Raw genomic sequence first — 56674 nt, 5'->3', positions numbered from 1 at the left:
GGTCGTCGCCGACCCGGATGCCGCCGCGCTCGCCGACCTCGAGGCCGGCGGCGACCGCCAGCGTCGTGTCGGGGCGCACGCCGATCGATCCGAGCACGAACTCGGCCGGCACGGTGGTGCCGTCGCTGAGCAGTGCGGTGTCGGCGTGGAGCTCGGTCACCTGCGTGCCGAGGCGCACGTCGACACCGGCGTCGCGGAGGCGGTCGGCCACGGGCGCGGCCATCTCGGGGTCGAGCGGCGGGAGGACCTGGTCGCCGAGCTCGACGAGCGTGACCTCGAGGCCGCGGTGCACGAGGTTCTCGACCATCTCGAGGCCGATGAACCCGGCGCCGATGACGAGCGCGGTGCGCGGGGCGACCTCGAGCTCGGCCATCGCGCGGTCGACGTCGTCGATGTCGCGCAGGGTCAGCATGCGGTCGCCGCCCGGCATGGGCGGGCGGACCGGGGTCGCGCCGGGAGAGAGCACGAGGGCGTCGTACGCCTCGGTCGTCTCGTCGCCCGTCACGAGGTCGCGCACGAGCACGGTCTTCGCGTCGCGGTCGATGGCGACGGCCTCGGTGCGCACGCGCACGTCGAGGTTGAACCGGCTGCCGAGCGACGCGGGGGTCTGCAGGAGGAGGCTGGAGCGCTCCTCGATGACGCCGCCGAGGTAGTACGGCAGGCCGCAGTTGGCGAACGAGACGTGGCCGCCGCGCTCGAGCACGATGATGTCGGCGTGCTCGTCGAGGCGACGGAGGCGGGTGGCTGCGGACATGCCGCCCGCGACGCCGCCGATGATGAGGTACCGCTTCGAGGTCATGTCAGTACGGTAGCAATACCCCCGGGGTATTGTCAAAATACCCTTCAGGTATCGCTCAGGCGCGTCGGCGGATGCCTCGGCGAGCGGACGGCCGCGGGCCGACGACGACGGGCCCCCGCCGAGGTCGGCGAGGGCCCAAGGAGCACTGATCGGCCGGGACCGTCAGTCACCGTCGCGATCGGACCCGGGGCGATCGCCCTTCCGCGACCCCGCGTCATCCGCCTGGGAATCCGCATCGTCGGGCTGCGACCCGGCGTCCTCGCCCTGGTCGCCCGCGCCGGCGCCCTCGGAGGCCTCCTCGCCCGTGCCGATACCTGAACCGACGTTCTCGTCGGCGGTCTCGAGGCCGGACTCGGCGTCCTCGTCGGCGTGCTCGTCCGCCGTGTCGAGGCCGGAACCGGCCCGCTCCTCGGCGTCGTCGAGGCCGGTGCTCGCGTCGACGCCCTCACCACCTTCGACGCCCTCGTGGCCCTCGTGGCCGTCGTCGTCGGTCGCGACGCCGTCGGCACCCGTACCGCCCGCGCGATCCGCGCCCGGCTGCGTGCCGGCCACCTGATCGAACACGACCTGCGCGGGTTCGGGCAGCATGCCCGCCGCACCGGCCGCACCCGCACCGGACGCGCCGACCGCCACCGCGGCCACCGCGCCCATCGAGATCTTCGCCGCGAGCCCCAGGCCCGCGAACCACTCCATCACCACTCGTCTCCGCGCCGACGACGCCCGTGCAGAGGCGGGCGCCGCCTCGTCCGGGTACTCATCAGGTGCGAGCCCGAGGCCGGCGCCGTGGCCGACGTGAAGTCGGAGGGCCACCGCGGCGCTCGGCCGCGGCGACCCCCCGGATGACGACTCCCGGAAGCCGGCGATCGCGTCGGCGAGGGGGGAGAGGTCTTCACGGCCGTGGGGGGAACGGCCGCGAACGAGTGCCTCCGCGATCTCGTCGGTGATCCGGTTCGTCGTCATCTCACTTCCCGCCATCGTCGAAAGCCCGCGCAGGGGTACGGCCGGAGGAGATCTTCCTGCGAAGGGATTCCAGGGCACGTCGCTGCAGCGCCTTCACGGCGCCGGGTCGCTTGCCGAGCACGGCCGCGACCTGCTCGACCGTCAGGTCGCCCAGGATGCGCAGCACCATCACGTCGCGCTGGTCGGGCGCGAGCGAGTCGATGAGCTCGCGCGCGGCTCGATCGCCGAGGCGTCCGAACGCCTCGTCCTCGGCGCTCGGCGCACGGCGGTCGTCGAGCTCTTGCTGCCACTCCTCGTGCTCGCCCCGGCGCCCGCGGCGGCGCAGCTCGTCGGTGAGCCGGCGGTACGCGATCGTGAACACGAACGCCCGGAACTCGGCCTCGCCGCCGTGGAAGGCGCCGATCCGGTCGAACACCGCGAGGAAGACCTCACTCGTCAGATCGTCGGGCTCGCGCGATCCACGTGCACGAAGGAATGCCGCGACGGCGGGCGCGTACTCGTTCCAGAGTTCGGTGTTCGCCCATCGCGCATCCGCCTGCGCCGCCGCAAGGATGGCTTGGAACGGCTCCGCTCCCATCGCGCGGCGCACGCGCGGTGCGAGCTCGGCTCGCATCGGGGGGTGCGCGAGTGCGCCGTCGGGGTCGGCCACCCGCCGAGTGTATGGCACCCGGAGCGGGGGACGACAGTCTACGTTTCCGCAGCCGTCAGCGCCGACGCCGCGAACCGCCCCGGCGCATCGTCCACGCGAGGTACCCGCCGAGCGAACCGATCACGCCGAGGCCCGTGCCGAGCATGACGCCCTCCCACGACCGCCACCGGCGCTCGCTCGTCACGAGGCTGCCGACGCCCGTGATGAACGCGGCGCTGATCATGCCGGCGACGAGCCGATTGCCGATGCGCTCGGCGCGGCCCACGAGCGGCTCGAGCTCGGCGGCGCGCAGGTGCACCTGGATCCCGCCCTCGTCGGCGTGCTCGAGAAGGCGCCGCAGGGTGCCGGGCATGTCGAGCGCGAGCTCCCCGAGGTCGGCCGTCGCCCGGGCGATGCGCTTGGCGAGCACGATCGCGGTGAGCCGCTCGCGCGCCAGCCGCTGCGCGTACGGCCTGAGCGTCTCGCCGAGCCGGAACTCCGGATCGAGTCGGAGCGCCAGGCCCTCGATCACGAGCAGCGCCTTGAAGAGCAGAGCCATCTCGCGCGGGAGCCGCAACCGGTGGCGGCGCAGGATGCCGAAGAGCTCGGCGATCATGCGTGCGAACGGGGTGTCGCGCAGCGAGTCGAGCCGGTACCGCGCGAGGAAGTCGGCGAGGTCGTCCTGCAGGAGCTCGCGGTCGACGCCGGCGGACGTCGGCGACAGGTCGATGAGCGCCGACGCGAGCCGCTCGGGGTCGCCGCGCACGAGGGCGACGAAGAGCGCGCCGAGCTGGTCGCGCAGCGACTCGTCGATCTCGCCGACCATGCCGAAGTCGATGAGCGCGATCGTGCCGTCGGGTTGCACGAACAGGTTGCCGGGGTGCGGGTCGGCGTGGAAGAAGCGGTCCTCGAACGTCATCTTGAGGACGATCTCGGCGCCGCGACGGGCGACGCGCTTCCGGTCGACGCCGGCCGCGTCGAGCGCGGCCGCATCGCCCACGTTGAGTCCCGTCATCCGCTCGAGGGTCAGCACCCGCGAGGTCGTGTACTCCCAGAACACGCGCGGGATCGCGACATCCGTCTCGAACTCGAAGTCCTCGGCGAACCGCTCGGCGTTGCGCCCCTCCTTGAGGTAGTCGAGCTCCGCGAGCAGGGTCTGCGCGAACTCCTCCGCCAGGCCCCGCGCGTCGTGCTCGCGGGCCAGGGTCCACGTGCGGGTCGCGCGGTCGGCGAGGTTTCGCATGATCTCGAGGTCCTGCTGCACCTGCGCGACAGCGCCCGGCCGGCGGACCTTCACGACGACCTCCGTGCCGTCGTGGAGGACGGCGACGTGCGCCTGCCCGATCGAGGCGGAGGCCAGCGGCACGTCCTCGAACGAGGCGAACAGCTCGTCGGCGTCCGCGCCCAGTTCGCTCGCGATCACGGCCCGGATCTGCTCGACGGGCACGGGCGGAGCGGCGTCCTGCAGCTTCGCGAGCTCGTCCGCATACGCGGGGGGCACGAGATCGGAGCGCGTGGAGAGCAGCTGACCGAACTTGATGAAGGTCGGCCCGAGCTCCTCGAGCGCTCGCCGCACGTGCTCGGGCGCGGCGGCCGCCGCCGCGGCATCCATCGCCGCCGTGTCGGCGTCGGGGGATGCGCGACGGAACGGGTTGCGACGCCCCGCGCCGACCAGCCCGGCGAGGAAGCCGAAGCTGTGCCGGCGCAGGACCGCCGCGATCTCGCGGTACCGCGCCCGGTGCCGCGCGTCGGTCGACCCGCCGCTCAGAACTTCGACCCCAGCGCCTTCGCCTTGATCGCCTCGAACTCGCCGTCGCTGATGACGCCCTGGTCGCGCAGCGCCTGCGCCTTCGCGATCTCCTCGGACGGGCTCGCGAACGAGATCTGACGGTACTCCTCGGCCGTGTGGGTCTCGTACTCGACCTGCTTGCGTGCCGAGCGCTCGGCCATCCCCCGACCGCGCGCGATCAGGTACACGAGCCCCGTGATCCACGGCAGGAACACGAGGAAGATGATCCACACCGCCTTCAGCCACCCGTTCAGCGAGTGGTCGCGGAAGATGTCGATCACGATGTAGATCAGCACCATCAGGTACGCGACGTACGCGAAGATCCAGAAGAAGAACCAGAACCACTGCCAGAGATCCACGGGGTGTCCTTTCGACGACGGCCTCGACGAGTCACACGGTACTCGCGAGGCCCCCAGATCAACGGCCTTTGGTCCCGATTTTCCCCGCTGGCGCGTCGATACATTTCGCGTAAGCCGATCGCGAGGGGGGCGTGGGCCATGATGCTGTGGAGCCTGAACGGGGCGGTTCGGCGATGAGCGCGGCGGATGCCGCGGCCGGGCGCCCGCGGAATGCGGCGATGTCGAAGGCGAAGGCCGTGCCGGGCACGGTCTGGATCTCGTGGATCGCGCTGGCGCTCATGACGACGAGTTCGGTGGCGAGCCTCCGACCCGCGCCGACGATGGCGGTCTACGGGCTCGCCGCGATCTTCCTCTACCTCGTCCCGGCGATCGTGTTCCTGCTGCCGACGTCGCTCGTCGCCGCGGAGCTCGCCTCCGGCTGGGAGGGCGGGGTCTACAAGTGGGTGTCGACCGGCATCTCGAAGCCGATGGGCTTCCTGGCGGTGTGGTGCCAGTTCGCGATGACGATCTTCTACTATCCGACGCTGCTCGGATTCGTGGCGTCGACGCTCGCCTACGTGATCAATCCGGCCCTGGCCTCGAGCGGCGTCTGGACGGCGCTCGTCATCATGGTCTGCTACTGGTCGGGCGTGTTCATCTCGTCGCGCGGCACCAAGGCCGTCGCCGGCCTGGCGAGCGGCGGACTGATCATCGGAACCCTCATCCCGGGCGCCGTGCTGATCTTCCTCGGCGCGGTCTTCCTCGGGCAGGGCAACCCGTCGGCCGCGCCGATGACCGTCGACAACCTCCTCCCGCAGTGGGCCGGCCTCGCGAGCCTCGTGCTCATCGTCAACAACTTCCTGTCGTACAGCGGCATGGAGATGAACGCGGTGCACGTCTCGTCGCTGAAGAACCCGGGACGCGACTACCCCAAGGCGATCTTCCTGGCCATGGGTCTCGTGCTCCTCATCTTCATCCTCCCGGCGCTCGCGATCAGCTGGATCATCCCGGCCGAGCAGCTCTCGCTCACGGCCGGCGTGATGCAGGCGTTCGAGGCCGTGTTCGCCGCGTTCTCGGTGTCGTGGCTGACACCGATCGTGGGCATCATGCTCGTCGCGGCATCCCTCGGCGGCATGCTCACCTGGCTCGCCGGACCGTCGAAGGGCCTCCTGCTGATCTCGCGCGAGGAGGGCTACCTCCCGCCGTTCCTGCAGAAGCTCAACAAGAACGGCATCCAGCAGAACCTGCTCGTGACCCAGGGCGTCATCACCTCGATCATCGCCCTCGGCTACGCGCTCATCCCGAACGTGTCGAGCGCCTACTGGATCTTCTCGGTGATCACCACGCAGGTGTACCTGATCATGTACCTGCTGATGTTCGTCGCCGCGATCCGGCTGCGGAGGACGCACCCCGACCACCCGCGCGGCTACCGCGCCCCGATGCTCATCGGCCTCGCCGGAATGGGCTTCGCGGCATCGCTCGCGGCGCTCCTCGTCGGGTTCATCCCGCCGTCCCAGTTCGGCGGCGGCGACCCGATCGTGTACCTCCTCATCGTCGCGGGCGGCGCGCTCGGGCTCGGCCTGCTGGTGCCGTTCCTCTTCTACCGGTTCCGGAAGCCCTCGTGGAAGCTCCCGCCCGAGTCCGGGCCGGTGCCCGAGGGCGGGGTGGATGGCGCGGCCGACGCCGGGACCACCGAACCGTCGTCGAAGCCCGACTCCGAGGGGAGCGGATCATGAGCACGCAGACCGAGAAGCAGACCGGGCGCGAACGGTCGATCATCTACATCGTCGCGGTCGTGGTCCTCGTCGTGCTCGTCGTCATCGGGCTCCTGAACCTGCGCGCAGCGCGCCAGACCGCGGAGGCCGAGGAGAAGGCGGAGGAGCTCATCCAGGCGCTCGAGGACGCCGGCGTCGACGTGAGCCTGACGTCGCAGCAGATCGCGTCGGTGCTCGGCGACGACGGCGGCGCCGTCTGCGCGAACCCGAACGAGGCGCTCTCGCGGTCCGTCCTGCTGAGCCAGCTCGCGAACGGGGCAGGCGGGCCGGGAACGCGACCGGTCATCGTCGAGTCGCGCCTGCTCCAGGGGCAGCTGCTCATCATCGAGACCTACTGCCCCGACGAGCTCGACGAGTTCCAGCAGTTCGTCGACGACCTGGAGACGATCGACGGCGGCGACTCGTGAGCGGCGACATCCGCGCTCGCATCGGCGAGATGATGCCGGCCGCGCACGACGAGCTCGCCGAGCTCGTGGCGATGCGCTCGGTCGCCGACCCGCGGCAGTTCCCGCCCGAGGAGTGCGCTCGCGCCGCGGCGTGGGTCCGCGACCGGTTCGCGGAGCTCGGCGTCGCCGACGCGCGCCTCGCGCGCACGCCCGACGGCTCCGACGCCGTCGTCGGGTCGCGACCGTCGACGGCGACGGATGCCCCGACGGTGCTGCTGTACGCCCACTACGACGTGCAGCCGCCGCTCGACGAGTCCGCCTGGCGTACGCCGCCGTTCGAGCTCACCGAGGTCGACGGGCGCTGGCACGGCCGCGGCGCCGCGGACTGCAAGGGCAACATCCTCATGCACCTGCTCGCACTGCGCGCGCTCGGCGACGACATCCCGGTGAACCTGAAGCTCGTCGTCGAGGGCTCGGAGGAGCAGGGCACGGGCGGGCTCGAGCGATACGTCGAGGCGAACCCCGACGTGCTGCGCGCCGATGCGATCCTCGTGTGCGACACGGGCAATGCCGCGGTCGGCCGGCCCGCCGCGACCGTGACGCTGCGCGGCATGGCGAACGTCGTCGTGCACGTCGAGGCGCTCGCCTCCGAGGTGCACTCGGGCATGTTCGGCGGGCCCGCGCCCGACGCGCTCGCGGCGCTCGTCGCGATGCTCGCGTCGCTCCGCGACGACGCGGGGAACACCACGATCGACGGGCTCGACGGCACCGCGACATGGACGGGCGCGCCCTACGACCCCGGCCAGTTCCGCACCGACGCGGGCGTGCTCGACGGCGTCGACCTGCTCGGCGACGGGAGCGTGGCCGATGGGCTCTGGGCCCGCCCGGCGCTCACCGTGCTCGGCATCGACGCCCCGAAGGTGGTCGGCTCGACCGCGGCGATCGTGCCGCGCGCGGCGGCGCGGCTCAACCTCCGCGTGCCGCCCGGCATGGACTCGCAGGTCGCGCACGACGCGCTCGCGGCGCACCTGCGCGCGCACGCCCCCTGGAACGTGCGCGTCGAGGTCGAGACCGAGGCGATCGGGTCGGCGTTCCGCGCCGAGACCGACGGGCCAGCGTTCCACGCCATGGCGGCCGCGATGCAGGAGGCCTACGGCACCCCGATGACCACGCTCGGCCAGGGCGGCTCGATCCCTCTGTGCAACGTGTTCGCCGAGACGTACCCCGGCGCCGAGATCATCCTCATGGGCGTCGAGGAGCCGCTCGCGCTCATCCACGCGCCGAACGAGAGCGTCGACCCGTCGGAGATCGAGCACCTGGCGATCGCGGAGGCGCTCTTCCTCCGCTCGTACGGGGGCGCCGCGCGCTGAGGTTCGCCTCGAAGTGCGATTGCGCCGAGCGCCGCCCACGCTCACGCGACCCGGATGGCGCCCATCATGCCGAGGTCCTCGTGGTCGAGGATGTGGCAATGGTAGACCGTGCGCCCGGTGATGCCCTCGAACGCGATGCGCACGACGACCCGGCCGCCGGCCGGCACGGGCACCACGTCGCGCCGGTCGACCCCCGTCACGGGCTTCCCGTCGACCTCGACGAGCTGCATCGGCCACACGTGCAGGTGGAACGGATGGTCCATCGTGCTCGTGTTCTCGATCGTCCACTCCTCGATCGTCCCGGCCGGCTGCTCGATGTCCGTGCGGCCCTCGGCGAAGGTCCGCCCGTCGATCGTGAACCCCATCCCCTGGCCCATGCCGCCGCCCATGGCGCCCATCGCGAGCGTGAGCGTCCGGCGTCCGGTCACCTCCTCGTCACGCAGGTCGCGAGGGGCGGCGGATGCCGCGGGCAGCGGTGCGACGGAGGCCGCGGCATCCCCCGACACGACGAACCGCGCCAGGTCGGCGCCGGTCGTCGCGCTGCGCGGCGCGCCCATCATGCCCATGCTGCCGCGGTCGAACGGCAGGGTCTGCAGCACGGCCTCGCCGGCGGTCGCCTCGACGAGCACGTCGGCGCGGTTGCCCGGCAGCAGCACGATCTCGTCGACCTCGCGCGGCTCGGGGAAGCGTCCGGCGTCGATGCCGAGCAGGTGCATCCGCTGCCCGTCGAGCCTCAAGCGCAGGTACCGCGAGGTGCAGGCGTTCACGATCCGCCAGCGCTCGCGCGCGCCCGGCGCCGCGACCATCGTGGGGAGCAGCTGCCCGTTGACGAGCACGAGGTCGCCCTCCCGGCCGAGCATGCGCTCGACCCGCGTCGCGGCGGCGACGTCGCCGTTCGCGTCGAAGGCGATGTCGGCGATGACGAGCACGCGCTCGCGCGCGACCGGGAGCGGCTCCGGCTCCTCGACGACGATCGCACCGTAGAGACCGGCGAACAGCTGCTCGGCGGTCGTGCCGTGGTGGTGCGGGTGGTACCAGAACACGCCGGTCGGGTGGTCGTCGCCGAGCTCGTACGCGTAGTCGAACGTGCCGCCCGCCGGGATCATGACGAACACGTTGTCGGAGTTCCGCTCGGGCGAGACCTCGAGGCCGTGCGTGTGCAGGTTCGTCGTGGCGCCGAGGTCGTTGCGGTAGCGGAGGGAGATCCGGTCGCCTGCACGGACCCGAAGCGTGGGGCCGGGCATGCCGCCCTCGAACCCCAGGACACGCACCTGCCGGTCGCCGACCGTCGCCGTCGTGACCGCCGCGCTGAGCTCGAGGTCGAGCCGTCCGCCCGAGCTCGCGCGCACCTCGGGTTCGCGGAACGTCTCCTCCTTCGCGCTCCCGTCGCCGGACGGCGGGGCGTCGGTGCTCCCGGGCGCGGCGGAGTCGGGCTCGACGACGCGGGAGCCGGTCCACCACGCGAGCCCGCCCGCGCCGACCGCGATCGCGCCGACCGCTGCGGCGCCGCCGATCAGGACGGCCCGGCGGCTCGGGCCGGATCCGCTGGAGTCGGGGCCGGTCACTCGCCGAGCGCCGCGAAGAGCTCGTAGACCATAAACGCCGGCCAGAACAGGCCCTGGAAGATCGCCCAGACGTACTCCCAGAACGCGTCGGCCTGCTGCCAGAAGTACACCCAGGCCCCGAAGATCCCGAGACCGTAGATCGCGCCGCCGCCGGCGAGACCCGCGTTCGAACCGTTGCTCATCGCGCACCTCCTGCGATCGAGGCTAGGCGGCGTGCCCGCGCCGCCACGGGTCCAACGGCCCCCGACGGCGGCGCGCGGACGGGAAGGCTCGAAGGGGAGGCCGGACCACGGCCCCGCGCGCCGGGGGACGGCGCGACATCCTGCAACGAAGCCGGAGCAGCCATGCCACGCACCTACGTCGTCACCGGAGCCGCGAGCGGCATCGGCCTGGCGACCGCCGAACTCCTCGCCGAACGCGGCGGCCGCGTCATCGGGGTCGACCTGCACGACGCCGACGTGAACGTCGACCTGACGACCGCCGAGGGCCGCGCCGACCTGGTCTCGGGCGTCGCCGACGCGAGCGGCGGCCGCATCGACGCAATCATCGCCAACGCGGGCCTCGCACTGCCGGTCGCGAAGACCGCGGCCGTGAACTACTTCGGCACGCTCGCGACCCTCGAGGGCCTCCGGCCGCTGCTGGCCGACTCGCCCGCGCCGCGCGCGGTCGCGACCGCCTCGATGGCCTCCCTCTTCCCGCCCGACGACGCATTGCTCGACGCCTTCCTCGCGGGCGACGAGCCCGCGGCCATGGCCCGCGCATCGGAGCTCGAGGCCGGGCCGCCGGAGCAGGGCAACCTCATCTACGGCACGACCAAGCGCGCGCTCGTGCGCTGGATCCGGCGCAATGCCCCGGGGCCCGATTGGGCCGGCGCCGGCATCCCGCTCAACGCGATCGCGCCGGGCGTCGTCGAGACGCCGATGACGGAGGCGTACACCGGCACCGAGGAGGCGCGCACCGCCATCCTCGAGATGGTGCCCATGCCCCTGAACGGCATCTTCCAGCCGCGCGACGCGGCGTACCTGCTCGCATGGCTCACGAGCGAGGAGAACGCGCACCTCTGCGGGCAGGTCGTCTTCATCGACGGCGGCTCCGACGCGGTCATGCGCGGCGACTCGACCTGGTGAGGCTCAACGGTCCGGCGGCTCCGGGCGCTCGGGCTCGTCCGGGCGCTCGGGCTCGTCCGGGAGCGTCCCCGGCCCCGACCCTTCGGGCCGATCGGCCCGGCCGTCGTCCCACTTCGTGCCCTCGAGGTCGCCGCGCAGGGTGCCCGTGATCTCGTCGACCGCGGCGCCGACCGTCGGTGCGAACCGGTCGGGCGTGAACCGGTCGCCCAGCCCGTAGCGGCGCAGCACGTCGACGACGGGGTCCTTCATCTCGGCGATGACCAGGCGGATGCCGCGGCTCGCGAGCCAGTCGTCGAGCTCGACGAACTCGTCGATCGCGGTCGTGTCGATGTCGGTGATCGGCTCGGCCGCGAGGATCACGGTGCGGATGCCGGGCTCGGCCGCCTCGACGCGCGAGCGGACGAAGTCGTCGAAGAGCCCGCCGTTGGCGAAGAACAGCGGTGCGTCGAACCGCACGATCACCACGCCGGGAATCCGCTCGCCCTCCGGGTTGCGCGACAGGTCGTGGTAGCCGCGAAGTCCAGTGACCCGGCCGAGCTCGGCGCGGTACGGCTGCCAGGAGTGGTAGACGAACGCGAGCAGCGACAGCCCGATCGTCACGGCGATGCCCTGGATCACGCCGAAGACGAACACGCCGACGAACGCGGCCGCCGAGAGCGCGGCATCCACCCGGTCCATCCGCACCAGCCGCACGAACCCGCGGACGTCGATGAGCCCCGCCGCGGCCACGACCACGACGGCGGCGAGGGTCGCGGAGGGCAGGAACGCCGTGACGCCGGGGGCCAGCAGGATGAACAGGATGAGGAGCGCGGCTCCCACGACGCCCGTGAGCTGCGACTTCGAGCCCGCCTGCTCGGCGACGGGCGTGCGCGTCGCCGACGCCGAGATGGGGAAGCCGCCGAAGAGGCCCGCCGCGAGGTTCGCCGATCCGATCGCCGCCATCTCGCCGCTGCCGCTGACCGTCTCGCCCCGACGCGCGGCGAGCGTGCGGGAGAGCACGGCCGTGTCGGTGAAAGCCACGAGCGCGATGCCGAAGGCGGGCAGCGCGAGGCCCGCGACATCCGCCCATTCGAGGCCGCCGAGGGCGGGAGCGGGCAGGCCCTGCGGGAGCGCACCGACCACGGGGAGCTGCTCGCCGAGGCCGAGGATCCACGTGAGGAGCGTCGCACCGACCACGGCCACGAGCACACCCGGCACAGGCGACCGCAGCAGCCGCATCGCGATGATCACCGCGAGCGAGCCGAGCCCGAACGCGAGGGCGAGCGGTTCGGCCTCGCCGGCGAACAGCGCCGCCCAGATCGCCCCGACCTCGGCGACCGGCGACTCCGCATCGACCGAGAAGCCCAGGAGCGGGGGCACCTGCGAGATGAGCACCAGTAGGGCGATCGCGTTCAGGTAGCCGACGCGGATGGGCTTGGAGAGGAGGTCGGTGACGAAGCCGAGGCGCAGCAGCCCGCCGAGGAGCAGGATCGCGCCGACCATGACCGCGAGCAGTCCTGCGAGCGCGACCGCCCGTTCGTCGTCGCCCACCGCGAGCGGAAGGATCGCCGCGGCGATGATCGGCGCGAGCGCCGAGTCGGGCCCCAGCACGAGGATGCGGCTCGGACCGAAGAGGGCGTAGGCGAGGAGCGGGACGATCGTCGCGTACAGGCCGGTCTCCGGCGGCAGGCCGGCGACGCGCGCGTAGCCCATGCCGGCCGGGATGAGCAGGGCCGTGACCACGATCCCCGCGCGCAGGTCGGGCACGAGCCAGTCGCGGCGGTAGTGGCGCGCGACCTCGACGCCGGGCGGCACCCACCGCGGCATCCGTCGTCGCCCCCGCTGCTCGTTCGCGCCCATCCGGCCTCCGCTTCCGATGATGGCGGATGCCGCGGGCGCGCGTCAGGCCTTCGCGGCCGTGTCGACCGATCGCCAGACGGGCGGGTGCGGCAACCGGTTCTCCCGGTAGAGCCGGTAGGCGAACGGCGCCCAGACGACGAGGGCGACGCCCGCGCCGACGAGCGCGCCGCCGAAGGTGTCGCTCAGCCAGTGCGCGCCGAGGTACATCCGGCTGAGCATCATGAGCACGGTCCAGGCGATGCCCGCGACCCAGACCCAGGTGCGCATGAACACGAGCCCGAGCGCGGTCGCGATGAGGGCGGCCGCCGAGCTGTGACCCGACGGGAAGGACCCGAAGTCGGGCTGGACGAGGATGTCCTCCGGGCGGACCCGTCCGACCAGCGCCTTCACGAGCCGCGTCACGCCCGCGCTCGCGAGCGCGGCGATCCCGAAGTAGAGCGCCGCCCAGGGCCGGCGCCACACGAGCAGCGCGGCCACGATGAGGATCGGGAACACGACGTTCGAGAGCGCGCCGCCGCCGAGCACGTCCAGCGCGAGCGCGAGGCTCGTGACGGGCGGCGTCCGCGCGGCGCCGAGCGCCGCCATCAGGTCGATCTCGAACCCGAACGGTTGGCGCTCGGAGTACACGATCGCCGCGCCGACGAGGGCCACCGCGATCAGGGCGATGACGCCGGCCGCCAGCCACGGGCGGCGGCTGACCCGCAGCGGTGCGGGGGCGTGCGAGTGGTGGCCGGCGTGCGAGGCGGCCTCTTGGGCGGGCGCGTCGCCGGGCGTCGACGCATCCGCGCCCGCGCCCGCGCCTGTGCCTGCCCGTGCGCCTGCGCCGTCAGCGTCGCTCATCGCGCCCCCACGCCTCCGGCCGACGGTCGGACTCGGCGATCTGGTCGGCCGTGCCCACGCGCACCGTGCGCCAGGTGTCGACGGCGATCACGAGGCCGAGCACGACGAGCGACAGGAAGATCGAGCCGAGCGCGTCGGTCGCCCAGTGGTAGCCGAGGTAGATGCGGCACGCGGCGGTGAGCAGCACCACGACCGCGGCCGCGATGAACGCCAGCGTCGTGATGACGGGCCGCCGATGGCGCGAGAACACGAGGTAGGTGCCGATGAAGAGGAAGTCGGCGACGCCCATCACGTGCCCCGACGGGAACGACGAACTCGGATCGTAGCCGAAGAGCATCTCGTCGGCCGGCGGGCGGTCGCGCGCGATGAGCGGCGCGAGCAGCTGCACCGTGATCACGCCGAGGATCATGCCGCCCGCGAGCAGCAGCGGTCGCCAGGCGTGCTTCGCGAACACGCCCCACGCGACGGTGGTCACGAGGATGATGATGGGCATCGCGATCGGGCCGAAGCCGACCGCGAGCACGATCATGAAGACCGTCAGCCAGTCGTCGCGACCGGAGTCGAACCACGCCTCGACGGGCGCGTCGATGTACGAGAGGTCGTCGGACTCGAGGATCGAGTCGAGCACGACGAAGAACCCGACGAGTCCGACCACGACGAGCGCCGCGGCGGTGACGTAGAGGTTGCGGCGCGCTCGCGAGGAGAGGTAGCGCTCCTCGACGATGAACCGCTCGTGGAATCGCTGCCAGCGGCCCGGCCGACTGTCGTCGCCATCGCCCGCCTCCGTCGGCGCAGTGCCCTGCGCTTCGCTCCCCTGCGTGCCGGCCTCGGGTTCGGCCATGGCGCACCTCCTCTCGGCCTCCGCGCCCGCGGAGGTCCCCACAGTATGCCGCGAGCGGGTCGTTCGACTCAGGGGGTTGCGGCCGCGGCGCTCAGGTGTCCCGCTCGACCGGCCCGATGTCCTCGCGGTGGTCGTCCTCCCCGCCCGGCGGGAAGTCGTGCCGGTCGGGCTTGCGGCTGAGCGCGAGCACGCTCACCGTGAACCCGCCCCACACGAGCACGATCGCGAGCACGAGGAAGAAGATCGCCGTCCCGGTCATGACCGGCCCCCTTCCGTCGTCGTGGCGGCATCAGCCTGCGACATCCGCTCGGGCAGCGGCGGCCACGGTCGGAACGCATCGGGGCTCCGCCGCCACCGGACGCCGGTCAGCACCAGCGCCGCCACGACGAAGAACACGACCGTGCCCCAGCCCATCACGGCGAGGTACCAGTCGGGGTAGCCCGCGTAGCCCTCGACGATGAGCGAGACGATGCGCTGGATCAGCATGTAACCGAGCACGATCGGGGCGAGGACGCCCGCCAGCAGCGTCCACACCCCGCCGACCCGGAACGTCGAGACCGCGTTCAGGTGGTACCGCAGCTCGGGGCCCTTCCGGAGCACCCAGAACGCGAAGACGCCCGCGAGCACGGCCGAGAGGACGATGCCGATGTTGTTCGCCCAGTTGTCGACCGTGTCGAGTGCGATGAGCCCCGTCGTCGTGGAGAAGAGGAGCACCGAGAGGACCATCGAGACGATGCCGACGCGCACGGCCGCCTGCCGGGGCGTGAGGCCGAACTTCTCCTGGAAGCCCGCGGAGACGACCTGCAGCACCGACAGCAGCGACGTGAACCCGGCCATGGCGAGCGAGCCGAAGAAGAGGATGCCGAAGATCGGCCCGCCCGGCATCTGCGAGACGATCGCGGGGAACGTGATGAACGAGAGCCCGACGCCCGTCAGGCCCTCGAGCTCGGCGACGTCGACGCCCTGCTGGAACGCGAAGAAGCCGAGCGTCGCGAACACGCCGATGCCCGCGAGGATCTCGAACGACGAGTTCGCGAACGCGACGACGAGGCCGGGCGTCGTGAGGTTCGCGCGCCGCTTGCGGTAGGAGGCGTACGTGATCATGATGCCGAACGCGATCGAGAGCGAGAAGAAGATCTGGCTGTACGCGGCGATCCACACGTTCGGGTCGGCGAGCGCCGAGAAGTCGGGCGTGAACAGCGCGTTCAGGCCGTCGGCGGCGCCGTCGAGGAAGAGCGAGCGGACGACGAGGGCGGCGAACGCCACGACCAGCAGCGGCAGGAAGATCACGTTGATGCGCTGGACTCCGCGCGCGACGCCGAACGCGAGCACGACGATCGCGGCGATCCAGATGATCACGAGCGGGATGAGGACCGCCGGGACGAACGTGAACGAGAACCCGGGGTCGCCGACCTGCAGGTACTCGCCGGTCAGGAAGCCCGCGGTGTCGTCGCCCCAGCGGAGGTCGAACGAGAACACGAAGTAGCTCGCCGCCCAGGCGATCACGACCGTGTAGTACAGCGCGATCACGAAGCAGATCATGACCTGGAACCAGCCGAGGCTCTCGAGCCACTTCAGGCGCCCGCCGCCGAGCCGGCGGAACGCGGTCGGCGCCGCGCCGCGGAACCGGTGCCCGAGCGCGTAGTCGAGGAACAGGATCGGGATGCCCGCGGTCACGAGCGCCACGAGGTAGGGGATCAGGAACGCGCCGCCGCCGTTCTCGTACGCCACTCCGGGGAAGCGCCAGATGTTGCCGAGGCCGACGGCCGACCCGATCGCCGACAGGATGAAGCCGACCTGCCCCGTCCACATCTCGCGCGGCTGCGCCGCCCCGTGCTCGCCTGCGGTTGCCGACATTCGCGCCTCCCCCGGCCCGTCGCCTGCGGTCGCGGCGCCATCGCCGTGCGACCCGAACGACTGAACGCTACCAAGGGCGGGGCGGATGCCGCAGCCTCCGTTCGGCGATGGCGCCGACGGCATCCGCCCGCGCGCGCGGTCGCGACCGTCAGAATCGCTCGGCGACCGGCAGCCGGCCCGAGGCGATCGCCGCGGTGAACGCGGCGAAATCCCGGTCGTTCTGGTCGGCGTAGTCGCCGGCGAAGGCGAGGATCGCGCGGTCGAACCGGTCGGACCCGCCGAGGTACTCGGCGATCGCGACGCGGTCCCCCGCCCGGGCGTGCGCTCGCGCGAGCGTCTCGCCGCACGCCTCGGCGTACATGGCGGCGCCGACCGGCTGCTGGTTCTCGATGTCGGCCGAGCCCTTCCAGTCGTGCAGCTGCCGGATGTAGAAGTCGCGCTCCACGCCGTCGACGCCGGTGACGCGCTGCCAGCCGAGGAACAGGTCGCTCGCGGACTGCATCAGGCGCTGGCCCTGCACGACCCGCTCGCCGTGCTGCTCGTACCGGCTGGCCGGCAGGAACCGCTCGAGCACCGACGCCTCGGCCTCCTTCGCCTGGAGGATCAGCGGATCGTCGTCGCCGCGGCCGCGGAGCAGCACGATCCAGGCGCGCGTGCCCACGCTGCCGACGCCGACGACCTTGCGGGCCATGTGCACGTACTCGTACTCGTCGAGCGGATGCCGGGGCAGCCGCAGCGTCGTGCGGTACCCCCGCAGGATGCCGCGCATGATGCGCTCGACGTCCTCGCCCTCGAGGCCCTTCTCGACGAGGTCCTCGACGGGGACGATCAGCGGCGGGTCGGCCGTGATCCGCATGCGGCCGCCCTCGATCGACACGAGCTTCGTGAACGCACGGACGCTGTCGCGCGTGCGCGACTTCGCGAGCACCGCCTCGGCGCGCTTGACCTGCGCCTTGCCGACCCGGTTCGCCTCGCGTGCGCGACGCAGGCGCACGCGGATCTCGTCGGCGTCGAGCCGGTCGTACCAGGCCTCGAGCACGCGTTCCCGAGCCGACCTGCGCATCTGCCGGCGGTACGCCGCGACCGCCCCGAGGACGATCCTCCGGCGATCCTCGACCGCGAACCCGCGGTGGCGGCCGGCGACCTCGAGGCTCGCTGCGAGCCGCTTGACGTCCCACTCCCACGGGCCGGGCAGCGTCTCGTCGAAGTCGTTGATGTCGAAGACGAGGTCACGCTCGGGCGAGGCGAACACGCCGAAGTTCGACAGGTGCGCGTCGCCGCAGATCTGCGCCATGATGCCGGAGACCGGGGTCGACACGAGGTCCGCCGCCATGATGAGCGCGGCGCCCCGGAAGAAGTCGAACGGCGTGCGCGCCATGCGCGCGTACCGGATCGGGACGAGCTCGGGCACGCGCGTGATCGCCTGCTCCTCGAGCAGCGCGACCGGGTCGGCGCGGTCGGGCGGCGGCGTCCAGCCGGCGTGGGAGGTGCGCGGGGCGCGGGCACGGGCCGCTCGGCCTGCGGACGCGCGCGCGCCGAAGTCGTCGCGCGGCGCCAGCTCCTCGATGCCGGTCCGGTTCGGGCCCGCCTCGTCGTCCGAGTCGAGCGGGCCGCCGCCGAAGCCGATGGTCGTGCTCATGGTCGTTCCTCCACCGTGTCCAGGTCGGCGTCGTCGACCGCATCCCGTTCGTCGTCGCTCGATCCCTGCTTCCGCCTACCGGCGCCCTTTGCCGAGCCCTCGACGACGTCGGGGATCCCGCGCGAGAACAGCAGTGCGAGCAGCGCGATGCCGATGAGCCCCACGAAGGCGACCCGCAGCGATCCGAGCTGCGCCTGCCGGTACGTCTCGCTCAGCTCCTCGGCGTCGGCGCTCGAGAGCCCGGCGTCCTCGCCGATCCCCTGGACGGTCGAAGCCGGGACGAGTTCGACCCCGCCCGAGGTCGCCTCGGCGACCGCCTCGCGGACGTCGGACGGCAGGTCGCTCGCCGCGACCCCCGTGGCGAACGAGGTCGCGAGGGCGCCGATCAGCACCGAGCCGATGAGGGCCGTGCCGAGCGAGGAGCCGAGGTTCTGGAAGACGCCCTGCATCCCGCCGACCTCGCTCGACTTCTCCGGCCCGACGCTCGACATGTTCACGTTGCCGAGCTGGGAGGCGAGGAGCCCGAGCGCGGCGCCCGCGATGAACATGCCGACGCTGAACGCCACCTGGCGCAGTTCCTCGTCGACCGAGGCGAGCAGCAGCAGCGCCGCGCCGACGAGCACGACCTGGCCGATCCGCACGATGCGTCGCGGCGACCACACGCGGGAGAGCCGCGTCCCGGCGAACGAGAAGACGATGAGCGAGACGGAGAGCGGGAAGATCCGGATGCCGGTCTGCAGCGCGTCGAGCCCGAGCGTCATCTGCAGGTAGACGGGCACCATGAAGAACAGGCCCGCCGTCACCGCGTACTGGGCCCCGAGCGCCGAGAGCCCGCTCCGCAGCCGGTCGATGCGCAGCAGCGACACGTCCAGGAACGCCTCCCGGCCCGTCTCGATCAGCCGGCGCTGCCGGTGAGCGAACCAGCCGAGGAGCACGCCGCCGACGAGGATCAGCCAGGTCGTCAACGAGATGCCGAGCGGTTCGATCGGCACGCCGTTGATCTCCGGCGAGTCGAGCGGCACGATCCAGCCCCAGGTCTTGCTCTGCAGCATCCCGAGCACGATCGCGATCAGTCCCACCGACGAGAGCAGCACGCTGAGCGGGTCGATGCGCAGCTTCGCCGGTTCGTGCCGGTCGACGATCCGACGCGAGAAGAGCACGACGACGGCCATGACCACGACCTCGCCGATGAAGACGTACCGCCACGAGGCGTACGTCGTCAGGAACCCGCCGATGAGCGGCCCCGCGGCGACCGCGGCCCCCGACGCCGCGCCGATCATCGCGTAGGCGGTGACCCGCGCCCGACCTTCGTAGTTGTCGGCGATGAGCGCGGCGATCGCGGGGATGACGAGCACCGCGCCGACGCCCTCGACGACGCTCCAGCCCGTGAACAGCACGACGATGTTCGGGCTGAGCGCCGTCGTCAGCGAGCCGATCGCGTAGATGATCGCGCCGATCACGAACGCCCGGAGCCGACCCCACACGTCGCCGAGCTTCGCGCCGACGAGCATGAGCGCGGCCATCGTGAGCGTGTAGAACGTGATCGCGGCCTGCATGGCGGAGACCGTCGTGTCGAGGTCCTCGACGACCTGCGAGATCGACACGTTCATGACGGTGCTGTCGAGCACCATGACGAACTGCGCGGCGGAGAGCGCCGTGACGACGACCCACGAGCTGCGCGCGGGCGCGGGCGCGGGCGCGGGCGACGGCGCGGGGGCCGACGTCCCGCCTTCCGACGGCGCGGTCGAGTCGGCGGGCTCAGGCTGCGCTTCGGAAGGGCTCATGGTGGTATCCCTCTCGGTCGAGGACGGCGATGGTGGACTCCGGGACCTCGACGAAGACGCCCGGCAGGTCGTTCAACGGCTCCGAGACCACGACGTGCGCGTGCTCGCCGAACTGCGTGAGGCGCTCCGCGTCGGGGTACATCTCGCGGATCGTCGGGATGTCGATCGAGTGGAAGAGCGTGCGGGACCGGCCCTGGGTGGAGTAGCGCAGCGCCCAGATCGTGGCGCCGTCGGCCACCGCGACGGTGCCCTGCATGGGGAACATGACGCCGTGGTCGCGACCGACGCGTTCCACGAGGTCGACCGTGGCGCGCAGCGCCGCGACCGGGTCGTCGGCGAGCCCGTTGGTGATCGCGAGGTGGAACAGCACCTCGGAATCGGTCGTGCCCTTCACGTGCGGGTAGAGGGACGGGTCGATCGCGAACGTCAGGTCCCGCTTGACCTTCGCGAACTCCGACAGGAAGCCGTTGTGCATGAACAGCCAGTTCTCCCATCGGAACGGATGGCAGTTGGTCCGCTGGATCGGCGGGCCCGCCGCCGCCCGCACGTGGCTGAAGAACAGCGGGCTCTCGATCGCGCGGGCGAGCTCGCGCACGTTGTCGTCGTTCCACGCCGGCTCGGTGCTGTGGAACACCGCGGGGATGCTCCCCGCCACGGCGCCCGCCGGATACCACCCGATGCCGAACCCGTCGCCGTTCACGGTCTCCGCGCCGAGCGGCGAGTCGAGCGACTGGGCGACCAGCGAATGCGTCGCGTCGAGCAGCACCGCGGAGGTCCTCAGCGGCTCACCCGAGTACGCCAACCATCGGCACATGCGAACGCCTCCCCTCGGCGCGGAGCCCGCTCCCCGTCGGCGCCATTCTGGACCCGTCCGCGCGCGCTCGACGGGCCCAAAGTCTCATCCCTCGGCTTCGGCCGGGAGCGGGCACGGCGCGGCATCCGTCATGCGCTGCGTGGCCTGCTCGAGCGACCACGGGAGCTCGACGAGCGGCAGGTCGCGCCCCTCGGCGGGCGCCGCCTTCGAGGCGATGGACGCGAGCGCGAACGCCGCCTCGCGGACGAGCAGCTCGCCACCGGCCGAGTTGTTCAACGCGAGGATCACGGTGAGCCCGGTCTCCGGGTCGGTGAACATCGCCGCGAGCGCGCCGATCGATTCGCCGGCGACGCCGCGCAGCGGCCCGAACTGCTGGGCGCCGATCCCCTGAGCCTGCCATCCGGGTGCGTCGCCGCCGAGCGAGTTCAGGGTCCACACGTCGCGAGCCGTGGCCTCCTGGAACATCGCCCCGGTCGCGAACGACTCGCTGACCGCCTTCGCGTCCGCGAGCGTCGTGCGTGCTCCGGACGCCGTGCCACCGATCGAGCTGGAACGCCGGGAGACGTCGACGATCGCATCGCAGGCAGGCTTGCCGCCCGAGTACGACGCGGCGTAGCCGCCGAGGGCGCCCGCGTACGCCATGTCGCTCGCGGCCGGCAACGAGGTGCCCTCGAGCTCCAGCGGCTCGAGCACGTACTGGTCCACGAGGTCGGCCCACGAGCGCCCGGTCCGCTGCTCGAGCGCCTCGGTCAGCAGCAGGATGCCGGTGCGGGACTCGACCCACGACGTGCCCGGCTCCCCCTTCCGACCCGCGGCGAGGCCGCTCGCGAGCAGTTCGTTGGCCGGCCAGATCCGCTCGGGGTTCTTGACGAAGTGCGCCCGGAGCGGTCCGTAGTAGTCGGCGAGGCCCGACGTGTTGCGGCAGAGCTGCTCGAGCGTGATGCCGTCGAGCCCGGGGATGCCGTTCACCATCTCGGACACCGGCTCGTCGAGCTCGACGACGCCCGCGTCGACGAGCCTCAGCATCACCGCGCAGGTGAGCTGGCCGGTGCCGTCCGGGAGCTGGAACCGCGTGTCGGTCGTGACCCGTGCGGCGCCGTCGGCGAAGTCGACCGTGCCCGTGCCGACCGTCCAGCTTCCCGCCCACGGGGCCCAGACCCCGGCGACGGCTCCGCTCGATCCGCTGAGCCGAACCGCCTCGGCGAGCGTGGCGTCCAGCTGCTCCACGACCGCGTCGTCGAAGGCCCCCTCGACCTGGTCGAAGTCGGCGGCCGGGCTGTCGGACGGCGTGCATGCGGCGAGCGCGGTCACCGCGAAGGCGGACGCCAGCACAGCGGCGATCAGCCGCCGCCTCCGCCGTGTCCGTGCAGCCACCGTGCCCCCCGCCGTGTGTCCGCTGCGATTGTAACCCGATCGACGCCGCCCATCGCACGGCGCTCCGCGGCGTCCCGGCGGCCCCGTCGCACGGGCTCGACGCGGGTGTCCCCCGATCGGAGGACCGCCGGTCCAATCCGGTTCCGACGCCGTGCCGAACCCCTCCCAGCACGGCGCCCGCCGCGCGAGAACCAGGAGGCATCGCCATGAAGAACTCACCCAACCGCATCGCCGCGACCGTGTTCGGCGCGGTCTACGTCCTCGTCGGCCTGCTCGGCTTCGCCGTGACCGGCGGCGTCGACTTCATCGCCACCGAGGGCGGACTGCTGCTCGGCGTGTTCGCCGTGAACCCGCTCCACAACATCGCGCACCTCGCGATCGGCGCGGCCCTGCTCATCGCGGGCCTGTCGAGCGTCGGCGCGGCGAAGACCGTGAACGCCATCGTCGGCGCGGCGTACCTGCTGCTCGGCGTGGTCGGCTTCTTCATCGCCGGCACGCCGGCGAACATCCTCGCGCTCAACACGGCCGACCACTTCCTCCACCTGGCCAGCGCGATCGTGCTGCTCGGCGTGGGCGTCGGCGCCGAGCGCTCCGCACGCGTGGCGACGGCCTAGGGAGCCCGCCATGCGCGCATCGGCGACGATCACCCGGACCTGGCCCATGCTCGCCGCGCTTGGCGGCGGGCTGGTCGGGACCGCCCTCGCCGCCGGTGCCGGGGGTGCACCGCAGGTCGTCCTGGCCGGGCTCGGCGTCGCCGCGCTCGGCTGGGGCGTCCTGTCCCTCCGCGCGGGACGTCCGCTCGCCCCGCGCATCGTGCTGGCGGCCTCGGTCGGGGCGCTCGTCCTCGCCGGCGGCGCCGCGGCATCGGGCGGGCTGGCGGATGTCCCGGGCCTCCCGCTCGCGGCGGCCTGCGTGTTCCTCGCCGCGGTCGCGCTGTCGGTCGCCCGCGCCGCGCGCGGCGCGCGGGGTGCAGGACGGGGGCCGGAGGCATCCGCCGCCGCACGCTCGACCGCCGCACCCTCGACCGCAGCGCCCTCGCCCGCGTCGGAGGCCCGCCGCTCCCTCGTCGGGCTCGCCGTCGGCGCCGTGCTCGTCGCTGCGCTCGCGACTCCGGCCCTCGCCGCCACCGAGGCCGGCCGGTCGGCCGTGCCGCACGGCGAGCACGTCGCGCCCGGCGATGAGGCGCCCGTCGATCCGGCCCACCACCACTGACCCACCGACCGCGGCCGGGGGCGCGTGGCGATGACGCCCCCGGCCGCTCCCCTCCCGGGCTCCCGTCCGCCCGTCGTCCCGGTCGGACGTCGCCGCGCGCGGGCGTCCTCAGGCGGGCAGCTCGTCGCCCGTGCCGAGGTCGCGGCTCGCGCCCGACATGAACCGCTCGACGTCGCGGTCGACGATGATGTCGCGCGGCACGAGCGGTCGGGCGAGGTAGAGCCCGTCGAGGCTCGTCAGCCGCGACAGCGCGACGTACGTCTGCCCGGGGCTGAAGACGCGGGAGCCGAGGTCGACGATCGCCGTGTCGTAGCTCGCGCCCTGGGACTTGTGGATGGTGACCGCCCAAGCCAGGCGCAGCGGGAACTGCGTGAACTCGGCGACGATGTCGCGCTCGAGCTTCTTCGCGACCGGGTCCCACGAGTACCGGTACTTCTCCCACGTGGCCGGTTCGACCTCGTGCTCCTCGCCGTCGATCTCGACGCGCACCTCGCGCTCGAGCGACGTGACGGTGCCGATCGTGCCGTTCACCCAGCGCGGCGCCTCGCCCCACGCCGCGGTGTCGTTGCGCAGGAACATGACCTGCGCGCCGACCTTCAGCTCGAGCCGCTCGTCGGCCGGGTAGCCGCGCCCGCCGAACTCGCCGTTCACGTCGGCCTCGTTCGCGATCGAGTGGCCCGGCAGGCGGTGCAGCGCCGCGCGGTTGATGCGGTTCACCGTCTCGTTCGTCGTCGCGAGCGTGATCGCGCCCTGCTCGGGCAGCGGCCGGCGCGCGCCGGTGTCGTTCAGCACGCCCGCGATCTCGGCCGTCACCATGCCATGCCGCACCGCGTTCAGCATGTGCTTGAACGCGTCGTCGTGCTGGCGGTGGATCTCGCCGAGCTCGTAGATGCGCAAGTCGGCCTCCTGCCAGACCTTCGCGTCGAAGAACCACATCGACCGGTAGGTGTCGGCGAAGTAGCGGCGCTCGTCGCCCGAGCCGGGCACCGGGGCGAGCTGGTACGGGTCGCCGAACAGCACGACCTGCACGCCGCCGAACGGGTCGTGCGGGCGCTGGCGCGCCTGTCGGAGCGATCGGTCCATCGCGTCCATGAGGTCGGCGTTGACCATCGAGACCTCGTCGACGACGAGCGTGTCCATGGCGTTCAGGATCTTGCGGACCGTGTCGTTCTGGTCGATCTCGTGGTCGGCGACGACGCCGATCGGCAGGCGGAACAGCGAGTGGATCGTCTGGCCGCCGACGTTCAGCGCCGCGACGCCCGTCGGAGCGCAGATCACGATCTGCTTGCCCGTGTTCCAGTTCAGGTGGTTCAGCAGCGTCGACTTGCCGGTGCCCGCGCGCCCGGTCACGAACACGTGCTCGCGCGTGTGCTCGATCGCCCGGAACACCGCCTCCTGCTCGGCGGTCAGGGTCACGTGCTGCAACGGTGGGCCTTCGGTCTCGCTCGGTTCGACGGGGTTCGATGCGCCGAGGCGGCGCATGCGGTGGCGGGGCGGATGCCGCGGGCGGGCGTCTTCACTGTAGACCGCGATCCTCATGCCGAGGCGCCGGTCGCGGCATCCGTCGACGCGTCACGCGGCGTTGTGGAGAAACCGTTCCGTCACACGGCCCTGTCTAGACTTGCCGGGTGGGGAGCTCGGGTCGACGTGACGGACGCCTGTCGCCCGTCGCGATCGTCGGGTGGACGGGTCTCGCCGTCATGCTCGTCGCCGGGTTCCTCGCCGCACTCGGCGGGCTCAACCAGAGCCTCTACGGCGCCCCCGCGTTCGTCGAGCGCTACCTCGACGCCATCGCGCGCGATGACATCGTGAGCGCGGCGGCGACGCCCGGCGTCCGATTCGACGAGGGCGACCTCGCCGGCGCGGGCCTGCCCGCCGACATCTCCACCGCGATGCTGCGCTCGAACGTCGTCGACGCCGGCCCCGAAGACGTGCGCGTCCTCTCCGACGAGGCGCACGACGACGGTCGCCACACGGTGACCGTGAGCTATCGACTCGACACCGCGATCGTGCAGACCGCGTTCGACGTGAACCCGATCGAACCGCTCTACGGCGTGCTGCACCGGTGGGAGTTCGCGTCGAGCCCCCTCGCCGTGATCGAGGTCACCGCCGCGCAGAGCCCCCTGTTCACCGTCGGGTCGCTCACGCTCGACGCGCGCGCCACGAAGACCGGCGACGAGCTGTCGGCGTTCACGCAGACGACGCAGTACCTCGCGATCGCCCCCGCGGTGTACGAGTTCGGCTACCAGTCGACGCTCCTCGAGGCCGTGCCAGTGCAGGCCATCGTCGAGCCCGGCGCGCGGGCCGAGGTCAGGGTCGACGCGCTCCCGACCCCGGCGTTCGTCGAACGCGTGCAGGCCAAGGTCGACGAGTACCTCGTCGACCAGTGCGCGAGCCAGCCCGTGCTGCAGCCGGCCGGCTGCCCGTTCGGCGTGGTGATCGACGACCGCATCGTCGGCGAGCCGGCGTGGAACATCGCCGAATCGCCGGCGGTCACGCTCGTTCCCGGCGAGACGACGTTCGAGATGCCGCCGACGCCGGGCCTCGCCCACATCTCGGTCGAGGTGCAGTCGCTGTTCGACGGCACGTTCTCGACGCTCGAACAGGACGAGTCGTTCACCCTGGCGCTCGACGCGACGGTCAGGCCCGACGGGTCGATCTCGATCCAGCTGCGCTGACCTCACGGGCTCCCGCCCCGGCCGACGTCGGCGGGCCGCCGGGGCCGACGCGCGCGCTCAGCGCACCCCGTCGCGCTCGGCGAGCGCCGCGAGCCGCGCGTTGTACTCCTCGAGCTCGGCCTCGCCCGTCCGGTCGGCGTGCCGGTCGCGGCGCTTCGTCTCCTTGGCGTCGGACCGGGACCACTGCACGGCGACGGTGATCGCGAGCGCGACGGTCGGGATCTCGCCGATCGACCAGGCGATGCCGCCGCCGACCTGCTGGTCGGCGAGCGCGTCGGTGCCCCACCCCATCGCGCCGTACCAGTCCGCGAGCATCAGGCCGGTGCCCATCATGATCGCGAGGCCGAAGAACGCGTGGAAGGCCATCGTGCCGAGCAGCAGCAGCAGGCGGAAGGGGTACGGCAGGCGGTACGGCACCGGGTCGATGCCGATGAGCGACTGCACGAAGAGGTAGCCCGTGATCAGGAAGTGGGCGATCATCCACTCGTGTCCGATGTGGTCCTCCATCGACCAGCGGAACAGCGGCGAGTAGTAGAACACCCAGAGCGAACCCGCGAACAGCACGGCCGCGACGATCGGGTTGGCGATGATCGACGCGAAGCGCGAGTGCACCGCGAGCAGGATCCACTCGCGGCCGCCGCGACTGCCGTCCTTCCTGGGGCGGATGGCTCGTGCCGCGAGCGTCACCGGCGCGCCCGGGACGAGCAGCACCGGCACCGCCATCGTGAGCGCCATGTGGCCGAGCATGTGCGCGGAGAAGAGGTACTGCTCGTACGCGGCGACGCCGCCGCTCGTGATCCACGCGAGGAGCAGCAGCCCGGCGACCCAGAGCACGGTGCGGTAGACCGGCCAGCGGTCGCCGCGACGACGGAGGCGAACCACCCCGGCCACGTAGAAGAAGATGCCGAACCCGCAGGCGATCAGCCACAGCAGGTCGGGGCTCCACTCGGTGAAGTAGCGGAGCGCGTCGGGCGCGGGCGGAAGCGGCTCGCCGGTGAGGATCTCGGCGGGCGTGCGCGCGAGTCCGCCCGAGACGTCCTCGTTCACCGGCGTGGCCGTCCGGGCGAGCGCGGCCGCCACGCCCGAGGCGATGCCCATGAACGCGAGCTCGACGACGACGAGCAGCCAGAAGGTGCGGTTCGCCGAGGCGGCCGGTGCGGCTCCGCGGTTCGAGGCCGTCGGTGCGGCGCCCGCGCGCAGCATCCGCCCGATCATCACGCGCCGCTGCGCGGCGCCGAACAGGCCGAGCGCGACGAGGGCCGCGACCTTCATCACGACGAGCACGCCGTACTGCGTGGCGAGCTGGTCCCAGGTGCCGATCCGCAGCGCGGCGCTCGCATAGCCCGAGATCGCGACGACGATGAAGGCGATCAGCGCGACGGTCGAGTAGCGCGAGAGCACGACGGCGAGCCGCTCGCCGTCGAGCGCGGGCTTCAGCAGCACGATGGTGAGGAGTCCGCCGAGCCACGCGGCGGCGAACACGAGGTGCAGGCCGAGCGCCGTGATCGCCTCGTTGTGCCCCGTCGCGCCGGCGGCGTGCCCCTGCTGCGCCATGGGCACGAGCGCGACGACCGCGAGCACGGCGACGAACACGAGCGCGGTGTGGTTGCGCACTGCGAAGCAGAGCACCGTCACGGCCGCCGCGATGAGCGTCGTCGCGAGCCATGCCTGCCCGAGCTCGATCGACGTGACGAACTGGCCGAGCTGCTGGCCGAACCGATCGCTCAGCGAGAACTCGGCGCCCGTGACGAGCATGAAGGTCAGCACCCCGGTCGCGGCGCTCGCGACGGTGAGCACGGCGGCGGATGCCGCGGCCACGTCGAGCGCGAGGTCGAATTCGCGTCGCTTGGGGCTCAGCGCCCAGACGGCCAGGACGAGCGCGCCGATCATGCCCGCGGCGCCGACGTTCACGAACAGCTTCGCGACCGGGACGCCCCAGCGCGCGACGGGCCCCGGGTCCTGGATCGGGTACGGCTCCGCGCCGCCGCCGTACGCGAGTGCGGCGATCATCGCGGCGAGCGCGACGGCGACGAGGGCGGCTGGGCCCAGCACGCGGGCGGAACGGATCACCGTACGAGCCTAGGCGAGCCGGCTGGGAGCCCCGCCCGCCGGGTGCATCGGCGGGTGCGCGGTTTCGCGACGAGTGCGCGGGTCGGCAGGTGCGCACTCGTCGCGAAACCGCGCATTCGGGAACGTCGACCCCGCCCGGCCGCCGCCCGGGCACGACGAAGGGGCGCACCGGAGTACCGGGCGCCCCTTCGGGAGTCGCGGAGTGCGTCTGGCGACGCGCGCGGGTTACTTCGCGGCGGCCTTGAGCTTCGAGCCCGCGGTCACCTTGACCGAGTTTCCGGCGGCGATCTGGATGGTCTCGCCGGTCTGCGGGTTGCGGCCCGTGCGGGCGGCGCGGTGGGTGCGCTCGACGGCGAGCCAGCCCGGGATGGACACCTTGGTGCCCGAGCCGACCGACTCGGCGAGGGTGTCGAAGAAGCCGTTGAGCACGGCGTCGACGGCCGTCTGGCTCTGGCCCGTCGATGCGGCGATCTTGGCAACGAGCTCCGACTTGTTGAGCGACTTGTCAGCCATTGAATGTCCTCCTCGGACCTTCGCTGTTGGTACAGCTGTCGTGTGGAAACACGAGAACGGATCGAATCGATCGCCCCCGTAGCCGTTCAGGCCGCCTCGAATGTAGCAGAGTCCCGCGGAAACACGCGGATTTCCGGCCCGTTCGGGCAGGTTCTCAGGGGGCTTGACGGATGCCGCGGCATCCGTCGCCGACCCGATCGACGATCGACGCGGAGACGACGAGAGGGGCGCCCCGGAAGACCGGGACGCCCCTCTCGGGAAGCGGGTACGAGTTACCAGCTCGACTTGGTGATGCCGGGCAGCTCGCCGCGGTGCGCCATGTCACGGAAGCGGACGCGCGAGACGCCGAACTTCGTGAGCACGCCGCGGGGGCGGCCGTCGATGGCGTCGCGCGAGCGGACGCGCACCGGCGAGGCGTTGCGGGGCAGCTTCTGCAGGCCGACGCGGGCGGCCTCACGGGCCTCGTCGGTCGCGTTCGGGTCGACGAGCGTCTTCTTCAGCTCGGCGCGCTTCGCGGCGTAGCGGTCGACGACCACCTTGCGCTGCTCGTTGCGCGCGATCTTGCTCTTCTTGGCCATGTCTTAGCGCTCCTCTCGGAAGTCGACGTGCTTGCGCACCACGGGGTCGTACTTCTTGAGCACGAGACGGTCGGGGTTGTTGCGACGGTTCTTGCGGGTCACGTAGGTGTACCCGGTGCCGGCCGTCGAACGGAGCTTGATGATCGGACGGATGTCCTGCTGCTTCGCCATTAGAGCTTCACCCCACGAGCCTGGATGTCCTTGATGACGGCCTCGATGCCACGGGCGTCGATCACCTTGATGCCCTTGGCGGACACGTTCAGGGTGACGTTACGACGAAGCGACGGCACGTAGTAGGTCTTCTTCTGCACGTTCGGGTCGAAGCGGCGCTTCGTCCGGCGGTGCGAGTGCGAGATGTTGTGGCCGAAGCCGGGAACGGCTCCGGTCACCTGGCACACTGCTGCCATTGGTCTTTCCTCCAATACCGAGGGGCCGGACGGCCCCTCCCAAGGTCTCTTGTCTGCAGGCGAATTCCCTCCGCGCGAGCGGGAGATACAGGGGATTCGTCCACGGTCCGGGCGGTGGAAGCGCCCAGCCAAACGTCGAGTCTAGCAGACGGGCCGGTCGCGGCCGAATTCCGACGGATGCCGCGGGGCGAGCGGATGCCGCGGGCGCGCGGCACGCGGCATCCGCTCGCTCAGCCCTTCGGGATGGTCCGGCGCGACAGCAGCGCCGCGACGAGGAAGCAGACGCCGCCGAGGAGCGTGCCGAGGTTCGCCCAGAGCAGGTTCACGTACGTGCCGGTGTCGGGCAGCACGTACGCCCCGATCGCCGAGAGGCCGAAGAACACCGAGCCGATCATGTTTAGCCACGTGCCGTGCCAGGTGCGCGCGTCGGTGTCCCACAGCTCGTGGCGATCGTTCACGGCCGCCATGGCGAGCCCGCTCGAGACGAGGAACGCGATCGAGCCGAAGGCGTCCGGCCGCCAGCCGACGCCCATCCTGGTCGGGTCGGCGAACGCGGCGATCATCGCCCAGAACGTGCTCCAGTTGAAGAAGAGCGTGCCGACGAACTGCACGGCCGCAGCCCACCAGTCGGTGCGGTCCGCCCGGTTCGCGCCCCGCCGCGGCAGGTGTCGACCGCTCAGGCTCAGCTGGATGAACGCCGCGAGCGTGAAGAAGATCGACCCCACGAAGAACGTGATGCCCACGCCGACCGGTCCCGCCCACTCGGCGTAGTTCGGCACCGCACCGACGATGAAGCAGAACGAACCGACGATGAAGCCCCACGCCTCGCGGCGCAGGCGCCGCACCGTCGGCACCTCCCGACGCGTCGCCTCGACCACGTCTCCCCCGCGCTCAGTGGTGGAACGTCTGGACCAGGCCCTCGTGCGGCATCGGCGCCTCGAGGCCGTCGAGGAACTCGGTCTCCTCGCGGATGTCGCGCAGGAGGTCCTCGGCGAGGTCGTGGCTGAGGCCGTTGCGGCACACGATCCGCATGACGGTCTGGTCGGACTGGTCGCCCGAGAGCGGATACGCGGGCACGAGCCATCCCTTGATACGGAGGCGCTCGGCCAGGTGGTAGAGCGTCCACTTGTCGGTGTACCCGGGCGCCTGTCGCCAGGCGAACACCGGGATGTCGGTGCCGTCGGTCAGCAGTTCGTAGGCGTCGAGCGCCCCGATCTCGCCGGAGAGGAACACCGCGACATCCTGCGACGCCTGCTGGATCGCCCGATAGCCCTCGCGGCCCAGGCGGAGGAACCGGTAGTACTGCAGCAGCACCTGGGCGCCCGGCCGGGAGAAGTTGATCGCGAAGGTCGGCATCGACCCGCCGAGGTAGCTCACCCGGAAGACGAGGTCCTCGGGCAGGGCGGCGGTGTTCCGCCACACGACCCAGCCGACGCCCGGGTAGACCAGCCCGTACTTGTGGCCCGACGTGTTGATCGACTGCACGCGCTCGACCCGGAAGTCCCACTCGAGGTCGGGCTGGAGGAACGGCGCGACCATCGCACCGGAGGCGCCGTCGACGTGGATGGGGATGTCGAGGCCCGTGGCCGCCTGGATCTCGTCGAGCTTCGCGGCGACCTTCGTGACGGGCTCGTAGGAGCCCGTGTAGGTGACGCCCATGATCACGACGACGCCGATCGTGTTCTCGTCGACCACGTCCTCGAGGCCCGTGCCGTCCATCAGGGGGTGCTCGTCGCTCGTGTCGATGAAGCGCATCTCGATGTCGAAGAAGTTGCAGAACTTCTCCCAGCAGACCTGCACGGCGCTCGACATGATGAGGTTCGGCGTCTCGGTCGACTTCCCCGCCGCGCGGCGCGCGTGCTGCCATCGGCGCTTCAGCGCGAGGCCGCCGAGCATGCAGGCCTCCGACGAGCCGATCGTCGACGTGCCGATCGCGTCGTCGGGATCGGGCGCGTTCCAGAGGTCGGCGAGGATCCGCCAGCAGTACTCCTCGATCGCCGCCGTGGCCGGGTACTCGTCCTTGTCGATCATGTTCTTGTCGAACGCGTCGTGGTAGAGCCGGTCGCCGTGCTCGTCCATCCACGTCGTCACGAACGTCGCGAGGTTCAGGCGGGCGTTGCCGTCGAGCATCGACTCGTCGTGGATGATCCGGTACGCGGTCTCGGGCAGCATCTCGCCGTCCGGGATCCTCGTCACCCTCGCGGTCGTCGCCTCCCCGGCCCGCGTGAACGTCGGCTCGAGCTGCTCGTCGTGTGCCATGGTTCCCCCTCCATCGCTTCTTCGGCGTCCGGCCGCGCACGTCGGCAGGCCTCGGACGTCGCCCGCGACGGTTCACGCCGTCCCCCCGGGCGCCGTCCCACGCCCGAGGGTACGCCAGGACCCGCGACCGGCGCGTCACCCGTTCTGGGTGACGTCGGGCGCGGGCGCGACCGTCGCACGACCTTGAGCGACGTCCCGACCGGCCCATAGGATGCCCCCCGTGGTGGGGGACACGCGAAAGTCCGTGGTGCCTGCGCTCGAGCTGGACCAGGTCCTGCTCGACACGAAGCTCAGCGCGCCCGAACCGCCGGCTGGGTTCGCCAGCCGGCTCGACCTCATCGAACGCGCGCGGGCGAGCGGGGCCAGGGTCGTGGGCGTCAGCGCTCCAGCGGGTTACGGCAAGACCACGCTGCTCATCGAGTGGGCCGCGACGGAGTCGCGCCCGGTCGCCTGGGTGGCCCTCGACCGGTTCGACGACGACCCTTCCGCACTGCTCGCACTGGTGGCGACCGCCTACGCCAGGATCTTCCCTGACGACCGCGCGATCGTCGACGAGATGGGCGGGATGAGCGTCGGTCCGTTGGGCCGTTCCGCGCCGCTGCTCGCCTCGACGATGTCGAAGGCTCCGGTCCCGTTCGTCATCCTCATCGACGACCTCCACGAGGTCGACTCCGCCGCCTGCCAGGACGTGCTGGAGGTCGCCCTCGCCGGCGTACCCGCGGGCTCCCAGGTCGTCATCGCCGGCAGGCATGAGCAGGCGCATCTCGCGCGCCGTCGCGCGGAGGGCCTGACCTGGGAGATCGGCGCCAACGAACTCCGAGCGGATGTCGCGGCGGCGCGAATCATCTTCGGCATGCTGGGCGTCGAGCGCTCGAAGTCCGAACTCGACGCGATAGTGCAGCGGAGCGAGGGGTGGCCGGTCGGACTCGTCCTCGCCGCGATGATCGCCCGCGACGGCGAGGCGGGCGCGTCGATCGCCGGCGACGACCGGTTCGTCGCCGACTACCTGTACCGGGAGTGCCTGCGGAGCCTCCCGACCGAGTCCCAGGCGTTCCTCCGTCGGACGGCGATCCTCGAGCAGATGTCCGGAGCCGTGTGCGACGCGGTGCTGGAGCGCTCCGATTCGAATGCTCTGCTGCGCGAGCTCGAGGCGATGGGGCTCTTCCTCGTGCCGTTGGATCGCCAGCGCGGGTGGTTCCGCTACCACGGGCTCTTCCGTGAGTTCCTGCTCGCCGAACTCGAACGCACGGAGTCCGGATCCGCCGCGGAGCTGCACCGTCGGGCCGCCGACTGGTACCAGCAGCACGGGCTGCCGGCACGGGCCATCGAGCATCTCCTCGCCGCGGGCGATCGAGCCCGGTCCGTCCACCTCGTCGCCGAGCTCTCCCTCCCTACGTACCAGGCGGGGCAGGTCACCATCGTGAACCGGTGGCTCGCGGAGCTCGGTGAGGACGCCGTCGCGACGTATCCGCCGCTGGCCGTGCTCGCGGCCTGGGAGGCAGTGCTCACGGGGCGACCCGCCGACGCCGAGCGCTGGGCGCACGTCGTGGAACGGTCATCGCATGATGGGGAGCCGACCGACGACCAGCCCGGGTTCGACTCGGCGCGGGCCATGCTGCGTGCCGCCATGCTCGCCGACGGCGCGGATCGAGCCGCCGACGATGCCGAGTTCGCGGCGGCGAGAGAGCCCGCCTGGAGCCCGTGGCGCGACCAGGCACTCCACCTCGCGGGCATGACCCGGCTCCTGACCGGACGCGCTGAGGAGGCCCGGCAGGCGTTCGCGGCGGCGATCGAACAGGCGACGGGCTTCGACAACGCCGATTCGATCGCGCTGAGCGCGCCGGAACTCGCCCTGATCGCGCTCGGCGAGGATCGCTGGGAGGAGGCCCAACGCCACTCGTCCGTTGCGCTCGACACGATCGCCGCGCACCACATGGAGGGCTACCCGACCGCCGCGCTCGCCCTCGCGGTCGGCGCACGCCTCGCGCTGCGCCGTGGTGACGAGGAGGCCGCCGAGCGCCTCGTCGCTCGGGCGATGCGCGCGAGGGTGGGCTGCACGTACGTGCTCCCGTACCTCGCGGTGAAGGTCCGGCTCCAGCTGGCGACGGCGTACGCTGAGCGCGGCCAGCGGACCGCGGCGATGCACCTCCTCCGCGAGATCGACGAGGTCCTCGCAGTACGCCCTCGGATGGGACGGCTGGTCGATGACGTCGCCGACTTCCGTCGACGTGCGGATGCCACCCCGAGGGCAGCCGGCGGCACCCCCCTGACCCCCGCCGAACTCCGGCTCCTGCCCTACCTGCAGACGCACCTGACCCTGAGCGAGATCGGCCGGCGGCTCTTCATCTCGCGGAACACCGTGAGTTCGGAGGTCGGTTCGATCTACCGCAAGCTCCGCGTCACGACTCGCGGCGAAGCCGTCGAGCGGGCCATCACCCTCGGCCTGCTCGGAGCGTGAGCCGCGCGTCGCGCTCGCGTGATCAGAATTCGTCGCCGGCCGGGAATCCGACATCGCACCCGAGGGCGAGGGCGAGGTTCGGAGTCGCGGCGACGACGCGCGCGAGCCCGACCACCGGCGTGACGCCGCCGAGCACGTCGACGATCTCGTCCGTCGTCGCGCCGGCGCCGATCGCGGCATCGACCTCCGTGCCGAACGACGGCTCCGCGCCCCCGATCGCGACGAGCGCCGCGATACGCGCGAGCGCGAGCGTCTTCGCGTCCAGGGAACGGACCTTCACGAACTCCGTGTCGAGCCGTTCGTCGTTGATCGAGAATCGGCGCAGCCGTTCGGCGTAATCCACGGCTTCCCCCGTCCTTCCCCGGAAATCGCCCCGCGCTCCGGCACTGCCGCATCGGAGGCGATCAGGCAGCGCCGGCACTCGCGTAGGCGATGTGGACCCGCTCGATGGTGCCCTCGAAGGGGAACGGCATCTTGTCGGCGTAGGCGCGCGAGACCGCTCCGCCGTACGCACGGCCGACGTCGAGGCAGTCGTTCGCCGAGAAGAGCAGCGGCGCGCTGATCGGGACGACACCGGATGCCACCTCCTCGCCGTCGACGCGGATCGCCACCTCGAGAGGACCTCCGGGCCTGGGCTCGACGTAGTCCGTCTCGATCTCGATGGTGTGCGTTCCGGCTGCGAGTGGGGCTGGAGCCGTGATCGTCGTCCGTTGCACCAGGAAGAGGTTGTACTCGTAGGTCAGCACTCCGTCGACGACGAAGCAGGTGAGGCCGCCGCCTGCACCACCGAGCTTGTAGAGCACTCCGCTCACCCCGTCGTCGACGTCGACCGAGATCTCCACCGTGTTCGGCGTGTTGCCCAGGGCCGGCGCGCAGAACTCGGGCACGCGCACGGTGTCGCCGTCCATGTCCCATTCGGAGTAGGGCGGGGCGATCCGCTGCTCCGGGTGCATCGTGACGACCCAGAGCCCGCCGCCGACCGGCAGCACCTTGTTCTTCGCCGCCTCGATCGCGAAGAGCTCGCGGAGTTCCCCGAGCTTCTCAGGGTGCTGCTCGGCGAGATCGCGGGCCTGGCTCCAGTCGTCGTCGAGGTTGTAGAGCTCCCAGGCGTCCTGGTCCGGGGTCCACGTGTGGATTCCGGGCGGCGCCCCGGGAACCCACGGCAGTCGCGGTCCGATGGCGGAGGCGATCCAGCCGTTCGAGTAGATGGAGCGACTGCCCATGATCTCGAAGTACTGGGTGAGATGGCGCTCCGGGGCGTCCCGGTCGTCGATCGCATAGGCGAAGCTCGTGCCGTCGATCGGATCCTGCGGGATTCCGTTGACGAGCTCCGGATGCGAGATGCCGAGGATCTCGTAGATCGTGGGCGCAAGGTCGATCACGTGGTGGAACTGCGTGCGCGGCCGCGGGTCGGGCTGAATCCGTCCGGGCCACTGGATCAGCATGGGATTCCGCGTTCCGCCGAGGTGCGAGGCGAGCAGCTTCATGCCCTGGTAGGGCGACGATCCCGCCCAGGCCCACGCGGCGTGGTACTGGTTGTCCGTCGCCGGGGATCCCAGCGCGTCCAGCCCCCCGAGCTCGTCGAGCGCGGCGAGGTGCTGGTCGATCGTGGTCGGGATCTGGTTCTGGGCCAGCAGCTCGCTGATCGTGCCGTTCTGGCCCTCGCCCGACGACCCGTTGTCGCCCCAGATGTAGATGACGATGGTGTCATCGCTGTATCCGAGCCGTTCCAGTTCGTCGAGCAGGCGGCCGGCCTGCACGTCCGCGTGCTCGCCGAAGCCGGCGGCGACCTCCATGAGACGTCGCTGGAACGGCTTCTGGTGATCCGGGATGTCGTCCCACGCCGCGAGCGAATCCGGTCGTGGAGTCAGCTCGGCGTCCTCCGGTACCCATCCGGCGGCCTTCGCTCCGGCGAACGATCGCTCCCGATAGGCGTCCCAGCCGTCGTCGAACCTGCCCGCGTACCTGTCGGCCCACTCCTTCGTGATGTGATGCGGGCCATGTAGGCAGCCGGTCGCCCAGTACATGAAGAACGGCTGGTCGGGCGAGAGCGCCTTGTGGTCGCGCAGCCACCGGATCGCGTCGTCGGCGATGTCCTCGCTCAGGTGGTACCCCTCCTCGGGCGTCTTCGGAGGGAGGACCGACGTGGTGTTGCGCACCAGGTTCGGCTCGTACTGGGATGCCTCGCCGGCCAGGAAGCCGTAGAAGTACTCGAACCCGACACCTGTCGGCCAGCTGTCGAATGGGCCGGCCTTGGTCGTCTCCTCGGCAGGCGTGTTGTGCCACTTGCCCCACGCGGCCGTGGCGTAGCCGTAGTTGCGCAGCACCTCGGCCATCGTCGCGCTGCTCTTCGGGATGTGGCCCGAGTAGCCGTCCCAGTCGTTCGCCAGCTCCGCGATCTGCCCGTTGCCGACGCGATGGTGGTTGCGACCGGTGAGGAGGGACGCCCTCGTCGGCGAGCACATGGCCGTCGTGTGGAACCGGTTGAATCCGATCCCGTTCGCCCGCACCCGGTCGAGCGTCTCGGTCGTGATCTCACCGCCGAACGTCGTCGGCAGGGCCGGACCGGCGTCGTCGATGAGGATGACGAGCACGTTCGGCGCATCGTCGGGCAGGTGCCGGACCGGCGGGTTCGGAGCGTACGTCGACTCCTGCATCGTCCGCCCGGCGATGCTCCCGGACCTCTTCGGCGGGAACGGCAGCATGCGCGCCGGAGGCAGAGGGTCGCCGATCACCGATTCGGACTCGCTCATGTCGGTCTCGCCTCCGATTCGATCAGGCTCGGGCGGCACTGCGCAGACGTCGTGGCCCGGGCGGTCTCCGTGGCGACGGTACCGATGCGCCCGCGAGGCCGCATCATGCAGATCAGGTGAATGGGCGTCATCGATGCGCCGGTCACGGTGCTCGCCGCCGAGTCACCGACGGCATTGCGGCCTCCGCCGCGCCGAACGGGGATGGACACCATGCAGGTCGCGTGATGTCACCGGAACGAGACGACGGATGCCGCGGGCACGACGTGCGCCCGCGGCATCCGCTCTGCTGATCTGCGGAGGAGGAAACTCGTGCCACCGCCCGCCGACCGCTCCGATCAGGAGGTCAGGGAGTCGACGTACTCCTGGTTCTCGGAGATCCACTGCTCGACGACGGGACCGTAGTCGTCGGTGTCGTTCTCGTTGAACATGGCGTTCTCGAGCGAGTACAGCAGCTCGCTGTCCATCTGGAAGCCCTGCAGCCAGCCGGCGAGGGTCGGGTGGGTCTCCTCGAGCTCAGCGGTGCCGAACGAGTGGATGCCCTCGGCGTCGCCGAGCGTGCCCTCCGGGTCCTCGAGGTCCTTGAGCGGGAACGCGTCGTAGGCCCAGTGCGGGCGCCAGAGCGTGACGGCGATGTTCTCGCCCGCGTCGGTCGCCGCGGTCAGCTCGGAGAGCATGGCGGGGGTCGAGGAGGTGAGGTAGTCCATGCCGTCGAGGCCGTAGGTGGGGATGACGCTGTCGGTCGTGACGCGGTTGAGGCCGGAGCCCGGCTCGATGCCGACGAGCCGGTTGTCGAACGCGTCGGCGTTCTCGGCGAGGTCGGCGAGCGAGTCGACGGGGGCGTCCTCGTTCACGGCGATGGTGAGCTTCGCGTCCTCGTTCCAGGCGCCGAGGTCGACGATGTCGTCGCCGTACTGGTCGACGTAGTCGGCGTGCGTGATCGGCAGCCAGGTGTCGAGCGTGACGTCGTAGTCGCCGTCGCTCAGGCCCTGGAAGACCGGGGCCGCGTCGGCGTACTCGAGCTCGACGTCGTAGCCCTGCTCCTCGAGCACGGCCTTCCAGAGCTCGCTCGCGGCGATGCCCTCGTCCCAGCCGTTGAACACGGCGATGGTGAGGTCCTTCTCATCGCCGTTGTCGAGGGTCTCGGCCTCGGCGCCCGAGGCGCAGCCCGAGAGCGCGAGCGCGGCGGCGCCGCCGAGGGCGAGCGTGGAGATCAGGTGACGCTTGGTCATTGCAGGGTGTTCCTTTCCTCCCGTGTGCTGTGGCACGGGTGTCGGGGTGTTCCGCGCGCGGGTCCGCGCGGGTCCGGGGCGACGGATGCCGCGTCCCGGGCATGCCCGGCACCGCCGTACCGTAGGGCGGCCGTGCGGTGACCGGATGGTCTGGTTACGAGGTGTGGACGGGCGCCGGGGCGCGGTCGGGCGCAGCGGTGGCGCCCGCGGGCCGGGCGGCGGGCTCGGCGGGTGCATCGGCGGGGGTGCTCGTCGGCGCGTCGGGGCGGCGCGCGGATGCGGCATCCGCTCGCCGCACGCGGGGCCGGCGCCGGGCACCAGAACCGAACGCGCCCGTGATGCGGTCGAGCACGATCGCGAGGATCACGACCGAGAGGCCCGCCTCGAAACCGAGCCCGACGTCGATGCGCGTCAGCGACTGCACGACGTCGCCGCCGAGCCCGCCCGCGCCGACCATGCCCGCGATGACGACCATCGAGAGCGAGAGCATGATGACCTGGTTGACCCCCGCCATTATCGACGGCATCGCGAGCGGCAACTGGATCTGCCGCAGGATGCGCGCCGGCGACGAGCCGAACGCGTGGCCCGCCTCGACGACCTCGCGGTCGACGCCGCGGATTCCGAGTTCGGTCAGGCGCACGCCCGGAGCCATCGCGAAGACGATCGTCGCGACGATGCCGGGCACGACGCCGACCCGGAACAGGATCAGCGCGGGGATCAGGTACACGAACGCCGGCATGGTCTGCATGAAGTCGAGCACCGGGCGGATGACGCGGCTCGCCACGTCGTTCCGGGCGGCGAGGATGCCGAGGGGGATCGCCACGACGACCGCGATCGCGCTCGAGACGAGCACGAGCGCGAGGGTGTCCATCGCGTTCTCCCACTGGTCTACGCCGACGATGACGAGCAGGCCGAGGGCCGTGCCGATCGCGAGCTTCCAGCCCTTCGCGAACCAGGCGAGCGCGGCGACGACCACGATCACGGCCCAGAAAGGCGGGGTCGACAGGCTCAGGTCGACGAGGTCGTAGAAGCCGGCGAAGACGGCCCGGATGATGTCGAAGAGGCCGCCGAGCGCGTCGGTCAGGACGTCGATGGCGCCCTCGGCGAGCTGGCCGAGGGGGAGGCGGATCTCGTTCACGCGCGGCTCCCTTCGTTCGCGGCATGGGCCGGGTCCGGGTCCACGGCGTCGAGCGCCTCCTCGAGGCCGGGTGCGGGCGCGGCGGCCGGCTCGGCGTCGCCCTGGTCGGCCTCGCCCGGGTCGGTGTTGCGGAGGGTCTCGGTGATGACCTCGACCGGCACGGTGACCGGCGGCTCCACGATCGGGTGCTCGCCCGTCGCGGGCGCGACGTTGCCGAGCGCCGCAAGGAGCGTCACACGGGGAACGGCGCCGAGCAGGCGGTGCCGGTCGTCGACGACCGCGAGCGGGAGCGGCTGCTCGACCGCGCTGCTGAAGAGTTCGGCGAGGTGCTCGTCGGGCCCGACGGTCGCGATGTCGGCGTGGATCGCCTCGTCGAGACGACGCTCGCCGCGCTGCACGAGCCGCAGCACCTCGCGGTCGTGCGCGACGCCGAGCAGGCGACGGCCGGGCGCGACGACGAACACCGTCGAGGTCTGCAGGTCGCGCATGGTCCGGAGGGCCGCGCGCGGCCCGGCCGACGACGACACGATCGCGCGCGGCGCCTCCATGACGTTCCCCGCCGTGAGCACGCGCGCCCGGTCGACGTCCTGCACGAACTGCGCGACGTAGTCGTCGGCGGGGTCGGTGAGGATCTCCTCGGCAGTGCCGAGCTGCACGATCCGGCCGTCTCGCATGACGGCGATGCGGTCGCCGAGGAACATGGCCTCGTTGAGGTCGTGCGTGATGAAGACGATCGTCTTGCCGAGCTCCTGCTGCAGCTCGACGAGCTGCTCCTGCATCTCGCGGCGGATGAGCGGGTCGAGGGCGGAGAACGCCTCGTCCATGAGCAGGATGTCGGTGTCCGCGGCGAGCGCGCGGGCGAGGCCGACGCGCTGCTGCATGCCGCCCGAGAGCTCGGACGGCAGCCTGTCGCCCCAGCCGCCGAGGCCGACGCGGTCGAGCACGCGCGAGGCGCGTTCGCGACGTTCGTCGGCGGGCACGCCCTGGATCTCGAGGCCGTACGCGGCGTTGTCGAGCACTGTGCGGTGCGGCAGCAGCGCGAAGTGCTGGAAGACCATCGAGACGTGGTCGCGGCGGATGGCGCGCAGGCGCTTCGGCGAGACGCCGGTGATCCGCTCCCCCATGACCTCGACCGAGCCCGCGGTGGGCTCGAGCAGGCCGTTGAGCATGCGGATCAGCGTCGACTTGCCGGAGCCCGAGAGGCCCATGACGACGAAGATCTCGCCGCGGCGGACATCGAACTCGGCGTCGACGACCGCGGCGGTGCCGAGGTGGGCGACGTCGTCGCGGGTCGCGCCGTCGGCGAGGCGCTGCAGGGCCTCGGTCGGCCGGCGGCCGAAGAAGCGGGTGAGGCCGCGGACCTCGAGGGCGGGCGGCGCGTGGCGGGCCGCGGCCGCGGCGGCGGGGTCGGGGGATGCCGCGGCGGGGTCGGGGGATGCCGCGGACGGTGTCGACGCCGCGGCCTCCGTGAGGGCGTCGGGGGTGGTGCCGGGCGGCGCGGCGACGTCGGCGGTCGCGACGCCGTCCGCAGGGGGGACGGATGATTCGAGCATGTGTGCGGGCACTCCGAGGCGCGCTCGACGCGCCGGCCATGGTGCGCTGCGGCCGGCGGGCAGGAGCGTGCTCAGGGTCACGGCCGGGCTCCGCGCGATCCGGGAGACGGGGCTCGAGCCGCGGCGTTGCTGTGCACCGGGCGAGCGCCGAATCCAGCGCGTCCGGCCATCCGGGCCGGACACCACGCGAGGAACCGTACGACCCCGGCGGGCACTCGAGGGAATGCCGGGCGGCCGGGGGCGCGGACTGGGCGGGCTGGTCCACGTGGACCGTCGTCAACCGTATCCACGTGTTCGACGGGTTGTCGAATCGAGCCCGCGGAAAGATCGCTGACCGGGGCTTTCGCGTCCAGCGCTCGTCGGTCGCGCGCGAGGGCACCCGTGGGACCTCCGACCCATGAATACCCAATGGGTATTACTAGCCTTGAAGTGCGGCGCGATCCCCCGGGCCGCGGTCGCCGGACCGACGAGGTCCCTCGCACAGGAAGGCATCGCCATGCTCACCCGCAGGTCCACCATCGTCAGCGCCGTCGCCGCGGTCCTCCTCACCGGCTCGGCACTGTCCCTCATGGCCTGCACGCCGTCGCCGACCGGCACCGTGCCCGAGACGACGACGGAAGCCTCGGCGGAGGGGACGACTCCAGCCCCCGAGGCATCCGCCCCCGCCGAAGCCGAGTACGACACCGCCGCCGCTCTCACCTACCTCATCGAGGAGGAGAAGCTCGCGCACGACGTGTACGTGGTACTCGGCGACCTCTGGGGTGCGCAGGTGTTCTCGAACATCGTCGGGAGCGAGACGACCCACCAGGAACTCGTCGCTCCCCTGCTCTCCGCGCGCGGCATCGACGACCCGCGCTCGTCCGACGTCGGCGTGTTCACCGACCCCGACCTGCAGGCGCTGTACGACGAGCTCATCGCACGCGGGTCGACCAGCCTCGAGGAGGCGATCCGGGTCGGCATCGCGATCGAGGAGAAGGACCTCGCCGACCTCGGCGCCGCGATCGCGGCCGAGGACGAGGCCGACGTGATCAGCGTGCTCGAACGGCTCTACGTCGGTTCCGAGAACCACCTCGCCTCGTTCGAGCGCCTCGCCTGAGTGCCTGCCGGGCGCGACCGGTCGGGCGTGCCCGCGGCATCCGCTCGGTCAGGCCGGCGCACCCTCGGCCGCCTGCCGCGAGCACTCCGCGCACAGCCCGAACACGTCGACGACGTGCGCCGGCGCGGTGAAGCCCTGCTCGGCCGCGACGCGCTGCGCCCACGTCTCGACCTCGTCGGCCGCGATCTCGACGGTGAGGCCGCAGTTGCGGCAGATCAGGTGGTGGTGGTGGCCGGTGCTGCACGCACGGTAGATCGCCTCGCCCTCGGGCGACTGCAGGCAGTCGGCGTCGCCGCTCGCCGCGAGATCGCCGAGCGCGCGGTACACGGTCGCGAGCCCGATGGGCGACCCGCTCGCGTGCAGCGCCGAGTGCAGCGCCTGCGCGCTGATGAAGCCCTCGGTGCCGTCGAGTGCGTCGCGCACCGCTTCGCGTTGCCAGGTGTTCCGTTTCATGCGATCCGTGCGTCCTCCGCGGTCTCCACGGGTATCGGAGCCCGCCTCGAGGGTAGTCGTCGCAGCTGTGAGCCGCCGAGCGCGACGAGGAAGAACGCGGTCGCCGAGAGCGCGATCGCCGGGCCGGCCGCGACCGCGAGCGCGCGGGAGGCGAGCACGCCGACGACCCCCGACGCCGCCCCGATGACGGGCGCCGCGAACAGCACGCCGCGGTAGGTCGACACCACCGCGCGAGCGGCCGCGGCGGGTGCGGCGATGAGCGCGATCGCGAGGATCGCCCCGACCGCGGGAAGCGAACTGACGACGGATGCCGCGGTGAGCCCGAGCACGAGCAGCTCCACCGGCCACTCCCGGAATCCGGCCGCTCGGAACCCGCCCGGGTCGAACGTCGAGAACGCGATGCGCGGGCCGAAGGCGGCGACGAGCACGCCCGCACCCACGAGCACGCCCGCCGCAAGCGCGATGTCGGCGTCGCTCACGGTCAGGATCGAGCCGACGAGCAGCGACTCGGGCCGCACCGGGATCCCCGGGATCACGGCCTGGAGGAGCGCTCCCAGCGCGAATCCGCCGGTCAGCACGATGCCCGCGGCGACCTGCGCGCCCTGGTGTCGAACGCGCGCGATCGCGGCCATGACGGCGACGATGGCGACGGATGCCACGGCCGCCCCGAGCGGCACGCTGAGCCCGAGCGCGGCCGCGACGACGGCCCCCGGGTAGGTCGCGTGGGTGAGCGCCTGCGCGAAGAAGGTGCGGCGGCGGAGCACGACCAGGGCCCCGACGAAGCCGGCGCCCGCGCCGATCACCACCGCGGCGAGGAGGGCGCGCTCGAAGTACCCCATCAGCGCTCCCCCGGCACGTCGGCGAGGCGCGTCGTCTCGGGACGCGCGGGCGCGCGCCGCGCCATCCGATCGCGCACCAGTCGCGCGCCCAGCATCAGCGCGTAGACCACGACGAAGACCGCCACCACGGTGCTGCCGGCCGGCAGGTCGATGCCGGCCCCGACGGACACGCCGAACCCGACCGCGAGGCCGAGCCAGGCGCTCACCGCACCGACGGCCGCGGCGACCGGGAACAGCCACCAGAGGCGCACGGTCGCGAGGCGAGCGGATGCCCCGGGGACGATGAGCAGGGCGAGCACGAGCAGGGTCCCGACCGTGCTCGCACCCGCGACCACGACGAGCGCGATCGACGCGTTGAGCACGAGGTCGAGCGCGAGGCCCCGGTCGCCGGCGGCGCGGCTGCCATGCGGATCGAAGGCGCGGAAGACCTGCTGCTTGAGCGTCGCGCCGACGGCGACGGCGGCGATCAGCGAGACCACGAGCAGGGGCACCACGTCCTCGGGCGCGATGGTGAGCACGCGTCCGAACAGCAGCGCCTCCAGCTCGCCGGAGTAGTCGTCGCTTCGCGACACCACGAGCACGCCGACGCTGAAGGTCGCCGTCAGGACGACCGCCACCGCCGCATCGGACGTGACCCCGGCCCGGACGAAGAGGGTGAGGAGCACGGCCCCGATGAGCGCGGCGATCGCCGCACCCGGCACGAGTCCGGCCGTGCCGCCGACCGCGAGGCCGATCGCGAGGCCCGGGAAGACCGCGTGCGTGAGCCCGTCGCTGATGAACTCGAGTCCGCGGAGGTTCACCAGCACGCCGACGATCCCCGCCACGACCGAGAGCACGACCAGCACGAGCAGCGCCCGCCCCATGAACGGCAGCGCGAACGCGCCGAAGAGCATGTCGCCGAGGCTCATGGCGCACCACTCCCCCGGCCGCATGCCCGTCGCGGCATCAATGCCCCTCGTGCCCGGGCACGACCACGGTGTGCTCGTCGATCTCGACCTCGACGCCCTCGAAGCACTCCTGGATGTTCTCGAGCGTCAGCACGTCGTCGACCGGCCCGCAGCCGATCTGGCTCCCGTTCACGAGGAGCACCGAGTCGCACACCCGGCGTGCCAGCTCGAGATCGTGGGTCGAGACGATGATCGCGACGCCGCGCGCCTTGAGGGTGCGGATCGTGTCGATCAGCGCGTCGCGGTTGACCTGGTCGAGGCCGTTGAACGGCTCGTCGAGGAGCAGCAGTGCGGGCTCGGACGCCAGTGCCCGTGCCAGCATGCCCCGCTGCCGCTGGCCGCCCGACAGTTCGCCGAACCGCGTGCGGGCCCGCTCGACGAGCCCGACCGTCTCGAGCGCGCCGCGCACGAGCTCGCGGTCGCGCCGCCCCGGCCACCGAAGGAACCCGAGCCGGCGGTAGCGCCCCTGCATGACGACCTGCTCGAGGCTGATCGGGAAGTCGGGATCGAGATCGGACGACTGCGGCAGGAAGCCGATCATGCCGTCGGCGGCATGTTCGGCGCCGCCGACCCGCATCGAGCCCTCGACGAGCGGCACGAGACCGAGGATCCCGCGCAGCAGCGTCGACTTGCCGGCGCCGTTCGGCCCGATCACCGCGACGGCCTGGCCCGGGTCGACCGACAACCGGAGCCCGGTGACGCCCGCGCCTCCCGGGTGCCGGAACGCGGCATCCTGGAGCACGAGGACGGGGCCGGAGTCGGTCATGCGGTCATCCTCCCAGCACTGCGGGCAGTGCGGAAGGCTCGACGCCCCAGGACTCGAGGATCAGCTCGACGTTGTGCACCTGGCTGCCGAGGTAGGTCTCGCCGTCGGAGCCCGGCTGGCCGAGCGAGTCGCCGTAGAGCGCATCCTCGCCCGAGTAGACGGCGACGCCCGCCTCGTCGGCGATCGTCTCGGCCGCCTTCGGCGAGATCGACGCCTCGGAGAACACGGCCCGGACGCCGGTCTCGGCGATCCGCTCGACGAGCGCGTCGATCTCGGCCGCGCTCGGCTCGGCGTTGTCGTCGAAGCTCGGGATGACGCTGCCGACGAACGTGATGTCGTAGGCATGCAGGAAGTACGTGAACGCGTCGTGGTTCGTCACGAGCAGGCGGTCCTCGACGGGCACCGTTGCGATGTTCTCGTCGATCCACGCGTCGAGCGCATCGAGTCGCGCGGTGTAGTCGGCGGCGTTCTCGCCGATCGCGTCGGCGTCGATGCCCGGCACCGTCTCGAGGCCCTCGGCGATGTTCGCGACCATCCGCTCGGCGAGCACCGGGTCGGTCCAGATGTGCGGGTTGCCGTCCGCGTGCTCGTCCTCGGCGTGGTCGCCGGTCGCCTCGTCGGCGTGCTCATCCTCCGCGTGGTCGTCGCTCGCCTCGTCGGCGTGGTCGTCCGCCGCATGCTCGTCGTCGGTCGCCTCGAGCTCGATGCCGGTGCTCGCGTCGATGAGCACGCCGTCGAAGCCCGACGCCGCGACGGCGTCGTCGATCCACGACTCGAGCCCGGCACCGTTCACGACGAGGGCGTCGGCCGAGCCGAGCGCCAGCAACTGCGCGGCCGAGGGGTCGAACGAGTGCGCGCTCTGCCCCGGCTCGAGGAGTCCGGTCACCTCGGCCGATTCCCCCGCGACCTCGCGGGTGAAGTCGGCGACCTGCGTGGTGGTCGCGACCACCTGCACGCCGTCGGACTCGGACGAACCGGCCGTCGAGCACCCGGCGAGCAGCGTGACGGATGCCGCGCCGAGGGCGAATGCGGACAGGCGGAGGTGTCGGGGCGATGCGGTGGGCATGGCACGATGCTACGCGTTATTGATAATGATTGTCAAAACCATGAACGGTTGATCGTTCGCATGACGTTCTGTGGACTGGGGCTGTCGCTCGTCGGTGGTCCGTGCGAGAGTGTCAGCCGTGGAAACCACCACGAGCCCCATCACCCTGCACCCGTTCACCCCCTCCGACGCCGAGCGCCTGCTCGACGGCCACGTCGACCCGCTCGACGGCTGGGAGGGCGGCTACTCGTTCACCGACGAGCCCGAGCTCCTCGCCGACTACCTCCGCGCAGCGCAGCGCGACGGCGACCCGGCGCCCTACGGTCCCTACCTCGTGCGACGACTCGGCACCGACGGAGAGGACGGCGCCGCGGTCGGCGGCGTGAACCTCTTCGGTCCGCCCGACGAGCGCGGCGCCGTCGAGTTCGCGTTCGGGCTCGTGCCCGCGGCGCGCGGCACGGGCCTGGCCCACCACGTCGTCGACGCCACGATCGCGGCGCTCCGCGAGGCGGGCGCGCTCGTCGCCCGTGCCGAATGCGAGATCGCGAACCTGCCGGCACGACGCGTGCTCGAGCAGGCCGGTCTCGTCGAGGTCGGGCGCACCGACGGCGTGGTCGCCTACGAGATCCGCCTCTGAGGCGACGGCCCGGTCGTCCCGTCGGCCGCCGACGCGACCGGGCGGCACCCGCTACTCGAGCGGCACCCGCTACTCGAGCAGGAGCGCCGGCTCCTCGATGATCGAGGCGACGTCGGCGACGAACCGCGACACGACGTCGCCGTCGACGACGCGGTGATCGAACGAACCGCCGATCGTCGTCACGAACCGCGGGCGCACTTCGCCGTCGACGACCCACGGCTTCTGCTTGATCGTGCCCAGGGCGACGATGCCCACCTCGCCTGGGTTCAGGATCGGGGTGCCGGTGTCCATGCCGAAGACGCCGATGTTCGTGATCGTGATGGTGCCGCCCTGCATCTCGGCGGGCTGCGTCTTGCCCTCGCGCGCGGTGAGCGTCAGCTGCTCGAGCGCCGTGGCGAGCTCGACCATCGACATGTCCTGCGCGTCCTTGACATTCGGCACGATGAGCCCGCGCGGCGTCGCCGCCGCGATGCCGAGGTTCACGTAGTGCTTCACGATGATCTCGTCGTCGGTCCACTGCGCGTTCACGGTCGGGTTGCGGCGCACGGCCCACAGCATGGCCTTCGCCATGATGAGCAGCGGCGAGATCTTGATGCCCGCGTAGTCGGGCGAGGCCTTGAGCCGCTTGAGGTACTCCATCGTGCGCGTGGCGTCGACATCGACGAACACCGACACATGCGGCGCCGAGTATGCACTCTGCACCATCGCGGCCGCGATCGCCTTGCGCACGCCCTTGACGGGGATCCGAGTCTCGCGGTCGGAGGGCACCTCGGGCGTCTGGATGTTGCGGAAGACGCTCGCCTGGCTCGCCTCGCGGATCACGTCGTCGCGCGTGATGTCGCCGATCGGCCCGGTGGGGGAGACGCGCGAGAGGTCGACGCCGAGGTCCTTGGCGAGCTTGCGGATCGGGGGCTTCGCGATGACGGGAACCCCGTCGTCGTGCCGCTCGGCCAGCCGCGGGGTCTCGGCGGTGGCGGGCGCTGCAGCCGGCCGCGGTGCGGCCGGCGCGGCGGGCGCAGCGGCCGCGGCGGGGGCCGGCGGGGGAGGCGGGGCCGCCAGATGCTCGTGCGCCCCGCCGGGCGCGGGATGCCGACGGCGACGGCTCTGGCCGGGACCGCTGCTGCCGTGCCCCACGAGCACGGCACCGCCGCCGTCGCCGGCCGCCGACGCCGAGGCCGCCACGGGGGCCGCGGGCGCGGCGACCGGCGCCTCGCTCGGTGCGGGCGCGGCATCCGGCGAAGACATGCCGGAAGCGGCATCCGTTTCGATCACGAGGATCGGCGTGCCCACATCGACCGTCCGACCCTCCTCGACGAGCAGCTCGCTGACCGTGCCCTCGAAGGCGCTCGGCAACTCGACGAGCGACTTCGCCGTCTCGATCTCGACGAACACCTGGTCGAGCGAGATGCGATCGCCGGGCGCGACGCGCCACTGCACGATCTCGGCCTCGGTCAGGCCCTCGCCAACGTCGGGAAGCGGGAATCGGATCTCGCTCATCGTGCTCCTCAGGTTCGTCGGTGCGGTCGGGGAAGTCGGCGGGTGCGCCCGCTGGTCAGTACGCCAGTGAGCGGTCGACCGCTTCGAGCACGCGGTCGGCGCTCGGCAGGTACTCGGTCTCGAGCGCGGCGGGCGGGAAGGGCGTGTCGAAGCTCGAGACCCGGAGCACCGGCGCCTCGAGGGAGTAGAACGCCCGCTCGGCGACGGTCGCGGCGATCTCGGAGCCGACGCTCACGAACCCGTACGCCTCCTGCGCGACCACGAGCCGGCCGGTGCGCTGCACCGAGTCGACGATCGGGCCGAAGTCGATGGGGGAGAGGGAGCGGAGGTCGACGACCTCGAGGCTGCGTCCCTCACCGGCCGCGATGTCGGCGGCCTGCAGCAGCGTGGCGACCATCGCGCCGTGGCCGACGACCGTGACGTCGTCGCCCCGACGGACGACCCGGCTCGCGTGCAGCGGCAGGCCGGCGTGGTCGTGGTCGACCGGGCCCTTCGGCCAGTAGCGGCTCTTCGGCTCGAAGAACAGCACCGGGTCGTTCGATGCGATCGCCTCCTGGATCATCCAGTACGCATCGTGCGGCGAGGACGGGCTGACCACGCGCAGGCCGGGAGTGTGCGCGAAGTACGCCTCGGGGCTCTCCTGGTGGTGCTCGATCGAGCCGATGTGCCCGCCGTAGGGCACGCGGATGACGACGGGCATCGGCATCCCGCCGTCGTGACGGAGGTTCATGCGCGCGAGCTGCGTGGTGATCTGGTCGAACGCCGGGAAGATGAACCCGTCGAACTGGATCTCGAGCACGGGTCGGTACCCGCGCATCGCCATGCCGATCGCGGTGCCGACGATGCCCGACTCGGCCAGCGGGCTGTCGAGCACGCGCCGGTCGCCGAACTCGGCGAGCAGGCCCTCGGTGACACGGAACACGCCGCCGAGCGCGCCGATGTCCTCGCCCATGAGCAGCACCTTGGGATCGTTGCGCATCGCCTCGGCGAGGCCCGCGTTGATGGCCTTGGCCATCGACAGCGTGTGCACCCCGCGGAGCTCGCCCGCCTCGGGCGACGCGTCGGCGATCGTCTCGACCGTCATGCCTGGTCTCCTTCGAACGAGTTCTCGTACTCCTCGAGCCATGCGGCCTGGGCCTCGATGAGCGGGTGCGGCTCGCTGTACACGTGGGCGAAGATGTCGCTGCGCGGGGGAGCGGTGAGCTCGAGCGCTCGCGTGCGGATGTCGGCGGCGACATCGGCCGCCTCCTCGTCGACGCGGTCGAAGAACTCGGCGGATGCCCCGCGCCCTTCGAGCCACGTCCGGAAGCGCGTGATCGGGTCGCGCGCGGTCCAGTACGCCACCTCGTCGTCGGTCCGGTACTTCGTCGGGTCGTCAGCCGTGGTGTGCGCGCCCATGCGGTAGGTCACGGCCTCGATGAACGACGGGCCCTCGCCGGCGCGCGCCTCCTCGAGCGCCTGCCGGGTCACGGCATAGCTCGCGAGCACGTCGTTGCCGTCGATGCGGATGCCCGGCATGCCGAAGCCGCCGCCGCGAAGCGCGAGCGGGCTGCGCGACTGGCGCGAGACGGGCACCGAGATCGCCCACTGGTTGTTCTGGACGAAGAAGACCTGGGGCGTGGCGTAGCTGGAGGCGAACACCAACGCCTCGTTCGCGTCGCCCTGCGAGGTCGAGCCGTCGCCGTAGTAGACGAGCACCGCGGCATCCGCCTCGGGGTCGCCCGTCGCGGTCGCGCCGTCGAACTGCAGGCCCATCGCGTAGCCGGTCGCGTGCAGCGTCTGCGAGGCGAGCACGAGCGTGTAGAGGTGGAAGTTGCCGTTCTCCTCGGGCTTCCACCCGCCGAGGGTCGCGCCGCGGAGGAGCTTCAGGATGGCGACCGGGTCGAGGCCGCGGATCATGCCGACCACGTGCTCGCGGTAGGAGGGGAAGATGTGGTCCTGCGGGCGCGCGGCGCGCGCGGAGCCGACCTGAGCGGCCTCCTGGCCGTGGCTCGGCACCCAGAGCGCGAGCTGGCCCTGGCGCTGGAGGTTCGCGCCGGTCACGTCGACACGGCGCGAGACGACCATGTCGCGGTAGAACTGCTCGAGCGCGGCATCCGGCAGGGCTTCGACGAGGGGCAGGTAGCCCTCCGCCTCCGGGGTCGGACGCAGGTCGCCCTCGGGCGTCAGGAGCTGGACCGTCGGAGCGGTGAAGTCGCGTGAGGGGGCTGCCACCGTTCCACGGTACCCGCTCGATGTGGGCCCCTTCTTGTGGAGGTCAGACAAGCTCCCCGAGAAGCCTTAGGAGTACGTCCACAGACTCAGGCTCGCCGACGGAGACCCGGATGCCGTCGCCGGGGAACGCTCGCGCGACGATCCCGCCCGCGAAGAGCGCCTCGGCGACCTCGACCGTGCGCTCGCCCGTCGGCAGCCACACGAAGTTGCCCTGCGCTGCGGGGATCGCCCAGCCCTGCGCGATGAGCGACTCGCGGAGGGCGTCGCGCCGCTCGGCGAGCTCGTCGACCCGGCCCAGCAGCTCGGCCTCATTGGCCGGCTCGAGCGCGGCGAGCGCACCGGCGGTGGCGACCGCGGTCACGCCGAGCGGGATCGCGGTCGCGCGCGCGGCGTCGAGGATCGGCACGGGACCGATCGCGTAGCCGACGCGCACGCCGGCGAGGCCGTAGGCCTTCGAGAAGGTGCGGAGCACGACCAGGTTCGGGTAGCGCCCGATGAGCGAGCTGCCGTCGACGGATGCCTCGTCGCGGACGAACTCGGCGTACGCCTCGTCGAGCAGCACCAGCCGGTCGGCCGGCACGCTCGCCATGAACCGCTCGAAGTCGTCGGTCGTGACGGGCACGCCGGTGGGGTTGTTGGGGGAGCACACGATGAGCACGCGAGTGCGGTCGGTGACGGCCGCCGCCATCGCGTCGAGGTCGTGGCCGTGGTCGGGCCGGTTCGGCACCTGCACGCTCGTCGCGCCGGCGACGGTCACGAGCCCGGGGTAGGCCTCGAACGAGCGCCACGAGTAGACGACCTCGTCGCCGGGCGCCGCGGCCGCGAGCACGAACTGGGCGAGGAGGGACACCGATCCCGCGCCGACGAGCACCTCGTCGGAGGTGACGCCGTAGCGTTCGGCGAGTCGTTCGCGGAGCGCGAGCGCGGTGGCATCCGGGTAGCGGTTGACCTCGTTCGCGGCGGCGGTGATCGCCTCCGCGACGGCCGCGACGGGCGGCCACGGGTTCTCGTTGCTCGACAGCTTGAAGCCGTCCGCCGGGGCCGGTCGGCCCTGACGATACGGGGGAAGCGCGGCGATCTCGGGGCGCAGGCGCACCTGCGTGGTCGTGGGCTCCGATGCGGTCACGGCATCCACCGTACCCCTTCGCCCGAGGGTGCCCCGCTGCCATAGTTGGGGGATGCGCTTCCTCCTGAAGGTCATCGTCGTCGCGTTCGCGCTCTGGCTGACGACGCTCATCGTCGCCGGCGTCAGCGTGGTCCCCTACGAGGACACCGACATCGCGACCGTGCTCACCTACCTCCTCGTCGCGGCGATCTTCGGCATCGTCAACGCGACCATCGGCACGTTCGTCCGCATCGTCGGGTTCCCCCTGTACGTGCTGACGCTCGGGCTCATCTCGTTCATCGTCAACGGCCTCCTGCTGCTGCTCGTCGACTGGATCAGCGGCCTCATGGGCTTCGGCCTCGAGGTCGACGGGTTCTGGTGGGGCGTCCTCGGCGCGCTGGTGCTCGGCCTCATCAGCTGGCTCATCGGGCTGGTGGTCCGCCCCGCCGACTGAGCGGCGGCGACGCCGGGCGGATGCCGCGCGGCCGGACCGGTCACTCCCGCGTCCGTTCGCTTCGCCAGTACGACACGTCGGCGGGAGCCGACCCGCCGGTGAAATCGGTCACGAGCTCGCGGAACTCCACGAGTCGCGCATCATCGTCGCGATCGATGAGGCGCGCCGTCTCGCGGTAACGCTCGATCGCGTGCGCGGGCACGCTGTCGCCCGGTGCGGGCGCGACCGCGCCGAGGCTCCGGCCGACCTCGACTCGCCCCGACGCCGCGACACCGGTCCCGGCGGTGGCCGGCACGAGGTCCTCGGCGTGGGCGACCGAGAGCACGGGGACGCCGCCGGTCGCCACCTGCGCCACCGGGCCGCCGAGGCTGACGGCGGCGACGACGTCGAGGTCGGGATCGCCGGCCAGGTTCGCCGCGACCATGCCGCCCGCCGAATGGCCGACCACGATCACGGGATCGCCGGCCTCGACCCCGGCCTCCGCCATCGAGGCACGGAGGGCCCGCTCCGACGCGGCCGCCTCCGACGGCAGGCCGATGAGGTCGTGGAGCACTGATGCCCCGGCCACGCCGTGCACGTTGGCCGTCATGTCGTACGGTTCCTCGACGGGGGTCGCGCCGAAGTCGGCCGTGCCGGCCGAGTAGACGATCCAGCGCGGTCCGTCGGCGGAGTCGTATCGCTCGATCCGCACCTGCGGCCCGCCCGCCTCGGACGGCGGGATGCGGTCGGCGAGGTCGCCGATGCCGTGCACGGGGCCGGCGTCGCCGACCCCGCGCGCTCCCGAGTCGACAGCTCGGCCTCCGGGTGCGACGACCTCGGGCGCCGCGGTGCGGACCGGGTCGGAGATCGCCGTCTCGCGAAGTCCGCGCGCACCCGTCACGAGTCCGACGACCCCCGCTGCGGCGAGCAGGAGACCCGCGTTCTCCGGGGCGTCGAGCTCCGCTCCGATCGCGAAGAGCCCCTGCGAACGGAAGAGCCCCGCCAGGAACTCGTCCGCCTGGTCGGCCGCGGCACGGACGAACCCGACGAACGCGGGATCGGACAGGATCGGCAGCCCGTGCTCCGCGAGCGCCTCGCCGATCGCCTCGCCGTAGCGGTCCCGGTCGAAGACGAGCGGGAGGATGCTCGCCACCCCGATCGGCCCGAGCGTGATCGCGGCCGCCGAGGCGAGCGGCAGCGCCATGCCCGACGCGGCGAGCCCGAGCAGCCCGGCGCCGACCCGCTGTCCCGCCTCGGCGAGTCCCGTGACGACGCCCTCCGCGATCACGTACCGCGTCGCGCCCAGCCCGAGCGCGGTGGAGAGATCGGATGCCGCGCGTCCGGCCGACCCGAAACCGGCCCGTGCGGTGTCGAGGTCGATCGCCGCCCCCCACGCACGGTCGACCGGATCGGGGGTCGCGATCCGTTCCGCCTCGGCCAGCAGCGTGCCCGCTCGCGTCGCCCACCCGTCGACCAGGTGTGCGACCGCCGCCAGGCGAACGGCCTCGGCGATGAGCGACTCCGTCTCGACCGAGTTCGAGCCGCCGCTGCGGACCTCGAGGCCGCTCACCAGCGGCCGCCTGAGCCGGACACCGGTCGGTCCGGTGTCGCGATCGAGAGTGCGGTGGCGTGCGCCTCACGTGCCCGCTCGCGTTCGGCGACGAGCGCCTGCTCCGCGTCGAGCAGCCCGTGCTCGGCGCCCGCGAGCGCGAACCGGAGCTCGAGGGCGCGATCGGCGTAGAGGGCGGCCGCATCGTCGTGCCATCCGTCGAGACGTTCGAGCACGAGGCCGGGCCTGACCTGCTCGACCTCGACCCGGAGCCGTCGGAGGGCGAAGAGCGCCTGCTCGATCGCCGCGAGCCTGAGCTCGGCGGAGGCGGGGGAGAGGGCCGTCGGCGCGATCACCCCACGAGCGTCCGCCCTCAGGCACCCCGAGGCATCCGCACCCCGCGATCGCGTGATGGGATCGGCGGGAGCCCGGCCGGGGGAGGACGACACGGTCCCGCTCGCCGGCTCCGCGCGACCATCGAGGCCTTCGAGTCCTGCGCCCACCATGCCGCCGCCGGCCGTCAGTCGAGCCGTACCTGCTCGAGCGCATACGACGCCACGCGCCCGAACGTCCCGGACGGACCGAGGTGCTCGACCACCGCCGACGCGATCAGGAGCGCCCAGCCGCGAGCGCGGTCCCACGTCGCCTCGTCGACGCCCCGGCGGGCCTCGAACTCGGCGCGGAAGTTGCGGCGAGCTCGGGCGTCGAAGGTCAGCCATGCCGTCGCGAGGTCCGTCGCCGGGTCGCCGGCCGTGACGTCGCCGAAGTCGATCACCGCCGCGAGCGCGCCCGACGGGGCGAGCAGGAGGTTGTGCGGGTGCAGGTCGCCGTGCAGCCAGACGGGCGGGCCGGCCCAGGCGGATGCCGCGAGCGCGCGTTCCCACACCGGCAGCAGCAGCGCGGCATCCGGGACCCGTCCGCTCGCGAGCCGGCGGCGCACGTCGTCGTCGCGGCGCACGAGGGGTACGCCGCGCCAGGCGCTGCGCGGGGCATCCGCCGGTGCCGGCGTCGCGCCGAGCTCGCCGACGAACGCCGCGAGACCGTTCACGGCGACGCCGCGCGTCTCGGCGTCGAACGCGAGCCCGCTCGCGCCGCGCAGCCACGGCACGATGCTCCAGGGAACGTCGTACCCGAGCTCGAGCGCCGGCCGACCGATGCGGACCGGAGCGGGCACGGCGACGGGCAGGTGCGGGGCGAGTTCGGGAAGCCACCGCTGCTCGTTCCACATGAGGCCGACCGCATCGCGGCGCCGAGGCATCCGCACCGCCAGCTCGTCGCCGAGGCGGAACATCGCGTTGTCCCAGCCGTTCGCCGCGAGCCGGATGTCGCCCGCGAGGTCGGGGTGCTGCGCGGCCACGAGCCGCGCCGCCAGCGCCTCGTCGACGTGGAAGTCGGGCGGCGGAGCATCCGTCACTGCCGCCTCCCCTCCTGGATGAGCGGGGAGTCGATACCCGCACCCGATCCCGCTCTGTTCGGAACCCCCCGATTCGGTCCAGAATAGGGTTCCATGACGCCTGCGGAGCCCGCCGGGGATTCCGCGCAGCGCTTCCGTGTCTCGTTCGTGTGCACCGGCAACATCTGCCGGTCGCCGATGGCGGAGGTCGTGCTGCGCGCCCTCGCCGAACGTGCGGGAATCGCCGACCGCCTCGAGATCGTGTCCGCGGCGACCGGCGACTGGCACGTGGGCGAGCAGGCCGACCATCGCACGCTCGAGGCGCTCGAGCGCGCGGGGTACGACGGCAGCCGTCATCGGGCGCGCCAGTTCGACCCCGAGGACTTCCCCGCGCTCGACCTCGTGGTCGCGTTCGACCGCGGCCAGTCGCGCGTGCTGCGGAACTGGGCGCGCACCCCGGTCGACGCGCACAAGGTGCGACTGCTGCTCGAGTTCGACCCGGAGCTGGCGCCGCTGCAGGACGTGCCCGACCCGTACTACAGCGACGATGCGACCTTCGACCGGGTTCTTGGGATGATAGAGCGGTCGACTCAGGCGCTCTTCCGGCAACTCGCGCCGGCTCTCAGACAAGGAAACCGATGACTTCGCTGCCTCCCCAGCCGCTCAGCCCCCTCGATGGGCGCTATCGCGCCGCCGTCGGCGAACTCGGCGAGCACCTGTCCGAGGCGGGCCTGAACCGTGCACGCGTGCACGTCGAGATCGAGTGGCTCATCGCGCAGACCGATCGCGGCTTCTTCGGCACGAGCCCGCTGGCGGATGACGCGAAGCAGGCGCTGCGCGCGGTGGTCGCGGACTTCGGCCAGGCCGACATCGATGAGCTCGCACGCGTCGAGGCGACCACGCGCCACGACGTGAAGGCCGTCGAGTACTTCGTGCGCGGAGAGCTCGACGAGCTCGGGCTCTCGAACCTCGCCGAGCTGACCCACTTCGCCTGCACGAGTGAAGACATCAACAACCTCTCCTACGCGCTCACCGTGCGCGACGCCGTCGCACAGGTGTGGCTGCCGAAGTACCGCGCCGTCATCGCCAAGCTCATCGGCCTCGCCGAGGAGCACCGCGACGCCGCGATGCTCTCGCGCACGCACGGCCAGCCGGCGACCCCGACGACCATGGGCAAGGAACTCGCGGTCGTCGCGTACCGCCTCGAGCGGATCCTGCGCCAGGTCGAGGCGACCGAGTACCTCGGCAAGTTCTCGGGTGCGACGGGCACGTTCTCGGCGCACGTCGTCGCTGCGCCCGGCGTCGACTGGCCCACGGTCTCGCGCGAGTTCGTCGAATCGCTCGGGCTCACCTGGAACCCGCTCACGACCCAGATCGAGTCGCACGACTGGCAGGCCGAGCTCTACGGCCGCATCTCGCACGCCAACCGCGTGCTGCACAACCTCGCCACCGACATCTGGACGTACATCTCGCTCGGCTACTTCCGCCAGATCCCCGCCGCCGGCGCGACGGGCTCGTCGACGATGCCGCACAAGGTCAACCCGATCCGCTTCGAGAACGCCGAGGCGAACCTCGAGCTGTCGTCGGCGATCCTCGACTCGCTCGCCGCGACCCTCGTCACCTCGCGGCTCCAGCGCGACCTCACCGACTCGAGCTCGCAGCGCAACATCGGCGTCGGCTTCGGGCACTCGGTGCTCGCGCTCGACAACATCCTGCGCGGCCTCGGCGAGATCGACCTCGACCGCGCGCTGCTGCTCCAGGACCTCGACGGCAACTGGGAGGTGCTCGGCGAGGCGATCCAGACGGTGATCCGCGCCGAGGTCGCCGCCGGCCGGTCATCGATCGAGGACCCCTACGCGCTGCTGAAGGAGCTCACGCGCGGCAAGCGCGTCGGGGCGACCGAGCTCGCGGAGTTCGTCGGCGGCCTCGACATCTCCGACGACGCCAAGCAGCGGCTGCTCGCGCTGACGCCCGCGACCTACACGGGAATCGCCGACGAGCTGGTCGACCGCCTGGGCGCGTAGCGCCCGGGCGCCGGTGGTCGAGTAGCGAGCGCAGCCCACCCCACCGGTGGTCGAGTAGCGAGCGCAGCGAGCGTATCGAGACCCGAACACGAGATCTCGATAC

54 protein-coding genes (1 of these 54 cut by a window edge) are annotated in these 56674 nt (G+C 72.0%); 13 read left to right on the top strand and 41 right to left on the bottom strand.

Annotated features, from left to right (window positions below; all coding sequences use genetic code 11):
• The 5 genes from GJ743_RS16670 to GJ743_RS16650 all read right to left on the bottom strand — a co-directional run.
• Positions 1-799 carry the 5' end (the start) of an FAD-dependent oxidoreductase gene (locus GJ743_RS16670; RefSeq protein WP_155053028.1) on the bottom strand. 875 nt of this gene lie to the left of the window's left edge, so 799 of the gene's 1674 nt are visible here — the first part of the coding sequence; the start codon lies at positions 797-799; its stop codon lies beyond the left edge, outside the window.
• 162 nt (positions 800-961) lie between these two features.
• A complete protein-coding gene (locus GJ743_RS16665; RefSeq protein ID WP_155053027.1) occupies positions 962-1759 on the bottom strand; it encodes a hypothetical protein in 798 nt (265 codons plus the stop codon).
• A gap of 1 nt (position 1760) precedes the next feature.
• Complete coding sequence (locus GJ743_RS16660; protein WP_155053026.1) at positions 1761-2408, bottom strand: RNA polymerase sigma factor; 648 nt, start codon at positions 2406-2408, stop codon at positions 1761-1763.
• Positions 2409-2463: 55 nt separating this feature from the next.
• Entirely contained in the window at positions 2464-3999 is a 1536-nt protein-coding gene (locus GJ743_RS16655; protein WP_230386860.1) for an ABC1 kinase family protein, read from the bottom strand.
• A gap of 152 nt (positions 4000-4151) precedes the next feature.
• A complete protein-coding gene (locus GJ743_RS16650) occupies positions 4152-4535 on the bottom strand; it encodes an SHOCT domain-containing protein (RefSeq protein ID WP_328289292.1) in 384 nt (127 codons plus the stop codon).
• Between the two features lie 218 nt (positions 4536-4753).
• Between GJ743_RS16650 and GJ743_RS16645 the strand changes: the two genes are divergently transcribed.
• From GJ743_RS16645 to GJ743_RS16635, 3 genes are read left to right on the top strand one after another with little or no spacing between them, the layout of a single operon-like run.
• Positions 4754-6250 carry an APC family permease gene (locus GJ743_RS16645; protein WP_230386859.1) on the top strand — a complete coding sequence of 499 codons (1497 nt, stop codon included), beginning with the start codon at positions 4754-4756 and terminating at the stop codon, positions 6248-6250.
• The gene (locus GJ743_RS16640) at positions 6247-6696 is read left to right on the top strand and encodes a hypothetical protein (protein WP_155053025.1); all 450 of its coding nucleotides are present in this window, start codon (positions 6247-6249) and stop codon (positions 6694-6696) included. Before GJ743_RS16645 ends, GJ743_RS16640 begins: the two co-directional genes overlap by 4 nt.
• Positions 6693-8045, top strand: coding sequence for a dipeptidase (locus GJ743_RS16635; protein ID WP_328289291.1), 1353 nt, complete (start codon positions 6693-6695; stop codon positions 8043-8045). The genes GJ743_RS16640 and GJ743_RS16635 overlap by 4 nt, the downstream gene beginning before the upstream one ends.
• A gap of 41 nt (positions 8046-8086) precedes the next feature.
• On the opposite strand, the gene GJ743_RS16630 is transcribed toward GJ743_RS16635, so the two are convergent.
• Together GJ743_RS16630 and GJ743_RS16625 are read right to left on the bottom strand one after the other, a co-directional pair.
• Entirely contained in the window at positions 8087-9610 is a 1524-nt protein-coding gene (locus GJ743_RS16630; protein ID WP_328289290.1) for a multicopper oxidase family protein, read from the bottom strand.
• Positions 9607-9792 (bottom strand): hypothetical protein, encoded by a 186-nt coding sequence (locus GJ743_RS16625; protein ID WP_155053041.1) that lies wholly within the window; start codon positions 9790-9792, stop codon positions 9607-9609. The genes GJ743_RS16630 and GJ743_RS16625 overlap by 4 nt, the downstream gene beginning before the upstream one ends.
• 162 nt (positions 9793-9954) lie before the next feature.
• Here GJ743_RS16625 and GJ743_RS16620 point away from each other — a divergent pair, with 162 nt between their 5' ends.
• Complete coding sequence (locus tag GJ743_RS16620) at positions 9955-10737, top strand: SDR family oxidoreductase (protein ID WP_155053024.1); 783 nt, start codon at positions 9955-9957, stop codon at positions 10735-10737.
• Between the two features lie 3 nt (positions 10738-10740).
• Here the strand turns inward: GJ743_RS16620 and GJ743_RS16615 are convergent, their stop codons facing one another.
• From GJ743_RS16615 to GJ743_RS16575, 9 genes are all read right to left on the bottom strand, one after another.
• Entirely contained in the window at positions 10741-12576 is a 1836-nt protein-coding gene (locus tag GJ743_RS16615; RefSeq protein WP_230386858.1) for a SulP family inorganic anion transporter, read from the bottom strand.
• Positions 12577-12618: 42 nt separating this feature from the next.
• Positions 12619-13416: a phosphatase PAP2 family protein gene (locus tag GJ743_RS16610; protein ID WP_155053023.1), complete on the bottom strand. Its 798-nt coding sequence runs from the start codon at positions 13414-13416 to the stop codon at positions 12619-12621.
• Entirely contained in the window at positions 13403-14257 is an 855-nt protein-coding gene (locus tag GJ743_RS16605; protein ID WP_155053022.1) for a phosphatase PAP2 family protein, read from the bottom strand. The genes GJ743_RS16610 and GJ743_RS16605 overlap by 14 nt, the downstream gene beginning before the upstream one ends.
• 91 nt (positions 14258-14348) lie before the next feature.
• Positions 14349-14516, bottom strand: a complete 168-nt coding sequence (locus tag GJ743_RS16600) for a methionine/alanine import family NSS transporter small subunit (protein ID WP_155053021.1) — start codon at positions 14514-14516, stop codon at positions 14349-14351.
• The gene (locus GJ743_RS16595; protein WP_155053020.1) at positions 14513-16114 is read right to left on the bottom strand and encodes a sodium-dependent transporter; all 1602 of its coding nucleotides are present in this window, start codon (positions 16112-16114) and stop codon (positions 14513-14515) included. Before GJ743_RS16595 ends, GJ743_RS16600 begins: the two co-directional genes overlap by 4 nt.
• Positions 16115-16262: 148 nt before the next feature.
• The gene (locus GJ743_RS16590) at positions 16263-17753 is read right to left on the bottom strand and encodes a DUF2252 domain-containing protein (protein WP_155053019.1); all 1491 of its coding nucleotides are present in this window, start codon (positions 17751-17753) and stop codon (positions 16263-16265) included.
• Positions 17750-19537, bottom strand: coding sequence for an MFS transporter (locus tag GJ743_RS16585; protein WP_155053018.1), 1788 nt, complete (start codon positions 19535-19537; stop codon positions 17750-17752). The genes GJ743_RS16590 and GJ743_RS16585 overlap by 4 nt, the downstream gene beginning before the upstream one ends.
• A complete protein-coding gene (locus tag GJ743_RS16580) occupies positions 19512-20351 on the bottom strand; it encodes a class II glutamine amidotransferase (protein ID WP_155053017.1) in 840 nt (279 codons plus the stop codon). Before GJ743_RS16580 ends, GJ743_RS16585 begins: the two co-directional genes overlap by 26 nt.
• Positions 20352-20435: 84 nt before the next feature.
• Positions 20436-21683: a serine hydrolase domain-containing protein gene (locus GJ743_RS16575; RefSeq protein ID WP_196217038.1), complete on the bottom strand. Its 1248-nt coding sequence runs from the start codon at positions 21681-21683 to the stop codon at positions 20436-20438.
• Between the two features lie 248 nt (positions 21684-21931).
• On the opposite strand from GJ743_RS16575, the gene GJ743_RS16570 reads away from it, so the two are divergent.
• Positions 21932-22339, top strand: coding sequence for a DUF4383 domain-containing protein (locus GJ743_RS16570; RefSeq protein WP_155053015.1), 408 nt, complete (start codon positions 21932-21934; stop codon positions 22337-22339).
• A gap of 10 nt (positions 22340-22349) precedes the next feature.
• A complete protein-coding gene (locus tag GJ743_RS16565; protein ID WP_155053014.1) occupies positions 22350-22937 on the top strand; it encodes a hypothetical protein in 588 nt (195 codons plus the stop codon).
• Positions 22938-23045: 108 nt separating this feature from the next.
• On the opposite strand, the gene GJ743_RS16560 is transcribed toward GJ743_RS16565, so the two are convergent.
• Positions 23046-24362: an ATP-dependent DNA helicase gene (locus GJ743_RS16560; RefSeq protein WP_155053013.1), complete on the bottom strand. Its 1317-nt coding sequence runs from the start codon at positions 24360-24362 to the stop codon at positions 23046-23048.
• Between the two features lie 203 nt (positions 24363-24565).
• Here GJ743_RS16560 and GJ743_RS16555 point away from each other — a divergent pair, with 203 nt between their 5' ends.
• Positions 24566-25615 carry a hypothetical protein gene (locus tag GJ743_RS16555; RefSeq protein WP_155053012.1) on the top strand — a complete coding sequence of 350 codons (1050 nt, stop codon included), beginning with the start codon at positions 24566-24568 and terminating at the stop codon, positions 25613-25615.
• Between the two features lie 57 nt (positions 25616-25672).
• On the opposite strand, the gene GJ743_RS16550 is transcribed toward GJ743_RS16555, so the two are convergent.
• From GJ743_RS16550 to GJ743_RS16520, 7 genes are all read right to left on the bottom strand, one after another.
• Positions 25673-27625 carry a cytochrome c oxidase assembly protein gene (locus GJ743_RS16550; protein WP_155053038.1) on the bottom strand — a complete coding sequence of 651 codons (1953 nt, stop codon included), beginning with the start codon at positions 27623-27625 and terminating at the stop codon, positions 25673-25675.
• Positions 27626-27910: 285 nt separating this feature from the next.
• Positions 27911-28198 carry an HU family DNA-binding protein gene (locus GJ743_RS16545; RefSeq protein WP_129233735.1) on the bottom strand — a complete coding sequence of 96 codons (288 nt, stop codon included), beginning with the start codon at positions 28196-28198 and terminating at the stop codon, positions 27911-27913.
• A 272-nt stretch (positions 28199-28470) separates the two neighbouring features.
• Positions 28471-28776 carry a 30S ribosomal protein S14 gene (gene rpsN / locus GJ743_RS16540; RefSeq protein WP_155053011.1) on the bottom strand — a complete coding sequence of 102 codons (306 nt, stop codon included), beginning with the start codon at positions 28774-28776 and terminating at the stop codon, positions 28471-28473.
• Positions 28777-28779: 3 nt separating this feature from the next.
• Positions 28780-28947, bottom strand: a complete 168-nt coding sequence (gene rpmG, locus GJ743_RS16535; protein ID WP_021760158.1) for a 50S ribosomal protein L33 — start codon at positions 28945-28947, stop codon at positions 28780-28782.
• Positions 28947-29183 carry a 50S ribosomal protein L28 gene (gene rpmB, locus GJ743_RS16530; protein ID WP_056727420.1) on the bottom strand — a complete coding sequence of 79 codons (237 nt, stop codon included), beginning with the start codon at positions 29181-29183 and terminating at the stop codon, positions 28947-28949. The genes rpmG and rpmB overlap by 1 nt, the downstream gene beginning before the upstream one ends.
• Before the next feature lie 230 nt (positions 29184-29413).
• Positions 29414-30061, bottom strand: a complete 648-nt coding sequence (locus tag GJ743_RS16525; protein WP_328289289.1) for a hypothetical protein — start codon at positions 30059-30061, stop codon at positions 29414-29416.
• Positions 30062-30074: 13 nt separating this feature from the next.
• Complete coding sequence (locus tag GJ743_RS16520; protein WP_155053010.1) at positions 30075-31442, bottom strand: glutamate decarboxylase; 1368 nt, start codon at positions 31440-31442, stop codon at positions 30075-30077.
• 223 nt (positions 31443-31665) lie between these two features.
• Between GJ743_RS16520 and GJ743_RS16515 the strand changes: the two genes are divergently transcribed.
• On the top strand, positions 31666-33900 hold the full coding sequence (locus tag GJ743_RS16515; RefSeq protein WP_328289288.1) for a LuxR C-terminal-related transcriptional regulator: 2235 nt from the start codon (positions 31666-31668) through the stop codon (positions 33898-33900).
• 22 nt (positions 33901-33922) lie between these two features.
• Here the strand turns inward: GJ743_RS16515 and GJ743_RS16510 are convergent, their stop codons facing one another.
• The 5 genes from GJ743_RS16510 to GJ743_RS16490 all read right to left on the bottom strand — a co-directional run bounded on the left by GJ743_RS16510 (position 33923) and on the right by GJ743_RS16490 (position 40573).
• Positions 33923-34243 (bottom strand): carboxymuconolactone decarboxylase family protein, encoded by a 321-nt coding sequence (locus GJ743_RS16510; protein WP_328289287.1) that lies wholly within the window; start codon positions 34241-34243, stop codon positions 33923-33925.
• Between the two features lie 61 nt (positions 34244-34304).
• On the bottom strand, positions 34305-36653 hold the full coding sequence (locus GJ743_RS16505) for an arylsulfatase (protein WP_155053008.1): 2349 nt from the start codon (positions 36651-36653) through the stop codon (positions 34305-34307).
• A 335-nt stretch (positions 36654-36988) separates the two neighbouring features.
• Positions 36989-37882 (bottom strand): glycine betaine ABC transporter substrate-binding protein, encoded by an 894-nt coding sequence (locus tag GJ743_RS16500; RefSeq protein ID WP_155053007.1) that lies wholly within the window; start codon positions 37880-37882, stop codon positions 36989-36991.
• A gap of 154 nt (positions 37883-38036) precedes the next feature.
• Positions 38037-39020, bottom strand: coding sequence for an ABC transporter permease (locus tag GJ743_RS16495; RefSeq protein WP_328289286.1), 984 nt, complete (start codon positions 39018-39020; stop codon positions 38037-38039).
• On the bottom strand, positions 39017-40573 hold the full coding sequence (locus tag GJ743_RS16490) for a quaternary amine ABC transporter ATP-binding protein (RefSeq protein ID WP_155053006.1): 1557 nt from the start codon (positions 40571-40573) through the stop codon (positions 39017-39019). Before GJ743_RS16490 ends, GJ743_RS16495 begins: the two co-directional genes overlap by 4 nt.
• A 496-nt stretch (positions 40574-41069) precedes the next feature.
• On the opposite strand from GJ743_RS16490, the gene GJ743_RS16485 reads away from it, so the two are divergent.
• Entirely contained in the window at positions 41070-41669 is a 600-nt protein-coding gene (locus tag GJ743_RS16485) for a DUF2202 domain-containing protein (protein ID WP_196217037.1), read from the top strand.
• A 48-nt stretch (positions 41670-41717) separates the two neighbouring features.
• Here the strand turns inward: GJ743_RS16485 and GJ743_RS16480 are convergent, their stop codons facing one another.
• The 5 genes from GJ743_RS16480 to GJ743_RS16460 are packed head-to-tail and all read right to left on the bottom strand — an operon-like array spanning position 41718 to position 45740.
• Positions 41718-42122: a Fur family transcriptional regulator gene (locus GJ743_RS16480; RefSeq protein WP_155053004.1), complete on the bottom strand. Its 405-nt coding sequence runs from the start codon at positions 42120-42122 to the stop codon at positions 41718-41720.
• Complete coding sequence (locus tag GJ743_RS16475) at positions 42119-42961, bottom strand: metal ABC transporter permease (protein WP_155053003.1); 843 nt, start codon at positions 42959-42961, stop codon at positions 42119-42121. The genes GJ743_RS16480 and GJ743_RS16475 overlap by 4 nt, the downstream gene beginning before the upstream one ends.
• On the bottom strand, positions 42961-43869 hold the full coding sequence (locus GJ743_RS16470; protein ID WP_196217036.1) for a metal ABC transporter permease: 909 nt from the start codon (positions 43867-43869) through the stop codon (positions 42961-42963). The genes GJ743_RS16475 and GJ743_RS16470 overlap by 1 nt, the downstream gene beginning before the upstream one ends.
• A gap of 37 nt (positions 43870-43906) precedes the next feature.
• Entirely contained in the window at positions 43907-44674 is a 768-nt protein-coding gene (locus GJ743_RS16465) for a metal ABC transporter ATP-binding protein (RefSeq protein WP_155053001.1), read from the bottom strand.
• Between the two features lie 4 nt (positions 44675-44678).
• Complete coding sequence (locus tag GJ743_RS16460) at positions 44679-45740, bottom strand: metal ABC transporter substrate-binding protein (protein ID WP_155053000.1); 1062 nt, start codon at positions 45738-45740, stop codon at positions 44679-44681.
• A 118-nt stretch (positions 45741-45858) separates the two neighbouring features.
• Between GJ743_RS16460 and GJ743_RS16455 the strand changes: the two genes are divergently transcribed.
• Positions 45859-46356: a GNAT family N-acetyltransferase gene (locus tag GJ743_RS16455; protein WP_155052999.1), complete on the top strand. Its 498-nt coding sequence runs from the start codon at positions 45859-45861 to the stop codon at positions 46354-46356.
• A 69-nt stretch (positions 46357-46425) separates the two neighbouring features.
• On the opposite strand, the gene GJ743_RS16450 is transcribed toward GJ743_RS16455, so the two are convergent.
• The 4 genes from GJ743_RS16450 to GJ743_RS16435 all read right to left on the bottom strand — a co-directional run bounded on the left by GJ743_RS16450 (position 46426) and on the right by GJ743_RS16435 (position 51193).
• Positions 46426-47853 carry a dihydrolipoamide acetyltransferase family protein gene (locus tag GJ743_RS16450; RefSeq protein WP_155052998.1) on the bottom strand — a complete coding sequence of 476 codons (1428 nt, stop codon included), beginning with the start codon at positions 47851-47853 and terminating at the stop codon, positions 46426-46428.
• Positions 47854-47908: 55 nt separating this feature from the next.
• Entirely contained in the window at positions 47909-48868 is a 960-nt protein-coding gene (locus tag GJ743_RS16445; RefSeq protein WP_376862087.1) for an alpha-ketoacid dehydrogenase subunit beta, read from the bottom strand.
• Positions 48869-48933: 65 nt separating this feature from the next.
• Positions 48934-50067: a thiamine pyrophosphate-dependent dehydrogenase E1 component subunit alpha gene (locus GJ743_RS16440; RefSeq protein ID WP_328289285.1), complete on the bottom strand. Its 1134-nt coding sequence runs from the start codon at positions 50065-50067 to the stop codon at positions 48934-48936.
• Between the two features lie 43 nt (positions 50068-50110).
• Positions 50111-51193 carry a histidinol-phosphate transaminase gene (locus GJ743_RS16435; protein WP_328289284.1) on the bottom strand — a complete coding sequence of 361 codons (1083 nt, stop codon included), beginning with the start codon at positions 51191-51193 and terminating at the stop codon, positions 50111-50113.
• A gap of 52 nt (positions 51194-51245) precedes the next feature.
• Between GJ743_RS16435 and GJ743_RS16430 the strand changes: the two genes are divergently transcribed.
• Complete coding sequence (locus tag GJ743_RS16430; RefSeq protein ID WP_155052994.1) at positions 51246-51626, top strand: phage holin family protein; 381 nt, start codon at positions 51246-51248, stop codon at positions 51624-51626.
• Positions 51627-51666: 40 nt separating this feature from the next.
• Here the strand turns inward: GJ743_RS16430 and GJ743_RS16425 are convergent, their stop codons facing one another.
• The 3 genes from GJ743_RS16425 to GJ743_RS16415 form a co-directional block, all read right to left on the bottom strand.
• Positions 51667-53175 carry an alpha/beta fold hydrolase gene (locus GJ743_RS16425; RefSeq protein ID WP_155052993.1) on the bottom strand — a complete coding sequence of 503 codons (1509 nt, stop codon included), beginning with the start codon at positions 53173-53175 and terminating at the stop codon, positions 51667-51669.
• Positions 53172-53510, bottom strand: coding sequence for a hypothetical protein (locus GJ743_RS16420; protein WP_155052992.1), 339 nt, complete (start codon positions 53508-53510; stop codon positions 53172-53174). Before GJ743_RS16420 ends, GJ743_RS16425 begins: the two co-directional genes overlap by 4 nt.
• A 164-nt stretch (positions 53511-53674) precedes the next feature.
• On the bottom strand, positions 53675-54568 hold the full coding sequence (locus tag GJ743_RS16415; protein WP_155052991.1) for an aminoglycoside phosphotransferase family protein: 894 nt from the start codon (positions 54566-54568) through the stop codon (positions 53675-53677).
• A gap of 93 nt (positions 54569-54661) precedes the next feature.
• Here GJ743_RS16415 and GJ743_RS16410 point away from each other — a divergent pair, with 93 nt between their 5' ends.
• Both GJ743_RS16410 and purB read left to right on the top strand, forming a co-directional pair.
• Positions 54662-55189, top strand: a complete 528-nt coding sequence (locus tag GJ743_RS16410) for a low molecular weight protein-tyrosine-phosphatase (RefSeq protein WP_155052990.1) — start codon at positions 54662-54664, stop codon at positions 55187-55189.
• Entirely contained in the window at positions 55186-56571 is a 1386-nt protein-coding gene (gene purB / locus GJ743_RS16405) for an adenylosuccinate lyase (protein WP_155052989.1), read from the top strand. The genes GJ743_RS16410 and purB overlap by 4 nt, the downstream gene beginning before the upstream one ends.
• Positions 56572-56674 lie beyond the last annotated feature (103 nt).

The organism is Agromyces bracchium, from assembly GCF_009709675.1.
Taxonomy (GTDB): Bacteria; Actinomycetota; Actinomycetes; order Actinomycetales; family Microbacteriaceae; genus Agromyces; species Agromyces bracchium.
Note: the sequence above shows the minus strand (reverse complement) of the source record. Positions and strands in the feature narration are given on the sequence as shown.

Excerpts from the sequence above, each read along its gene's own strand:
- GJ743_RS16665 (WP_155053027.1), bottom strand. The coding sequence starts at position 1,759 with ATGACGACGAACCGGATCACCGACGAGATCGCGGAGGCACTCGTTCGC.
- GJ743_RS16655 (WP_230386860.1), bottom strand. The coding sequence starts at position 3,999 with ATGGATGCCGCGGCGGCGGCCGCCGCGCCCGAGCACGTGCGGCGAGCG.
- GJ743_RS16645 (WP_230386859.1), top strand. The coding sequence starts at position 4,754 with ATGTCGAAGGCGAAGGCCGTGCCGGGCACGGTCTGGATCTCGTGGATC.
- GJ743_RS16640 (WP_155053025.1), top strand. The coding sequence starts at position 6,247 with ATGAGCACGCAGACCGAGAAGCAGACCGGGCGCGAACGGTCGATCATC.
- GJ743_RS16625 (WP_155053041.1), bottom strand. The coding sequence starts at position 9,792 with ATGAGCAACGGTTCGAACGCGGGTCTCGCCGGCGGCGGCGCGATCTAC.
- GJ743_RS16620 (WP_155053024.1), top strand. The coding sequence starts at position 9,955 with ATGCCACGCACCTACGTCGTCACCGGAGCCGCGAGCGGCATCGGCCTG.
- GJ743_RS16615 (WP_230386858.1), bottom strand. The coding sequence starts at position 12,576 with ATGGGCGCGAACGAGCAGCGGGGGCGACGACGGATGCCGCGGTGGGTG.
- GJ743_RS16610 (WP_155053023.1), bottom strand. The coding sequence starts at position 13,416 with ATGAGCGACGCTGACGGCGCAGGCGCACGGGCAGGCACAGGCGCGGGC.
- GJ743_RS16605 (WP_155053022.1), bottom strand. The coding sequence starts at position 14,257 with ATGGCCGAACCCGAGGCCGGCACGCAGGGGAGCGAAGCGCAGGGCACT.
- GJ743_RS16600 (WP_155053021.1), bottom strand. The coding sequence starts at position 14,516 with ATGACCGGGACGGCGATCTTCTTCCTCGTGCTCGCGATCGTGCTCGTG.
- GJ743_RS16595 (WP_155053020.1), bottom strand. The coding sequence starts at position 16,114 with ATGTCGGCAACCGCAGGCGAGCACGGGGCGGCGCAGCCGCGCGAGATG.
- GJ743_RS16590 (WP_155053019.1), bottom strand. The coding sequence starts at position 17,753 with ATGAGCACGACCATCGGCTTCGGCGGCGGCCCGCTCGACTCGGACGAC.
- GJ743_RS16585 (WP_155053018.1), bottom strand. The coding sequence starts at position 19,537 with ATGAGCCCTTCCGAAGCGCAGCCTGAGCCCGCCGACTCGACCGCGCCG.
- GJ743_RS16580 (WP_155053017.1), bottom strand. The coding sequence starts at position 20,351 with ATGTGCCGATGGTTGGCGTACTCGGGTGAGCCGCTGAGGACCTCCGCG.
- GJ743_RS16570 (WP_155053015.1), top strand. The coding sequence starts at position 21,932 with ATGAAGAACTCACCCAACCGCATCGCCGCGACCGTGTTCGGCGCGGTC.
- GJ743_RS16565 (WP_155053014.1), top strand. The coding sequence starts at position 22,350 with ATGCGCGCATCGGCGACGATCACCCGGACCTGGCCCATGCTCGCCGCG.
- GJ743_RS16550 (WP_155053038.1), bottom strand. The coding sequence starts at position 27,625 with ATGATCGCCGCACTCGCGTACGGCGGCGGCGCGGAGCCGTACCCGATC.
- GJ743_RS16545 (WP_129233735.1), bottom strand. The coding sequence starts at position 28,198 with ATGGCTGACAAGTCGCTCAACAAGTCGGAGCTCGTTGCCAAGATCGCC.
- rpsN (WP_155053011.1), bottom strand. The coding sequence starts at position 28,776 with ATGGCCAAGAAGAGCAAGATCGCGCGCAACGAGCAGCGCAAGGTGGTC.
- rpmG (WP_021760158.1), bottom strand. The coding sequence starts at position 28,947 with ATGGCGAAGCAGCAGGACATCCGTCCGATCATCAAGCTCCGTTCGACG.
- rpmB (WP_056727420.1), bottom strand. The coding sequence starts at position 29,183 with ATGGCAGCAGTGTGCCAGGTGACCGGAGCCGTTCCCGGCTTCGGCCAC.
- GJ743_RS16520 (WP_155053010.1), bottom strand. The coding sequence starts at position 31,442 with ATGGCACACGACGAGCAGCTCGAGCCGACGTTCACGCGGGCCGGGGAG.
- GJ743_RS16505 (WP_155053008.1), bottom strand. The coding sequence starts at position 36,653 with ATGAGCGAGTCCGAATCGGTGATCGGCGACCCTCTGCCTCCGGCGCGC.
- GJ743_RS16500 (WP_155053007.1), bottom strand. The coding sequence starts at position 37,882 with ATGACCAAGCGTCACCTGATCTCCACGCTCGCCCTCGGCGGCGCCGCC.
- GJ743_RS16490 (WP_155053006.1), bottom strand. The coding sequence starts at position 40,573 with ATGCTCGAATCATCCGTCCCCCCTGCGGACGGCGTCGCGACCGCCGAC.
- GJ743_RS16485 (WP_196217037.1), top strand. The coding sequence starts at position 41,070 with ATGCTCACCCGCAGGTCCACCATCGTCAGCGCCGTCGCCGCGGTCCTC.
- GJ743_RS16480 (WP_155053004.1), bottom strand. The coding sequence starts at position 42,122 with ATGAAACGGAACACCTGGCAACGCGAAGCGGTGCGCGACGCACTCGAC.
- GJ743_RS16475 (WP_155053003.1), bottom strand. The coding sequence starts at position 42,961 with ATGGGGTACTTCGAGCGCGCCCTCCTCGCCGCGGTGGTGATCGGCGCG.
- GJ743_RS16470 (WP_196217036.1), bottom strand. The coding sequence starts at position 43,869 with ATGAGCCTCGGCGACATGCTCTTCGGCGCGTTCGCGCTGCCGTTCATG.
- GJ743_RS16465 (WP_155053001.1), bottom strand. The coding sequence starts at position 44,674 with ATGACCGACTCCGGCCCCGTCCTCGTGCTCCAGGATGCCGCGTTCCGG.
- GJ743_RS16460 (WP_155053000.1), bottom strand. The coding sequence starts at position 45,740 with ATGCCCACCGCATCGCCCCGACACCTCCGCCTGTCCGCATTCGCCCTC.
- GJ743_RS16450 (WP_155052998.1), bottom strand. The coding sequence starts at position 47,853 with ATGAGCGAGATCCGATTCCCGCTTCCCGACGTTGGCGAGGGCCTGACC.
- GJ743_RS16445 (WP_376862087.1), bottom strand. The coding sequence starts at position 48,868 with ATGGCCAAGGCCATCAACGCGGGCCTCGCCGAGGCGATGCGCAACGAT.
- GJ743_RS16430 (WP_155052994.1), top strand. The coding sequence starts at position 51,246 with ATGCGCTTCCTCCTGAAGGTCATCGTCGTCGCGTTCGCGCTCTGGCTG.
- GJ743_RS16410 (WP_155052990.1), top strand. The coding sequence starts at position 54,662 with ATGACGCCTGCGGAGCCCGCCGGGGATTCCGCGCAGCGCTTCCGTGTC.
- purB (WP_155052989.1), top strand. The coding sequence starts at position 55,186 with ATGACTTCGCTGCCTCCCCAGCCGCTCAGCCCCCTCGATGGGCGCTAT.